The organism is Acidomonas methanolica, assembly GCF_004346035.1.
GTDB lineage: Bacteria > Pseudomonadota > Alphaproteobacteria > Acetobacterales > Acetobacteraceae > Acidomonas > Acidomonas methanolica.
Genome location: NZ_SLZN01000001.1, coordinates 226,922 through 282,991, shown reverse-complemented (window position 1 = coordinate 282,991; position 56,070 = coordinate 226,922). Strand labels below are relative to the sequence as shown.

General features: G+C 66.4%; 53 protein-coding genes and 1 tRNA gene (2 of these 54 only partly in view). 32 read left to right on the top strand and 22 right to left on the bottom strand.

Translation table 11 applies throughout. From position 1 onward, the window contains the following. Positions 1-804 carry the 5' end (the start) of a lytic transglycosylase domain-containing protein gene (locus tag EDC31_RS01350; RefSeq protein ID WP_052511528.1) on the bottom strand. 1,137 nt of this gene lie to the left of the window's left edge, so the window shows 804 of its 1,941 coding nt (coding positions 1-804); the start codon lies at positions 802-804; its stop codon lies beyond the left edge, outside the window. Then, positions 797-1,387, bottom strand: coding sequence for a YjbE family putative metal transport protein (locus EDC31_RS01345; protein ID WP_042055357.1), 591 nt, complete (start codon positions 1,385-1,387; stop codon positions 797-799). Before EDC31_RS01345 ends, EDC31_RS01350 begins: the two co-directional genes overlap by 8 nt. Before the next feature lie 225 nt (positions 1,388-1,612). Here EDC31_RS01345 and purB point away from each other — a divergent pair, with 225 nt between their 5' ends. The 9 genes from purB to EDC31_RS01300 all read left to right on the top strand — a co-directional run bounded on the left by purB (position 1,613) and on the right by EDC31_RS01300 (position 8,601). Then, positions 1,613-2,962, top strand: coding sequence for an adenylosuccinate lyase (purB, locus tag EDC31_RS01340; RefSeq protein ID WP_042055356.1), 1,350 nt, complete (start codon positions 1,613-1,615; stop codon positions 2,960-2,962). Between the two features lie 131 nt (positions 2,963-3,093). After that, the gene (purC, locus tag EDC31_RS01335; protein ID WP_042055354.1) at positions 3,094-3,858 is read left to right on the top strand and encodes a phosphoribosylaminoimidazolesuccinocarboxamide synthase; all 765 of its coding nucleotides are present in this window, start codon (positions 3,094-3,096) and stop codon (positions 3,856-3,858) included. Beyond that, positions 3,855-4,097 carry a phosphoribosylformylglycinamidine synthase subunit PurS gene (gene purS / locus EDC31_RS01330; protein WP_042055351.1) on the top strand — a complete coding sequence of 81 codons (243 nt, stop codon included), beginning with the start codon at positions 3,855-3,857 and terminating at the stop codon, positions 4,095-4,097. The genes purC and purS overlap by 4 nt, the downstream gene beginning before the upstream one ends. Continuing rightward, a complete protein-coding gene (locus EDC31_RS01325) occupies positions 4,094-4,474 on the top strand; it encodes a Rap1a/Tai family immunity protein (protein WP_081797364.1) in 381 nt (126 codons plus the stop codon). The genes purS and EDC31_RS01325 overlap by 4 nt, the downstream gene beginning before the upstream one ends. Beyond that, complete coding sequence (purQ, locus tag EDC31_RS01320; protein WP_042055348.1) at positions 4,471-5,172, top strand: phosphoribosylformylglycinamidine synthase subunit PurQ; 702 nt, start codon at positions 4,471-4,473, stop codon at positions 5,170-5,172. Before EDC31_RS01325 ends, purQ begins: the two co-directional genes overlap by 4 nt. After that, positions 5,169-7,370, top strand: a complete 2,202-nt coding sequence (gene purL / locus EDC31_RS01315; RefSeq protein WP_042055346.1) for a phosphoribosylformylglycinamidine synthase subunit PurL — start codon at positions 5,169-5,171, stop codon at positions 7,368-7,370. The genes purQ and purL overlap by 4 nt, the downstream gene beginning before the upstream one ends. Before the next feature lie 2 nt (positions 7,371-7,372). Continuing rightward, complete coding sequence (locus EDC31_RS01310; RefSeq protein WP_042055343.1) at positions 7,373-7,624, top strand: BolA/IbaG family iron-sulfur metabolism protein; 252 nt, start codon at positions 7,373-7,375, stop codon at positions 7,622-7,624. Between the two features lie 99 nt (positions 7,625-7,723). Further along, a complete protein-coding gene (gene grxD, locus EDC31_RS01305; RefSeq protein ID WP_042055341.1) occupies positions 7,724-8,059 on the top strand; it encodes a Grx4 family monothiol glutaredoxin in 336 nt (111 codons plus the stop codon). Between the two features lie 239 nt (positions 8,060-8,298). Continuing rightward, a complete protein-coding gene (locus EDC31_RS01300; protein ID WP_186819975.1) occupies positions 8,299-8,601 on the top strand; it encodes a hypothetical protein in 303 nt (100 codons plus the stop codon). Between the two features lie 82 nt (positions 8,602-8,683). Here EDC31_RS01300 and EDC31_RS01295 read toward each other — a convergent pair whose 3' ends face one another. From EDC31_RS01295 to EDC31_RS01285, 3 genes are read right to left on the bottom strand one after another with little or no spacing between them, the layout of a single operon-like run. Further along, the gene (locus tag EDC31_RS01295) at positions 8,684-9,058 is read right to left on the bottom strand and encodes a YraN family protein (RefSeq protein WP_081797363.1); all 375 of its coding nucleotides are present in this window, start codon (positions 9,056-9,058) and stop codon (positions 8,684-8,686) included. Between the two features lies 1 nt (position 9,059). After that, on the bottom strand, positions 9,060-10,067 hold the full coding sequence (hemB, locus tag EDC31_RS01290) for a porphobilinogen synthase (RefSeq protein WP_042055336.1): 1,008 nt from the start codon (positions 10,065-10,067) through the stop codon (positions 9,060-9,062). After that, the gene (locus EDC31_RS01285) at positions 10,064-11,545 is read right to left on the bottom strand and encodes an APC family permease (protein ID WP_081797362.1); all 1,482 of its coding nucleotides are present in this window, start codon (positions 11,543-11,545) and stop codon (positions 10,064-10,066) included. Before EDC31_RS01285 ends, hemB begins: the two co-directional genes overlap by 4 nt. 114 nt (positions 11,546-11,659) lie before the next feature. Between EDC31_RS01285 and glyA the strand changes: the two genes are divergently transcribed. Continuing rightward, positions 11,660-12,967: a serine hydroxymethyltransferase gene (gene glyA, locus EDC31_RS01280; protein ID WP_042055334.1), complete on the top strand. Its 1,308-nt coding sequence runs from the start codon at positions 11,660-11,662 to the stop codon at positions 12,965-12,967. Positions 12,968-13,053: 86 nt separating this feature from the next. Here glyA and EDC31_RS01275 read toward each other — a convergent pair whose 3' ends face one another. The 3 genes from EDC31_RS01275 to EDC31_RS01265 are packed head-to-tail and all read right to left on the bottom strand — an operon-like array spanning position 13,054 to position 16,573. After that, positions 13,054-14,103 carry a M14 family metallopeptidase gene (locus EDC31_RS01275; protein WP_042055331.1) on the bottom strand — a complete coding sequence of 350 codons (1,050 nt, stop codon included), beginning with the start codon at positions 14,101-14,103 and terminating at the stop codon, positions 13,054-13,056. Beyond that, the gene (argE, locus tag EDC31_RS01270; protein WP_239641514.1) at positions 14,100-15,407 is read right to left on the bottom strand and encodes an acetylornithine deacetylase; all 1,308 of its coding nucleotides are present in this window, start codon (positions 15,405-15,407) and stop codon (positions 14,100-14,102) included. Before argE ends, EDC31_RS01275 begins: the two co-directional genes overlap by 4 nt. A gap of 5 nt (positions 15,408-15,412) precedes the next feature. Beyond that, positions 15,413-16,573 carry a DEAD/DEAH box helicase gene (locus EDC31_RS01265; RefSeq protein ID WP_042055329.1) on the bottom strand — a complete coding sequence of 387 codons (1,161 nt, stop codon included), beginning with the start codon at positions 16,571-16,573 and terminating at the stop codon, positions 15,413-15,415. A 45-nt stretch (positions 16,574-16,618) separates the two neighbouring features. Here EDC31_RS01265 and EDC31_RS01260 point away from each other — a divergent pair, with 45 nt between their 5' ends. From EDC31_RS01260 to EDC31_RS01245, 4 genes are all read left to right on the top strand, one after another. Next, positions 16,619-17,554, top strand: coding sequence for a mitochondrial fission ELM1 family protein (locus tag EDC31_RS01260; protein WP_042055327.1), 936 nt, complete (start codon positions 16,619-16,621; stop codon positions 17,552-17,554). 47 nt (positions 17,555-17,601) lie between these two features. After that, entirely contained in the window at positions 17,602-19,488 is a 1,887-nt protein-coding gene (locus EDC31_RS01255) for a hypothetical protein (protein ID WP_042055324.1), read from the top strand. Positions 19,489-19,586: 98 nt separating this feature from the next. Next, positions 19,587-19,661 (top strand) — tRNA-Val (locus EDC31_RS01250). A gap of 101 nt (positions 19,662-19,762) precedes the next feature. Next, entirely contained in the window at positions 19,763-20,371 is a 609-nt protein-coding gene (locus EDC31_RS01245) for a DUF2380 domain-containing protein (protein ID WP_042055321.1), read from the top strand. A 107-nt stretch (positions 20,372-20,478) separates the two neighbouring features. Here EDC31_RS01245 and ccmB read toward each other — a convergent pair whose 3' ends face one another. Beyond that, the gene (gene ccmB, locus EDC31_RS01240; protein WP_042055320.1) at positions 20,479-21,150 is read right to left on the bottom strand and encodes a heme exporter protein CcmB; all 672 of its coding nucleotides are present in this window, start codon (positions 21,148-21,150) and stop codon (positions 20,479-20,481) included. Next, positions 21,147-21,866 carry a heme ABC exporter ATP-binding protein CcmA gene (ccmA, locus tag EDC31_RS01235; protein WP_456303995.1) on the bottom strand — a complete coding sequence of 240 codons (720 nt, stop codon included), beginning with the start codon at positions 21,864-21,866 and terminating at the stop codon, positions 21,147-21,149. The genes ccmB and ccmA overlap by 4 nt, the downstream gene beginning before the upstream one ends. A gap of 97 nt (positions 21,867-21,963) precedes the next feature. On the opposite strand from ccmA, the gene EDC31_RS01230 reads away from it, so the two are divergent. Together EDC31_RS01230 and EDC31_RS01225 are read left to right on the top strand one after the other, a co-directional pair. Next, a complete protein-coding gene (locus EDC31_RS01230; RefSeq protein ID WP_081797361.1) occupies positions 21,964-22,716 on the top strand; it encodes an amino acid ABC transporter ATP-binding protein in 753 nt (250 codons plus the stop codon). Positions 22,717-22,772: 56 nt separating this feature from the next. Beyond that, a complete protein-coding gene (locus EDC31_RS01225; RefSeq protein WP_081797360.1) occupies positions 22,773-24,293 on the top strand; it encodes an ABC transporter substrate-binding protein/permease in 1,521 nt (506 codons plus the stop codon). A gap of 29 nt (positions 24,294-24,322) precedes the next feature. Here the strand turns inward: EDC31_RS01225 and EDC31_RS01220 are convergent, their stop codons facing one another. Genes EDC31_RS01220 through EDC31_RS01210 form a run of 3 tightly spaced genes read right to left on the bottom strand, consistent with a single transcriptional unit; the run spans position 24,323 to position 27,187 of the window. After that, positions 24,323-25,273 carry a hypothetical protein gene (locus tag EDC31_RS01220; protein WP_042055315.1) on the bottom strand — a complete coding sequence of 317 codons (951 nt, stop codon included), beginning with the start codon at positions 25,271-25,273 and terminating at the stop codon, positions 24,323-24,325. A 13-nt stretch (positions 25,274-25,286) separates the two neighbouring features. Then, entirely contained in the window at positions 25,287-26,555 is a 1,269-nt protein-coding gene (locus EDC31_RS01215) for an AAA family ATPase (RefSeq protein WP_042055314.1), read from the bottom strand. After that, positions 26,552-27,187, bottom strand: a complete 636-nt coding sequence (locus EDC31_RS01210; RefSeq protein ID WP_052511526.1) for a hypothetical protein — start codon at positions 27,185-27,187, stop codon at positions 26,552-26,554. The genes EDC31_RS01215 and EDC31_RS01210 overlap by 4 nt, the downstream gene beginning before the upstream one ends. Before the next feature lie 209 nt (positions 27,188-27,396). On the opposite strand from EDC31_RS01210, the gene rimP reads away from it, so the two are divergent. The 9 genes from rimP to EDC31_RS01165 all read left to right on the top strand — a co-directional run bounded on the left by rimP (position 27,397) and on the right by EDC31_RS01165 (position 38,775). Further along, positions 27,397-28,086: a ribosome maturation factor RimP gene (gene rimP / locus EDC31_RS01205; protein ID WP_042055313.1), complete on the top strand. Its 690-nt coding sequence runs from the start codon at positions 27,397-27,399 to the stop codon at positions 28,084-28,086. A 70-nt stretch (positions 28,087-28,156) separates the two neighbouring features. Then, complete coding sequence (nusA, locus tag EDC31_RS01200) at positions 28,157-29,695, top strand: transcription termination factor NusA (protein ID WP_042055310.1); 1,539 nt, start codon at positions 28,157-28,159, stop codon at positions 29,693-29,695. Between the two features lie 34 nt (positions 29,696-29,729). Beyond that, complete coding sequence (locus tag EDC31_RS01195) at positions 29,730-30,359, top strand: RNA-binding protein (protein WP_081797359.1); 630 nt, start codon at positions 29,730-29,732, stop codon at positions 30,357-30,359. Between the two features lie 128 nt (positions 30,360-30,487). Next, positions 30,488-33,160, top strand: a complete 2,673-nt coding sequence (gene infB, locus EDC31_RS01190) for a translation initiation factor IF-2 (RefSeq protein WP_370648375.1) — start codon at positions 30,488-30,490, stop codon at positions 33,158-33,160. Then, positions 33,130-33,588, top strand: a complete 459-nt coding sequence (gene rbfA, locus EDC31_RS01185) for a 30S ribosome-binding factor RbfA (RefSeq protein ID WP_186819973.1) — start codon at positions 33,130-33,132, stop codon at positions 33,586-33,588. Before infB ends, rbfA begins: the two co-directional genes overlap by 31 nt. 48 nt (positions 33,589-33,636) lie before the next feature. Next, complete coding sequence (truB, locus tag EDC31_RS01180) at positions 33,637-34,554, top strand: tRNA pseudouridine(55) synthase TruB (protein WP_042055306.1); 918 nt, start codon at positions 33,637-33,639, stop codon at positions 34,552-34,554. A 23-nt stretch (positions 34,555-34,577) separates the two neighbouring features. Beyond that, positions 34,578-34,847: a 30S ribosomal protein S15 gene (rpsO, locus tag EDC31_RS01175; RefSeq protein ID WP_042055304.1), complete on the top strand. Its 270-nt coding sequence runs from the start codon at positions 34,578-34,580 to the stop codon at positions 34,845-34,847. A gap of 269 nt (positions 34,848-35,116) precedes the next feature. Further along, on the top strand, positions 35,117-37,270 hold the full coding sequence (gene pnp, locus EDC31_RS01170; RefSeq protein ID WP_042055301.1) for a polyribonucleotide nucleotidyltransferase: 2,154 nt from the start codon (positions 35,117-35,119) through the stop codon (positions 37,268-37,270). 74 nt (positions 37,271-37,344) lie between these two features. Beyond that, positions 37,345-38,775: an NAD(P)H-dependent flavin oxidoreductase gene (locus tag EDC31_RS01165; RefSeq protein WP_042055299.1), complete on the top strand. Its 1,431-nt coding sequence runs from the start codon at positions 37,345-37,347 to the stop codon at positions 38,773-38,775. A 12-nt stretch (positions 38,776-38,787) separates the two neighbouring features. On the opposite strand, the gene EDC31_RS01160 is transcribed toward EDC31_RS01165, so the two are convergent. The 5 genes from EDC31_RS01160 to EDC31_RS01140 form a co-directional block, all read right to left on the bottom strand. Next, positions 38,788-39,210 carry a DUF1489 family protein gene (locus tag EDC31_RS01160; RefSeq protein WP_042055297.1) on the bottom strand — a complete coding sequence of 141 codons (423 nt, stop codon included), beginning with the start codon at positions 39,208-39,210 and terminating at the stop codon, positions 38,788-38,790. Between the two features lie 10 nt (positions 39,211-39,220). Beyond that, positions 39,221-40,312, bottom strand: a complete 1,092-nt coding sequence (locus EDC31_RS01155; RefSeq protein ID WP_042055294.1) for a nucleoside hydrolase — start codon at positions 40,310-40,312, stop codon at positions 39,221-39,223. 67 nt (positions 40,313-40,379) lie between these two features. Further along, the gene (gene hemW, locus EDC31_RS01150; protein WP_042055530.1) at positions 40,380-41,552 is read right to left on the bottom strand and encodes a radical SAM family heme chaperone HemW; all 1,173 of its coding nucleotides are present in this window, start codon (positions 41,550-41,552) and stop codon (positions 40,380-40,382) included. Next, positions 41,549-43,498: a potassium transporter Kup gene (locus EDC31_RS01145; RefSeq protein WP_081797357.1), complete on the bottom strand. Its 1,950-nt coding sequence runs from the start codon at positions 43,496-43,498 to the stop codon at positions 41,549-41,551. The genes hemW and EDC31_RS01145 overlap by 4 nt, the downstream gene beginning before the upstream one ends. Positions 43,499-43,609: 111 nt before the next feature. Next, positions 43,610-44,317, bottom strand: a complete 708-nt coding sequence (locus EDC31_RS01140; RefSeq protein WP_042055529.1) for a YggS family pyridoxal phosphate-dependent enzyme — start codon at positions 44,315-44,317, stop codon at positions 43,610-43,612. Between the two features lie 76 nt (positions 44,318-44,393). Here EDC31_RS01140 and EDC31_RS01135 point away from each other — a divergent pair, with 76 nt between their 5' ends. From EDC31_RS01135 to EDC31_RS01120, 4 genes are read left to right on the top strand one after another with little or no spacing between them, the layout of a single operon-like run. Further along, a complete protein-coding gene (locus EDC31_RS01135) occupies positions 44,394-45,701 on the top strand; it encodes an RsmB/NOP family class I SAM-dependent RNA methyltransferase (RefSeq protein WP_042055289.1) in 1,308 nt (435 codons plus the stop codon). 54 nt (positions 45,702-45,755) lie between these two features. Next, the gene (rpe, locus tag EDC31_RS01130; protein WP_042055288.1) at positions 45,756-46,436 is read left to right on the top strand and encodes a ribulose-phosphate 3-epimerase; all 681 of its coding nucleotides are present in this window, start codon (positions 45,756-45,758) and stop codon (positions 46,434-46,436) included. Positions 46,437-46,462: 26 nt separating this feature from the next. Continuing rightward, positions 46,463-48,136: a heparinase II/III family protein gene (locus EDC31_RS01125; RefSeq protein ID WP_081797356.1), complete on the top strand. Its 1,674-nt coding sequence runs from the start codon at positions 46,463-46,465 to the stop codon at positions 48,134-48,136. 18 nt (positions 48,137-48,154) lie between these two features. Then, positions 48,155-49,294, top strand: coding sequence for a glycosyltransferase family 4 protein (locus tag EDC31_RS01120; RefSeq protein WP_042055285.1), 1,140 nt, complete (start codon positions 48,155-48,157; stop codon positions 49,292-49,294). Here EDC31_RS01120 and EDC31_RS01115 read toward each other — a convergent pair. The 4 genes from EDC31_RS01115 to EDC31_RS01100 all read right to left on the bottom strand — a co-directional run bounded on the left by EDC31_RS01115 (position 49,289) and on the right by EDC31_RS01100 (position 53,062). Then, entirely contained in the window at positions 49,289-49,906 is a 618-nt protein-coding gene (locus tag EDC31_RS01115) for a response regulator transcription factor (RefSeq protein ID WP_042055282.1), read from the bottom strand. The two genes, EDC31_RS01120 and EDC31_RS01115, sit on opposite strands and share 6 nt — an antisense overlap. Next, on the bottom strand, positions 49,903-51,021 hold the full coding sequence (locus EDC31_RS01110; protein ID WP_052511524.1) for a sensor histidine kinase: 1,119 nt from the start codon (positions 51,019-51,021) through the stop codon (positions 49,903-49,905). The genes EDC31_RS01115 and EDC31_RS01110 overlap by 4 nt, the downstream gene beginning before the upstream one ends. A 6-nt stretch (positions 51,022-51,027) precedes the next feature. Further along, positions 51,028-52,293 (bottom strand): tyrosine--tRNA ligase, encoded by a 1,266-nt coding sequence (tyrS, locus tag EDC31_RS01105; RefSeq protein ID WP_132126872.1) that lies wholly within the window; start codon positions 52,291-52,293, stop codon positions 51,028-51,030. Between the two features lie 103 nt (positions 52,294-52,396). Further along, complete coding sequence (locus EDC31_RS01100) at positions 52,397-53,062, bottom strand: alpha/beta hydrolase (protein WP_042055279.1); 666 nt, start codon at positions 53,060-53,062, stop codon at positions 52,397-52,399. 526 nt (positions 53,063-53,588) lie between these two features. Here EDC31_RS01100 and EDC31_RS01095 point away from each other — a divergent pair. The 3 genes in view from EDC31_RS01095 to EDC31_RS01085 are tightly spaced (at most 24 nt apart) and all read left to right on the top strand, a layout consistent with a single transcriptional unit that may run on beyond the window. Continuing rightward, on the top strand, positions 53,589-54,689 hold the full coding sequence (locus EDC31_RS01095) for a cysteine desulfurase family protein (RefSeq protein ID WP_042055277.1): 1,101 nt from the start codon (positions 53,589-53,591) through the stop codon (positions 54,687-54,689). Further along, entirely contained in the window at positions 54,686-55,828 is a 1,143-nt protein-coding gene (locus EDC31_RS01090; protein ID WP_042055275.1) for a cysteine desulfurase family protein, read from the top strand. Before EDC31_RS01095 ends, EDC31_RS01090 begins: the two co-directional genes overlap by 4 nt. Before the next feature lie 24 nt (positions 55,829-55,852). Then, positions 55,853-56,070, top strand: the 5' portion of a protein-coding gene (locus EDC31_RS01085) for a ferredoxin family 2Fe-2S iron-sulfur cluster binding protein (protein ID WP_042055272.1). It continues 97 nt past the right edge of the window; 218 of the gene's 315 nt are visible here — the first part of the coding sequence; the start codon lies at positions 55,853-55,855; its stop codon lies beyond the right edge, outside the window.

Sequence of the window (56,070 nt, the reverse complement as noted above, 5' to 3'; positions counted from 1 at the left end):
GCTCCACCATCTATGGCTGGGCGCGCGTCGTTCGACCGTGAAGCCGGACTGTTTCCAGAGCGCGAGCGCGTCGCCGAGTCGGTCCGCGCGGCGGAGGGCATGCAGGCGGGCGAGGGTAAGGATTGGATCGGCGAGATCGTCCGGACTCAGGGCGGCGAGGGTCGAGTCCGCGTCCGGCGTGGCGAGGCGGAAGGCGAGCCGGGCGCGGGCGAGGTTCTGACGCGCGGGGGCCAGCCGTGCGATCTGTCGCCGGGCGGCGGCGATCTGGCCGGAGGATTCGAGTGTCTGGAAACGCGCCCACTGGTCGTCCGGCGTCAGGTGATCGCCGAACCGGGCGAGGAAGGCGGGTTCCTCGGAGGAGGAGATCGCGTCGTGAGTCCAGATGACGCGCGCGCGGGCGGCCGCGTCCGGCAGCGCGGGCGCGCAACGGAGAAAGGCTGTGGCGCGGTTCGGCGGCAGGAGAGGGCAAAGCCGGGAGAGCGTGACGGTGTCGGCCTCGGCGAGCTGGTGCTCGTAGCGCGCCATCATCAGCCCGCGCAGCGGCCATTTGGTGCCGCTGGTCAGGAAATCCGCATAATCCTGGGCGGGCGCATAGGGGCCGGGGGCCGTCAGGGCCAGCCATCGGGTGACGCGCTGCTCCGTGGCGGCGGAGACGGGGGGCAGGGCGACACGCTCGACGGCGGTCGGCGCGCTTGCGGATTGAGCCGGGGGCGACGCTATGCCTTCCGGTCCGCCGGCGCAGCCGGTGAGAAGGGCCGTCGCGCAGAGGGCGAGGCGCAGGCGAAAGCTCCGACGATCAGACATGGACCCAGACTTCCATTCCGCCCCGATAGATCAGGCGAAGAGCGACAAAGGCTACGACGGCGAGACCGAGCCATGCGATCCAGCGATGGCGGTCCAGCAGCCGCGCGATGACGGCGGCGGCGGCGCCCATCATCAGGACGGCGACGGCAAGGCCGATGATGAGGATATACGGATGTCCCATCGCCGCGCCCGCCACCGCCAACACATTATCGAGACTCATCGAGAGATCCGCGAGAATGAGGCGAATGACCGCGCCGCGCAGTGAGGTGGACGCGGCCGTTGCGGCCTCTTCCGGCGGGCGGCGCAGTTCCTGGTACATCTTCCAGCAGACCCAGGCGAGCAGCAGGCCGCCGGCCAGGGTCAGTCCGATGACGGCGAGCAGTCGGGCCGCGACGAGGGCGAGGCCGATCCGCATGATCGCGGCGGTCAGGGTGCCGAGAAGAATGGCGAGGCGCTGGCGGGCGGGCGGCAGGCCGCGCACGGCCATGCCGATGACGACGGCATTGTCGCCGGCCAGGGTCACGTCGATCAGGATGACCTGCGCGAGAGCGCCGAGGGCGTGCCAGGAGAGGTCGAGGTGCAAGCGGTGCTCCCGCGGAAAATCGTGTGGGGCGGACGGTAGAGAAGCCGGGCCCAAGCTGCAAATCGCGGGACGGGAGGGGTCGGGAGCATCACGGCCACGACCGTTACGGCCATGATCGTCGCGGCCGGGGAATGACGGCATTCGGATTTACGGTATTCGCGGGGGGGCGAATCGTCTATGAGCCCTGCCGAGTCGTTTGTTCTTGTCTCGTGAAGGAGCCTCGCCATGGTCCCGCGTTATAGCCGCCCCGCGATGACCGCGATCTGGTCGCCGGTCAACCGCTATCGCATCTGGTTCGAGATCGAGGCGCTGGCATGCGAAGCGATGGCGACATTCGGCGCGATTCCGGAGGAGGCCGCGCGGATCATCCGCGAGAAGGGCGACGTTGCCATGGCGGCGTTCTCGGAGGCCGATCTGGCGCGGATCGACGAGATCGAGGCCGAGACGCGGCATGACGTGATCGCCTTCCTCACCTGGCTGGCGGAAAAGGTCGGCCCCGAGAGCCGGTTCGTGCATCTGGGCATGACGTCGTCCGACGTGCTGGACACGTGTTTCTCGGTCCAGCTCGTTCAGGCGGCGGATCTGCTGCTGGCCGATCTCGACGCGGTTCTGGCGGCGCTCAAGGCGCAGGCGCTCCGGCACAAGATGACCGTGACGATCGGGCGCAGCCATGGCATCCACGCCGAGCCGACGAGCTTCGGGCTGAAGATGGCGGGGCATTACGCCGAGTTCGCGCGCAATCGGGCGCGGCTGGTCGAGGCGCGGAGGGAGATCGCCGTCTGCGCCATTTCCGGCGCGGTGGGGACGTATGCGCATATCGACCCGCGGGTCGAGGATTTTGTCGCGGAAAAGCTGGGTCTGGCGGCGGAGGATGTTTCCACGCAGGTCATCCCGCGCGACCGTCATGCGGCGTTCTTCTGCGCGCTGGCGGTGATCGCGAGCGGAATCGAGCGTCTGGCGACCGAGGTGCGGCATCTCCAGCGGTCCGAGGTGCGGGAGGCGGAGGAGTTCTTCCATCCCGGCCAGAAGGGCAGCTCTGCCATGCCGCACAAGCGCAACCCGGTGCTCTCCGAGAATCTTACCGGGCTGGCGCGGCTCGTGCGGTCCTATGCCGTTCCGGCGCTGGAGAACGTGGCGTTGTGGCATGAGCGCGACATCAGCCATTCCTCGGTGGAGCGGAACATCGGCCCCGATGCGACGATCGGCCTGGATTTCGCATTGATGCGTCTGGCCGGCATGATGGAGAAGCTGGTCGTCTATCCGGAGCGGATGATGGCCAATCTCGAGTCGCTCGGCGGGGTCGTGCATTCGGGCGAGGTGCTGCTGGCGCTCGCGCGGGCCGGGATCTCGCGCGAGGACGCCTATCGCATCGTGCAGCGCAACGCGATGGCGACCTGGACGAAGCTGGGCGAGCCGGACGGGCGGAGCTTCCGCGCGAATCTGGCCGCCGATCCAGAGGTGGCGGGCCGAATCGACACGGACGTGCTGGATGAGGCGATGGACAGCGCGCGGCATCTCGCGGCGGTGGATCGCATCTACGCCAAGGTGTTCGGCGCGGACGCGCCCGACGCTTAGCTGCCGCTTAGCTGCCCGCGCGCGCCGGGCGCTAAAGGGCCGGGCCCAACAGGGTATGAACCGGGTGGCTGCGTTGCTATAGGCTCGCGCAAACCGTATGTTGTTTCCACTTTTCCAGTCGAAAGATCGCCATGGCCCGCCGTCGTCAGCTCTATGAGGGAAAAGCGAAGATCCTCTTCGAAGGACCGGAACCCGGTACGCTCGTCCAGTATTTCAAGGATGACGCGACGGCCGGGAATGGTGCGAAAAAGGGCATCATCACCGGCAAGGGCGTGCTGAACAACCGGATCAGCGAATTCCTGATGCTGCGTCTGCACGACATCGGCATCCCCACGCATTTCGTGCGCCGCCTGAACATGCGCGAGCAGCTCATCCGCGAGGTCGAGATCGTTCCGCTGGAAGTCGTGATCCGCAACGTCGCGGCGGGGTCGATCGCCAAGCGGCTGGGTATTCCCGAGGGGACGCGGCTGCCCCGCTCCATCATCGAATATTATTACAAGAACGACAGCCTGAACGATCCGATGGTGTCGGAGGAGCATATCACGGCCTTCGGCTGGGCCTCGACGCAGGATCTGGACGACATGACCGGGCTCGCTCTGCGTACGAATGATTTTTTAAGCGGTATATTCCTGGGTGTCGGCATACAATTGGTGGACTTCAAGCTGGAATTCGGCCGTCTGTGGGAAGGGGAGGAAATGCGGATCGTCCTTGCCGACGAAATCTCCCCCGATAATTGTCGGCTGTGGGACGTCAAGACCAGCGAGAAGCTCGACAAGGATCGGTTCCGGCGCGATCTCGGCAAAGTCGAGGAAGCCTATCAGGAAGTGGCGCGGCGGCTGGGAATCCTGCCCGAAGCGGGAAATGGCGACATGAAGGGTCCGGAGTTGATGCAATGAAGATTCGTGTCACGGTCATGCTGAAGGACGGCGTGCTGGACCCGCAGGGCAAGGCGATCGGCCATGCGCTGGATGTGCTCGGTTTCCATGGCCTCGGCGAGGTGCGGGCGGGTAAGGTGATTGAGATCGACGTGCCGCAGAGCGATCCCGCCGCGGCGGTCGCGAAGGGTGAGGACATGGCGCGCGCCCTGTTGGCCAATCTGGTGATCGAGGATTTCGCGGTGGAGGCGGCGCCGTGAGGAAGACCATAGCGGGGCTTCTCCTTTCGACCGTTGCTCTTTCCGCCGGGTCGGCGTTCGCGCAGCGTCTTTCTCCGATGACGGCGGAGCAGTTCGGGCGCATCTGCACGTCCCAGACGCGGCTGGAGGTGTGCGACGCCTATATTTCGGGTGTCGCGGATGCCGGGGCGCTGGCGCATCTGAATGACAAGGCAGGGGGGGACAGCGCTTCCGTGGCCGGGTTCTGCGTTCCTGCGGGTGCGACCACGCCGTCCATGCGCGGGCATGTGGTCTCGTGGCTGCGCGCGCATCGCGACGTGTGGAAAAAGCCGGTCGGGGAATCGGTTTTCGCCGCGCTGCACGATTCCTATCCGTGCGCGTCCGGGGGAGCGAAATGAAGGCTGGCATCGTCGTTTTTCCCGGAACCAATCGTGAGCGCGACATGGCGCAGGCGCTGCGGCTGACGAGCGGCCGCCCGCCGCAGATGCTCTGGCATCGCGACACCAGCCTGCCTGCGCTCGATCTCGTCGTCCTGCCCGGCGGCTTCAGCTTCGGTGACTATCTGCGGTCCGGCGCCATGGCGGCGCATTCGCCGATCATGCGGGAGATCAAGGCGTTCGCGGCGCGGGGCGGCCATGTTCTGGGCGTGTGCAACGGCTTCCAGATTCTGACGGAGGCCCAGCTTCTGCCCGGTGCGCTGCTGCGCAATGCGGGGATGCGGTTCCTGGCGCAGGATTGTTTCCTGAAGGTCGAGAACGAGGCGACGGTCTTCACCTCGGGCTGGCGTAAGGGGGCCGTGTTCCGCTCGCCGATGGCGCATGGCGACGGCAATTACACCGTTTCGGCCGAAGGACTCGCGCGGCTTGAGGGCGAGGGGCGGGTGGCGTTCAGATATTGCGCCGTCGATGGCGCGGTTTCGGCCGACGACCGTACGCTGAATCCGAACGGCAGCATCAACGCGATCGCCGGCGTGCTGAGTGAAAACGGGCGTGTCTGCGGGCTGATGCCGCATCCCGAGAATCTTGTCGATCCCGATCTCGGCGCGACCGACGGCGTGCCGATGTTCCGCAGTCTGGTGGAGAGCCTCGTCGCATGAGCATGACCGTCGATGCCGCGCTTGCGGAACGTTTCGGCCTGACGGGGGGGGAGTACGACAAGATCCTCGCCGTCATGGGGCGGACGCCGACTCTGACCGAACTCGGCATCTTCTCGGTCATGTGGTCTGAGCACTGCTCCTACAAATCCTCGCGCATTCATCTGCGCAACCTGCCGACCAAGGCGCCATGGGTGATCCACGGACCGGGCGAGAATGCCGGGGTGGTGGATATCGGTGACGGCCTGGCGGCGGTCTTCAAGATGGAGAGCCATAATCACCCTTCCTTCATCGAGCCCTATCAGGGCGCGGCGACGGGGGTGGGCGGCATTCTGCGCGACGTGTTCACCATGGGCGCGCGGCCGGTGGCCAACCTGAACGCCCTGCGGTTCGGCGATCCGAAGGCGCCCGGCACGCGGCACATCGTCGATGGCGTGGTGCGCGGGATCGGCGGCTACGGCAATTGCGTCGGCGTGCCGACGGTGGGCGGCGAGGTCAATTTCCACAAGGCCTTTGACGGGAATCCGCTGGTCAACGCGATGACGGTGGGAATCGCGCCTAAGGACCGGATTTTCCTCTCCGCGGCGGCGGGGGTCGGCAATCCGGTCGTGTATGTCGGCTCCAGGACGGGGCGTGACGGCATTCACGGCGCCACCATGTCCTCGTCGGAGTTCGACGAGCAGGCGGCGTCCAAGCGCCCGACGGTGCAGGTGGGCGATCCGTTCACCGAGAAGCTGCTGATCGAAGCCTGTCTGGAATTGATGGCAACGGACGCGATCGTCGCGATTCAGGATATGGGCGCGGCGGGGCTGACCTCCTCTTCCGTCGAGATGGCGGGGAAGGGCGGCGTCGGCATCGAGCTGGTGCTGGACGACGTGCCGCAGCGTGAAACGGGCATGACGGCCTATGAAATGATGCTCTCCGAGAGCCAGGAGCGGATGCTCATGGTGCTCCGGCCCGAGCGCACCGAGGCGGCGCGCGCGATCTTCGAGAAATGGGATCTGGATTTCGCCGTGATCGGCCATCTGACCGATACGGGGCGGATCACGGTGACGCACAAGGGCGTGGTGGAGGCGGATATCCCGTTGGCGCCGCTGGCGGACGATGCGCCGCTTTACGACCGTCCGAGGCTGGTCGCCGAGCCGCCCGCGCGGCTGGGCTGGGTGCCCGATCCGGAGGGGATCGGCAATGCGCTGCTGCATCTGCTGGCCTGTCCCGATCTCGCCTCGCGCGCCTGGGTGTGGAACCAGTACGACAGCGACGTGGGTGGCCAGACGGTGCGCGGTCCCGGCACGGCGGACGCCGCCATCGTGCGCGTGCCCGGCACGCGGCGCGGGCTGGCGCTGACGACGGACTGCACGCCGCGCTATTGTCAGGCCGATCCGCATGCGGGCGCGAGGCAGGCGGTGGCCGAGGCGTGGCGCAACATCACCGCGACGGGCGCGACTCCGCTGGCGATCACGGACAATCTCAATTTCGGCAATCCTGAAAAACCGGAAATCATGGGGCAGTTCGCCGAAGTCGTGAAGGGCATGGCGGAGGCATGCAAGGCGCTGGATTTCCCGGTCGTGAGCGGGAATGTCTCGCTTTATAACGAGACGAAACTACCGAGCGGGTTGCGCGTGTCCATCCTGCCGACGCCTGCGATCGGCGGTCTGGGCGTGATCGACGATGTGACGAAGGCTGTCGGGTACGGCATGCCCGAGGACTGCGATCTCGTCCTGGTCGGCGAGTTGCGCGGCGATCTCGGGCAGTCGCTCTGGCTGCGCGAGGTTGCGGGGCGCGAGGAAGGAGCGCCGCCGATCGTCGATCTCGTCGCGGAAAAGCGGAACGGCGATTTCGTCCGGGCGCAAATTCTCGCGGGGAACGTTCTTGCCTGTCACGATCTCTCTGATGGCGGCCTGCTCGTGGCCGTGGCGGAAATGTTGATCGCCAGCGGAGTGGGATGTGAACTCGTGCAGCCCCGGTATGACAGCCCGCCCTATCATGCGCATTACTTCGCCGAGGAGCAGGCGTGTTACATCGTCGCCACGAAGGATGGCGCGGCGATGACCGAGGTTGCGGAGGCGGCGCACGTGCCGATACGGCGGCTCGGACGAGGCGGCGGGGACGTGCTGAGTTTCTGGGGCGGGTTGAAGATATCGGTCTCCCGCCTGCGCGAGGCGCACGAGTCGTTCTTCCCCGGCTTCATGGGGAACTGAAGATGCCGATGAGCGCGCAGGAAATTGAACGGACCATTCTCGGCGCGTTGCCGGATGCGAAGGTGGAGATTCAGGATCTGGCCGGGGACGGGGATCACTATGCCTGCACGGTCACGAGCGAGGCGTTTCGAGGTCTGCCGCGCGTCCGGCAGCACAAGCTCGTCTACGATGCGTTCGGCGAGCGGATGGGGACGGAGTTGCATGCGATGGCGTTGAAGACGCTCGTTCCCCCTGATGCGGGACAGGGGGCATGATCAGGGGGGTGTGATCAGAAAGAACGCCGCTCCCCCTGACAAAAGAGGTTCCGCGGGTCCATATTGCCTTGGAACGATCGTTTATTGAGGATTTGAGATATGTCGCAACCGATCTTCCAGCACATCCAGCATCAGATCGACACGCATCCGGTCATGCTGTTCATGAAGGGTGACAAGCTCTTCCCGCAATGTGGCTTCTCCGCGCGCGTGGTGCAGATCCTGACCCATCTGGGTGTTCCGTTCGAGAGCGAGAACGTGTTGACGAGCGCAGAGCTGCGGCAGGGCCTCAAGGAGTTCTCGCAGTGGCCGACAATCCCCCAGCTCTATGTGAAGGGCGAGTTCATCGGCGGCTGCGATATCGTGACGGACATGTTCCAGAGCGGGGAACTCGAATCGCTGTTTGCCGAGAAGGGGATCGCCAAGGCGACCGCCTGAAGGGAAGATCCGCCCCGGCTTTGCCGCAATTCCGGGGCGTCTGCCATAATGTTGACGCAATTCGTGACGCTGCCGCAATATAAAATGCATTTCCGGGCGAAAAGCGCCTGATATGTCTTGCCTTGCGTCGAATCGTGCGGTTAGCTTGCGTTAAGGTGAGCAACTGCGGGGTATGCAAGGTGATGCGGCGTTTTTCGAATTCGCTCGTGGCGGTTCTTCTGGTGTCGGCTGGCGCCGGTATGTCTGCTCCGGCTCACGCCCAGCGTGTCATCACTGATTACGAAGCCAGCAAGCTGACATTCGATGCGTTGACGGCGCCGCCCGTTTTTCACCATCGCGCGACGTTCTTCCATCATCATTCCCGCCATGCGTCTTCGGCGTCCCATGTGCGCTTCGCGCAGGCGGATAATGCTCATGTGACGCTGGTTTCCGCCCGAATGCACGGCAAGAGCACTCACACGCATTCGTCCCATCAGGCGATGGTTCACAACGTGGTGTATCATCCGAAGGCGGCGCATGGTCATCGGCGGCATCGCGGCTGAGAACATCCGTCGTCCGGTGAGAGAGCGCCCTTCGGGGCGTTTTTTTTGTTGGTGTGGACGTAGTTGCACTCCCCTGCGGGGGTCATGAGTCCATCTGTCGCAGCACATCCCTGATGCGCCGCGCGTCTCCTGCCTGATCGAACAGGATCAGGTCGATGCGCGTGTTCGGGCGAGTCCAGTCGGGGCGGGTGGCCAGTAGCCACGCCGTGCCGGCAAGGATGCGGGCGGACTGACGGGGCGTGAGGGCCGTCGCCGCCGCCGCGAGCGTGGCGCGCTGCTTGACCTCGACGACGAGCAGGGTGAGGTCGTCGGCCGCCACGAGATCGAGTTCGCCCGCCGGGGTGCGGAGGCGGGCGGCGAGCAGGGTGAAGCCCTCCGCCTGAAGAAGGGTTCCGGCCCGTTCTTCAGCGGCGGCCCCGCGCAGCCACGCCGCCTGGCCTCGCTGCGGGCGGCGCATGTCAGCCCCGGCGCAGGAGGGCGGCGGCTTCCACGGCGAAATAGGTGAGGACGCCGTTGCACCCGGCGCGGCGGAAGGCGAGCAGGCTTTCGAGGATCGTCCTCTCCCGCGCCAGCCAGCCGCGTTCGAAGGCGGCGGCGAGCATCGCATATTCGCCGGAGACCTGATAGGCGAAGGTCGGCACCGCGAAGCGGTCCCGCACGCGGCGGATGATGTCGAGATAGGGCATGCCGGGCTTGACCATCACCATGTCCGCCCCTTCGGCGAGATCCAGCGCGACCTCGCGCAGCGCCTCGTCGGAATTGGCGGGGTCCATCTGATAGGTCTTCTTGTCGCCGCCGAGCAGACCGCCCGAGCCGAGCGCGTCGCGGAACGGGCCGTAGAAGGCGCTGGCGTATTTGGCGGCGTAGGACATGATCCGCGTGTTGACGAAGCCTTCCGCGTCCAACGCCGCGCGGATCGCGCCGATGCGTCCGTCCATCATGTCCGACGGTGCGATGATGTCCACACCGGCGCGGGCCTGATTGAGCGACTGCGCGACCAGCACCTCGATCGTCTCGTCATTGACGACGTAGCCGTCACGCAGCAGCCCGTCATGGCCGTGATCGGTATAGGGGTCGAGCGCGACGTCGCCGATGATGCCGAGTCCGGGATGGATTTCCTTGATCCGGCGCGTGGCGCGGCAGATCAGATTGCCCGGATTGGTGGCCTCGCTGCCGCTCGCGTCGCGGATGTCCAGCGGCGTGATGGGAAAGATGGCGACGGCCGGAATGCCGAGTTCCACCGCACGGGCGAGGTGTTCATCGAGAAGATCGACCGAGACGCGGTCGATTCCCGGCATGGAGCCGACCGGACTGCGCGTGTTCGTTCCATCGCAGACGAAGATCGGCCAGATCAGATTGTCCACGCTCAGGGCATGCTCGGCCACCATGCGGCGCGTGAACGCGTCGAAGCGGTTGCGGCGCGGGCGGGCGGCGGGATAGGCGCCTGTGGCGGATGCGTGGGTCATGGTTGGGTCTTCCCTGTGGCCAGATGGCTGCGCCGGTATCCGTAAACCCGGTAGATGATCATTCCAAGCGCCAGCCAGACGATCAGACGAATCCAGGTCAGGCGGTCGAGCGAGGCCATGACGGCGAGGCAGCTCAGCGTGCCGAGGACGGGAATGATCGGGCCGCCGGGCACGCGGAAGGGGCGAGGGCGGTCGGGATCGCGGCGTTGGAGCACCGCGACGCCGACGCAGACCAGCACGAAGGCCAGCAGCGTGCCGATGGAGGTCATGCTGCCCAGCACGGCGATCGGCGTGGTCCCGGCGAGCGCGCAGGTCAGCACGGCGAAGATGAGGTGGGAGACGACCGGCGTCCGGCTCCTCGGGTTCAGTCGTCCGAACAGGGCGGGCAGGAGGCCGTCCCGCGCCATGGTATAGAAGACGCGGACCTGCCCGAGCATCAGTCCGAGGAGCACGGAGACATAGCCCAGCAGGACGCTGATCTTCACCGCGTTCTGGAGCCAGATGCGATGGGTATGGTCGATGGCGGTGGCGACCGGGCTGGAATCGTCGATCATCGTCTTGTAGCTCACCACGCCGGTCAGCACGGCGGAGAATGCGATATAGATCAGCGTGCAGATCACGAGGCTGCCGAGAATGCCGACAGGCAGGGCGCGGGCCGGGTTCTTCGTTTCCTGCGCGGTGGTGGAGACGATGTCGAAGCCCAGATAGGCGAAGAACACCATGCCCGCCGCGCGCATGACGCCCGAGAAGCCGAACTGGCCGAACTGGCCGGTATTGGGCGGCAGGAAGGGATGATAATTGGCCGTGTCGATATAGGGCGTGCAGAAGATGATGACGGCCGCGACGACGCCGAGTTTCAGCGCCACGACGACGGCGTTCACCTTGGCCGATTCGGAAATGCCGCGCACCAGCAGGGCGGTGATGAGCCAGACGGCGAGGATGGCGGGGACGTTCAGGATGGCGTGGGCGTGCGTGCCGTCGGGCAGGGTGATGGTGGTGAACGGCGAGGCCGTCCAGCGCGGGTCGAGCGGCAGGCCCCATCCGGCGAAGACGGATGTGAGATAGCCTGACCAGCTCACGGCGACCGTCGCGGCGCCCACCGTGTATTCCAGCACCAGGTCCCAGCCGATGATCCAGGCGGTGAGTTCGCCCAGCGTGGCGTAGACATAGGAATAGGCGGAGCCTGCGACGGGGATCATGGCGGCGAGTTCGGCGTAGCACAGTCCGGCGAAGCCGCAGGCGACGGCCGCGATGGCGAAGGCGAGGATGACGGCCGGCCCGGCGTTCTGCGCGGCGGCGACGCCGGTGAGCGAGAAGAGCCCCGCGCCGATCGTGGTGCCGACGCCGAGCAGGATGAGGTCGAAACCGCTGAGCACGCGGCGCAGGCCGTGCGTCTCCTCTCCGGTTTTCTCTTCCCCGGCGGGAGGGACGGTCTGAATGGGCTTGCGGCGCGTGAGGGCGCCGTGGAGAAGGGACATCGAGTCGTCCTTGATTCCGGAAGAAGGTGATTTTCCCTGCGTGGAACTTTGCGGGGCGGGTGAAACTGGGATATGGCGCATCCGGAATGCGCATGTTCGTCAGGGAGAGATACGATGTCGGAACAGAACAGTCAGCCCGTCTTGCATGATTTCTTTCATGCGGCGCTCGCCAAGGCCGATCCGGAGGTGGCCGGCATCCTGAGGGACGAACTTGCACGGCAGCAGGACGGCATAGAACTGATCGCCTCCGAGAACATCACCTCCTTCGCCGTGCTGGAGGCGCAGGGGTCGGTCCTGACCAACAAATATGCCGAGGGGCTGCCGGGCAAGCGCTATTATGGCGGCTGCGTCGAGGTCGATCGTGTCGAGAACCTGGCGATCGACCGTGTGAAGCGGATTTTCGGCGCTGAATTCGCCAACGTCCAGCCGCATTCCGGCGCGAACGCCAATCAGGCCGCCTTCATGGCGATGGCGAAGCCGGGCGATGTCATCATGGGCATGAGTCTCGCCTCGGGCGGCCATCTCACCCATGGCGCGGCGCCGAACTATTCCGGCAAGTGGTTCCAGGCCGTTCAATATGGCGTGCGCGCGCAGGACGGCGTGCTGGATTATGACGAGATGGAGCGGCTGGCGCGCGAGCACAAGCCGAAGATCATCGTCGCGGGTGGCTCCGCCTATCCGCGCGTCATCGACTTCGCGCGGTTCCGCCGGATCGCCGACGAGGTCGGGGCGTATCTGATGGTGGACATGGCGCATTTTGCCGGTCTCGTCGCGGCGGGGCTCTATCCGAACCCGGTGCCGCACGCCCATGTCACCACCAGCACGACCCACAAGACGCTGCGCGGGCCGCGCGGCGGCATCGTGCTGACCAATGATCCGGATCTGGCCAAGAAGATCAACGCCGCCGTGTTCCCCGGCTTGCAGGGCGGCCCGCTGATGCATGTGATCGCCGGTAAGGCGGTGGCGTTCGGCGAGGTGCTGACGCCCGCCTTCAAGCTGTATCAGCAGGCCGTGCTGGACAATGCGCGCGCCCTGGCGGACGAACTGCTCGGACGCGGCTTCGACATCGTCACCAACGGCACGGACAGCCATCTGATGCTGGTCGATCTCCGCCCCAAGAAGGTGACGGGCAAGCTCGCCGAGGCGGCGCTGGAGCGCGCGGGGATCACGGCGAACAAGAACGCCGTGCCGTTCGATCCGGAGAAGCCTTTCGTCACATCCGGCATCCGTCTCGGCAGCCCGGCCGCGACGACGCGCGGCTTCGGCGTGGCGGAGTTCCGCGCGATCGGCCGCTTCATCGACGAGGTGCTGACGGCTCAGGGCACGCCGGAGCAGGACACGGTCGAGCGGCGCGTGCATGAGGAGGTCAAGGCGCTCTGCAAGCGTTTCCCGATCTATGACGTGGCTTATCCGGGGGCCTGAGGCGGGGCATGGGCTGCGGTCGGCGAGCGGGAGGTCTTTTCAGGGCGGCGGGACAGGTCGCCCTGCGCGGCCCGTGATTTCCACAATTAAAGACCTTGTGGGTCGCCGAGTCGTTTCGCGAGACGCACGGCCAGTTGTCCGCGGCGCGGGCGGTGGTTGGGCATGACGAGGAGGCAATGGTCATAGGGTGTGCAGATGTCGTCGTCGCCGTCGCGGGCGATGACGGTGCCTCCCCTGGCCACGCTCTCGCCGCCACGCCAGGGGCGGAGGAAGCGGAAATGGCCGCTCCGGGCGATGACATTATCCGTGACGAACGCTTCCCTCGCGCATGGATGGAGGAGCGGCGTGGCGTCGAGAAGGAGGACGGCCGCATGGGCGAGCACGTGGCGCGCAACGCGGTAGGACGTCTCGACCGTCGCTTCGGACCAGTGGCTTCCGGCTTCCAGCAACATGCTGAGGGCGTGGCCGGAGGGGGCGCGGAACCGCTCATGCTCGATCAGGCGCGCGCCGCCCGCATGGCCGAGATCGGTCAGGACGAGGTCGGGCGTTCCTCCTGAAAGTCCGGTGAGGGTGAGGGCGGCGGCGCGGCACCGGGGCTGGTCGGGCGTGATCAGCAGCGGGGTCGATTCCCAGAGCATCGAATGCAGGTCGAGGACGATGTCCGCGCTGCGGATGACCGGCAGGATTTCGCGGGCGCGGCGCAATTCGAGGCTGTCTTCGCCGCTGTCCAGACGCTGTGCGTCCCAGAGGCGGTTCATGTCTTCCTCGACGAAGCGGGAGTGGACGGGGTTCGTGACGTCGAAGCGGGAAAAGGCGGTCAGATTGGCGAAGACCATGCTGACGCTGCCACTCTTGGGTGTGAGTCCCTCACGGATCAGCCGATCCAGCGCGATGGCGCCGGCATATTCATTGCCGTGAACGAGGCTGACGAGCACGACATGCGGGCCGGGGTGGCCGCTGTCGAAGCGCATCACGCCCGGAACTCCGGCATTGCCGTCACGCCAGTCGGAAAGATCGGGCGGGGGGACCGCGATCTCCAGATCGGGGAGGGTGCGCGGGAGGTCGAGCGTCTCGGAGAATTGCCGTCGCCGGATGCGTACCGGGTGATGGTCGCGGGGCGAGGCGCTGCAACTCATGGCGAGACGCAGAGTTTCCGGATCATCGCGTTGAGAAAGGCGTCGCAGCGGGCGAGTTGCTCGCGTGTGATGAACTCGTCCGGCTTGTGGGCCTGGGCGATGTCGCCGGGGCCGCAGACGATGGTGGGCAGTCCCGCGTGCTGATAGATGCCCGCCTCCGTGCCGTAGGAGACGCGGCCCGTTGCGTTGGAGCCCGTCACCTGCCGCACGATATCGGCCAGATGCGAATCGGGGGGCAGGTCCAGCGGCGGCAGGTCGCAGGTCACGTCATAGGCGATGCCGCATTCCGGGCCATGAGCGTGCAGGGCGTCGTGCAGGGGCTGGAGCGTGTCGCGGAGCTTTGCGAACTCCGCCAGCGCGTCGTCGCCGGGAACCGGACGCCACTCCAGTTCCAGCATGGCGTGCTCGGGCACGATGTTGAGGATCATGCCGCCCTGGGCCAGCCCGGCCTGGGTGGTGGTGTGAGGCGGGTCGAAACCTTCCGCGCGGCGGCCCTCGCGGGCGAAGCGGTCAGCCTCGTCGGCGATATGGGCGATGGCGCGGCCCATGGCGTGCAGTGCGTTGGCCCCGCGCGCGGGAGTCGAGGAATGGGCGGCGCGGCCGGTGAAGGTGGCGCGCAGGGCGAGACGCCCCTTATGCGCGACGATGGGCGTCATCATGCTCGGCTCGCCCACCACGCACAGATCGGGCATCACGCCGCGCGTCGCGACATCGGCGATGAGATGCCGCGCTCCCGCGCAATTGGTCTCCTCGTCGAAGGTAATGAAGAGATGAACCGGCCGGGCGAGGGGCATCGCCAGAATATCCGGCACCGCGGCGAGGGTGGCGGAGACGAAGCCCTTCATATCCGCCGTTCCGCGGCCATGGAGACGTCCCGCCTCCTCGCGCAGGGTGAAGGGATCGCTGCTCCACGCCTGACCGTCGACCGGCACGCAATCGACATGGCCGGAAAGGGCAAGACCGCCGCCGGTCTGCGGACCGAGGATGGCATGGAGGTTGAGCTTGCCGTCCTCGGCCCCGCGGGACAGGGAGTAGGACACGCCGAGGCCGCGCAGATAGTCCTCGATCCAGGCGATCAGCGGCGCGTTGGGCAGGCGGCTGGTCGTGTCGAACGCCACCAGCGTGCTCAGGATCGCGACGGTGTCGGGTCGGGAAGAGGGGATGGCCGGACGCATGCGGCCAGTATGAGCCCGCGACGCCGCCGCGACAACCGGAAGCGCGGTTCGGTGGTGTTCCGGTGCGAATTTCGGCGCTGCCATGCGCCATGCGCCATGCGGCGAGGCGCCGGGACGATCTGTGCGCATCGCCGTCACGGGTCAGTGACGGTGATGCGGTAGCCGATCTGCTGCTCGATCCGGCGCAAAGCTGTGCGTTCCTCGGGTGCGCAGAGGGTCAGCGCAGCACCGCTTTTGCCTGCGCGGGCGGTGCGGCCGATGCGGTGGATGTAGGTTTCCGGCGCGTCGGGCACGTCGGTGTTGATGATGAGGCCGATCGAGTCGAGATCCAGCCCGCGCGCGGCGAGATCGGTGGCCACGAGAACGCGGGCGCGACCCTGCCGCACGGCGTCCAGCGCCTTGCTGCGCGCGCCCTGGGTCTTGTCGCCGTGCAGGGTTTCGCACGGAATGCCGGCGCGACGGAGATTGGCGGCGAATTTCTCCGCCTCGGCGCGGGTGCGCACGAAGGCGATGATGCGTCCCGGCGTGTCACGCCCGGCGGACTCATGCAGGAAGTCCCCTGCCGCGCGGGCGACGAGGCCGGGCTTCTCCTCGCGCTGGGTGAAGATCACGCGCTGCCGGATGCGGCGCGGCGTGACCGTGGGCGCCTCGATCTCGATTCGCTCGGGCGAATGCAGCAGGCGTCCGGCGAGGTCGCGCAGGACGGGGGGCTGGGTGGCCGAGCAAAGGACGGTCTGGCGGCGCTCCGGCAGATAGGGCGCGATGCGTCCCATGGCGACGAGCAGATCGCCCTCGATCAGCCGGTCCGCCTCGTCCAGGACCAGTGTGCCGACATCGTCCAGCACGAGATGGCCGCCTTCGAGCAGTTCGACCAGCCGTCCCGGCGTGGCGACGAGAAGATCGGCGCCCTCTTCCAGCGCCTTGATCTGCCCCTCGCGCGGCAGGCCGCCGCAGGCGATGCGGGTGCGCAGCGGCAGGGCGCGGCCGAGTGTGCGGCAGACTCCCGCGATCTGGCTCGCCAGTTCGCGCGTCGGGGCGAGGATGAGAGCGCGTGGCGCGCCGGGGCGGCGTGGCGCGGAGTCCGTGGCGAGACGATGGAGCAGGGGCAGGGCATAGGCCGCGGTTTTGCCTGATCCCGTCTGGGACATGACCACCACGTCGCGTCCGGCCATGAGAGGGGGGATCGCGCGGGACTGGATCGGAGTCGGGCGCGCGTGCCCGGCCCGTTCGAGGGCGGCGAGCAGGGGAGCGGCCAGCCCGAAACCGGCAAAATCGTCGGGAGGTGAGGCGGTCATGGGGCGCTTCTTGCCAAAATTCCGCGCATTGGGGAAATGTCGCGCATGAGTGTCGCCATTATCGCCGAGGATTTCGCGGGCATGCGCGCCCAGGCCACGGGGCTCGCGGAGCGCGCCGGGTTGAACTGGAGCTTTCATGCCGTGAGGCGACGGGGGCTGTGGGCGCGTCTGCCCTTCCGCCATGCGCCGTTTCCGCTGCGGAGCATCGCGCCGATCGTGTTGCCGCCCGAGACCGCGGCGATCCTGAGCGTCGGCGGCACGGGCGGCGTGGCGGGACTCGCCGTGGCGCGGCGTCACGGCCTGCCGGCGTTTCAGATCCAGCATCCCCGGATGCGGCTGGACCGATTCGATCTGATCGTCGCCAATGTGCATGACGCGATTTCCGGGCCGAATGTCATGTCGTCGCGCAACGCCATGCATGGGGTGACGCCGGAGCGCCTCGCGGCGGCTCGCGCGGCTTGGGACGAACGGCTGCGGCAGCCGGGGCGGCGTCTCGTCTCGGTGCTGGTCGGCGGCGCGAACGGACGATTCCGGTTCGGCGTCGAGGAGGCGCGGGAGATGGGGCGCGGCCTGGCACGTCTGGCGCGGGAGGGTGGGGCGACGCTGGCGGTGACGCCTTCGCGCCGGACCGCTCCCGCCGCGCTGGCGGTGCTGCGGGAGGAACTGGCGGGGATTGAGGCGTTCGTCTGGGACGGGGCCGGGGAGAATCCCTATCTCGGGCTTCTGGCCTGCGCCGATCTGATCGTGGCGACGTGCGACAGCGTCTCGATGGTGTCGGAGGCCGTGGCGACCTCCGCGCCCGTGCTGGTGGCGGATCTGCCGGGCCGATCGCGGCGGATCGGGGCCTTCGTGGCCACTCTGGAGGCGGCGGGGCGGGTGCGGCGTTTCGCCGGGCATTGGGAGGACTGGCCCGTCTCACCGCTTGACGACACGCCGATTGCGGCGGGAGAACTGCGCCGACGTCTTGGCGACCGCCTCTGATTTGGGAGACGTGCCGGGTCGGGGCGTATGATGAGGCAAGGCAAGAGATGCTGAATATCCGCACATTCGACGCGACGGGCGGGGGAAACGTTCTCTACAAGGCGCTGGCGCACCCGCTCGCCGCCGCCGCCATGGCCACGCTCGCGGAACGCCTTCCCGCCGCAGGGGCGCTTGCCGTCTACGATCCCGACGGCGCGGCCGCGACTCTGACGGCGCTCTATCCGGCTTTCACGCCGGATGGCGGGCTGTTCACGCATGAGTCCGAGCAGGTCGGCCAGAATGACGGGTTCGGCGGGACGAAGCGCGCGCTCACGCGGATCGGCGAATCGCCGGCGGAGGTGATTCTCGTCGCATCCTTCGAGCATGAGAAGATGCTTGCGCGAGTCGCACGAGTCGCGCGGGCCGATCAGGTGGTCCTGACGCTCAGGGACGCGCGCGTGCCGGACCGGATGCTGAGCAATCCGCGCGTTTATCTCGACAAGCAGAATTTCGCGACGAATTTCTGCTTCTTCCGCGACGATTCGCGCTTTTCGACCCGGCTGGTGACGGCGAATTACTGGAGCAGTTACGGCGCGCGCGATGTGCGTTACTGGATGCGGCTGTATGACGGGGCGGGCGCGGTGCTGGCGGAATGGGAGCACCCCGTGCCGGATGGTCCCGCCGGGATCGTGGTGGACAGTGCCGACATCCGCGCGCGGTTCGATCTGCCGGAATTTTGCGGACAGATCTTCATCCACGTGATGGGCGCGCGCGGTCATGACGTGGTGAAATACGCGCTCGACATCTACGGCAAGTCCGGCGAGCCGAGCCTGTCCGTCACGCATGACGCGAATGCCTGGCCGTCCCCGCGTTTCGCGACACTGCCCGCGCCGGATAGGGGGGAACGGGTCGTGCTCTGGGTGCAGAACAGCCACGCGACGCCCATTCCCGCGGGGGCGATCACGCTCAACCCGATGGGGGTCGAGGATCATCATCCCGTGGCGCAGGAGATCGGGCCGTTTGCGACGCTGCCGGTCGATGTGGGCGCGCTGGTGCCGGGAGTGGCATGGCCCGCGCAGTTCGAGCTGCGGTCGGGCAATCATGTGGTGCGGCCGCGCTACGAGATCACCAGGGGCGCGCGGACGCGGATCGCGCATATGAATGTCGAGCGCGGCGATCTGAAGCCGGAACCGGCCCTGCGCTCGCTTTCGCCCGATCTGGGGCGCGGTTTCGTGCTGCCTTTCCCCGTGCTCGATCCGGCGCGGTTCGAAAGCTGGATGCAGCCGACGCCGATGTCCGAGGCGTTGTCGAGCCTCCCGGTACGGCTCGACCTGTTCGCCGAGGACGGTTCGCCGCGCGGGCAGCATTTCCTCGGGAATTTGCCGCGGTCGCATCACACGGCGATCGCCCTCCATGACCTCATGGGCGAGGCGGGCCATGCCGATCTCGTCTATGATTTCCGCGAGGGCGGGGACGGGGATGGCTGGCTCCACGCGCTCATGCGCTATCGCTCGCGCGAGAACGGGCACGAGGCGGAGACCAGCTTCGGGAGCCATATCTTCAATACGCTGATGACGTGGCGCAACGAGCCGCAATCCTATTCCGGGCCGCCGCCGGGGTTGACGACGCGGCTTTTTCTCAAGCTGGGGCAGGAGACGCGACGCAGCTTCTCCTGTCTGATCTATCCGACCTCGGTCGAGGGTCAGGCGCCTTCGGAGACCGTCCTGCATCTCCATGCGGCGGATGGGGCGGAGATCGGGCGGAAGACCATCCGCCTCAACCCGTCAGGCTCGTTCATGGTCTGGCCGCATGAGATTTTCGGCGTCGGGGCGGTCGAGCAGGCGGGCACGGGCGGTTATGTGCTGATCCGCGATCTGACTTGCCGGCTCTTCGGCTATCATGGCCAGCGCGACGAGGCAGGGGGGTTTTCGCTCGATCACATGTTCGGCTTCTGAGGAGATTTTCCCGGCGGTGGGGCGATTTTCCCCATTGCCAGCAAGGGCTGGTGTTGTTAGACACCCGCCCACTCCCCCCGGGACATGGGCGGCAAGATGGGTGCGTAGCTCAGCGGTAGAGCACTGCCTTCACACGGCAGGGGTCACAGGTTCAATCCCTGTCGCACCCACCATTTTTCCCCCGAACATCAGCCTGTGATTTGCGATTTTGCATCATTGGGGCAAGTTTCCCTGTCCGGGTCGCGAAGCGTCGCGAGAGGGAGAGATCTGCCCAATGAAGTCCTTCAAAATGCGTGATGACTTTACCCGCCTGTGCGAAAACGGCCGCGGCGGCGCATGGGGCGTGGTGAGGAGACTGTGTTGCTCGGCGAGTGTTCTGCTGGCCGTGCCGTTCATGGGTGACGTAGCCCATGCCGCCTCGCCGGAGGATTCATCCAGGCCGTCCCTCATGATCATGCCGTTCGATCTGACGGATAACGCTCTGGATGAGCGGCCGGGGACCGTCCAGGATCTTCGTCATTGGGTGTCGGTCCTTCCGGTCGAGATCCGGAAGGATCTGGACGACAAATCGGCATTCGACGTCCATACGGCCGACGTGGTGGCGCCGGATTTTAATGGGCTGGCCGAGAAATATCAGCATCCGGCCCAATGCCGCCCCTGTATGCTCGCGCTCGGCAGAAAGGCCGGGATGCACTACATATTGATCGGCAGCGTCGAGAAGCTCAGCACGCTGCTGGTTTTTCTGAGTGTGGAAATCATCGACGTCAAGACTGGGAAGACGGTCGCCGTCAACGGGTCGCGAAGTGACGGCGCTGTCAGCGCGATCATGTGGACTCGTATTGCTCAGAACCTGGCCGATCAAATTCAGCACGTACATATTTGATGCCGACTTGGGCGAACGGGCCCGCCGCGCTTTGCCTCGCCTCGGCTTCGTTTTCTGGCGCGGAACCTCGCGAACGGGCTGAGCCGTGCGGACATCATAAATATAACCTAACTTGCTGCGGCGGCGCGCAGGCCCGTTCCGGCGGCGAGGGGGCAGAGCAGGGCGGAGAGGGCGAGAAACGCGCCCAGCAGATCCAGCTCCACGAGGTCCGACTGGCCGAATTGTCCGGCATAGGCCGCTGCCGCCCCGAAAATCAGCACGGGCGTCGCTAAAGGGAGCACGAGCAGCGGCAGAAGCACGCCGCCGCGTCTTGCCCCGAGGACGGTGGCGGCCGCCATTCCGCCTAGCAGGGACAGCGTCGGCGTGCCGAGCAGCAGGCCGATCAGCAGCGGGGCGAGATCGGCGGGCTTCATCCCCAGCATGATGGCCATGGGGCTGGCGGCCAGCAGCAGGGGCAGGCCGGTCGTCAGCCAATGGGCGGTGATTTTGGCGCCCGCGACGAGAGAGGGCGGCACGCCGAGCAGCAGCAGTTGATCGAGCGAGCCGTCTTCCAGCTCGTTTCCGAAGAGCCGGTCGAGAGGCAGCAACGTGGCGAGAAGGGCGCAGACCCAGACGATTCCCGGCGCCATCCGGCGCAACAGCTCCTGTGACGGGCCGAGCGCGAGCGGGAAAAGGCTGCCGCAGAGAAGGAAGAACAGGAGCACGGCCAGCGTGTCCGCGCCGTGACGCAGGGCGAGGCGGAGTTCGCGGCCGATCAGACCGAACAGGATCGTGTTCATGCCGCGAAATCCGGCAGGGAAAGGACGGGCGGGGCCAGGGTGAGCGTGGCGGCTTCCGGCAGCGGCAGCGGCACATGGGTGGTTGCGATCACCATGCCGCCTTGCGCGCGATGCGCCGCCAGCACCGCGCCGAGCCGCCCGATGGCCGCGGCGTCGAGGCCGAGCGAGGGCTCGTCCAGCAGCCAGAGCGGAGCCCGGGCCAGAAGGACGCGGGCGATGGCGGCACGGCGCTTCTGTCCGGCGGAGAGCAGCCGGGCGGGCAGGTCGGCGAGGGGTTGGAGATCGACGTGGTCGAGGGCGGCGGAGAGGTCTGCCTCGCCATGACGGGCGAAAAGGGCGAGATTCTCGGCCAGGGTCAGGCCGGGTTTGAGGGCGTCGAGATGACCGAGATAGGCCAGGCGCGTGGCGTGCAGGGCGAAATCCGTCACGGCGCGCCCGTCCCAGCGCATCGTGCCGCCGTCCGGCCGTCGCAAACCGGCGATGGTGCGGAGCAGAGTGGATTTTCCGGCGCCGTTCGGCCCGGTCAGGAGCAGGGCTTCGCCGTCGTGCATTTTGAGGCTCACGCGGTCGAGCACGAGGCGTTCGCCGCGGAACACGGTGATGTCATGAAGAACGAGGCGGGGTGGCATCAGGCGAGATCCGGCAATGACGGCCCTCTCTATAGAGCCCTCGCGCCGATGCGGCCAGAGCGCGATCCGTTGCGCACCCGTTGCCATCCCGCATCGACACGCGGGGCGAAGTCAATTATGAGCGAAGCGGCAAGAGGTCGTCTCTTTCCCGCCCGCGAGGAACCCGATCCTGACCGACGCCGAAATCGTTCTCGACGCCCGTCACCTGACCAAGAGTTTCGGTTCCAACGAGGTGCTGAAGGGCATTTCGCTGGCGGTCGCGCGCGGGGAGCTCATCTCCCTCATCGGTCCTTCGGGCTGTGGCAAGTCCACCTTCCTGCGGTGTCTCAATTTCCTTGAAATTCCCGATTCAGGCGATGTGCGGGTGGTCGATGTCACGGTGAGCCGCACCGGGCGGCGCGGCTGGTTGCGTGCTGACGAACGCCAGGCGCATCAGTTGCGCGCCCATGTCGGGATGGTGTTCCAGTCCTTCAATCTCTTTCCTCAATACACGGTCCTGCAGAATGCGATGCTCGCGCCGCGTGTGGTCAAGCGCGCGCGCGTGCAGGACGCTGAGCACACCGCACGGCAATTGCTGGAGAAAGTCGGTTTGGGCCATGTGCTGGACCGCTATCCCCAGACGCTGTCCGGCGGCCAGCAGCAGCGCGCCGCGATCGCCAGAGCACTCGCGATGAAGCCTGACGTGATGCTCTATGACGAGCCGACTTCCGCGCTGGACCCGGAAGTGGCCGAGGAAGTGCTGAACGTCATGCGCGCGCTGGATGACGAGGGGATGACCCAGATCGTGGTGACGCATGACATGCGCTTCGCGCGCGCGGCGGCGGATCGCGTGCTGTATGTCGAGGGGGGAAAGATCGTGGAGGAAGGACCGCCGGAAACCATGTTCGCCGAGCCGCGCGACGCCCGCACGCGGCGTTTTCTCCGGACGTTGCTGTGAAATATTGGGCTGTGACATATCGGGCTGTGAAACATAGGACCGTGAAACATCGTGTCATGGGCCGTCCGGCGCTCGCCGTGCTGCTCGCATGGCTGCTCCTCTTCGCCCCTGCCACGGTCCGGGCCGATGAGGCGGGCGTTCTGAGTTGGGCGTCGGACGGGCAGGCGAATGTCCCCTTCACCTTTCACGATCCGGAAGACGCCAACCACATGGAGGGCTTCGAACATGACATCGTTGCGGCGCTCGCGGAGAGGCTGGGCGAGCGGCCGAAGCTGACCCAGAATGATTGGGAGGGGCTGATTCCGGGCCTTCAGCGCGGCCTCTACCAGATGGTGATCGACGGTGTCGAGCCGACGCGGGAGCACAAGGCGGCCGTGCTCTTCTCCCGCCCCTATTACATCACGAGCAACAGAATCGTGCTGCGGCGCGATCAGGCGGGGCTCGACAGCTTCGACGCCCTGAAGGGCCATACGGTCGGGACGATCAAGGACACGTCGGCGGAACGGGTGCTTTCCAGCGAGAAGAGCATCACGATCCGCGCCTATGACGAGGAGAGCAACGCCTTTTCCGATCTGCGCAACGGCCGGCTGGACGCGTTGCTGCTGGATCAGCCGATTGCGTTGTATTATGGCGGCGTCTCGCCCGAATTCAAACTCGCCGGCGGGCCCGTCGGCCGCACCGAATACGCCATCGCCTTCGCGGCGGGGAACACGGCGGAGCGCGACAGGGTGAACACGGCGCTGGACGCCATCATTGCCGACGGGACGTTGCACCGCATTCTCGCGCGCTGGAATCTCTGGACGCCCGCCATGGCCGAGGCGTTGGACGATCATTCGGACCCGCATGTCGCGCCCGTCGAGTGGGATCGCTACCGCGCTGCGATCACGGGGCATGGCGGCTGGCGGGCGCGGCTGATCCGGTACGTCGGATTCCTGCCGCTGATCCTTCATGGCGCGTGGCTCACGCTGGCCGTGTCGGCCTGCGCCATGGTGCTGGCGGTGGGGCTGGGCGTCATGCTCGCCCTCGTGCGCCGCTATGGGCCGCGCGGCCTGGGGTGGTTGGCCGGGATCTATATCGAGGTGGTGCGTGGCACGCCGCTGCTGATCCAGATCCTGTTCATCTTCTATGGGCTGCCCTCGTTCGGCCTCAGCTTTTCGCCCTTCGTGGCGGGCGTGATCGCGCTCGGACTGAACTACGCCGCCTATGAGGCGGAGAATTACCGTGCCGGTCTGGGGTCTGTTGCGCGCGGGCAGATGGAGGCCGCCATCGCCCTGAACATGACCCATGCCCAGGCGTTGCGGCTCGTCGTGGTGCCGCAGGCCTTTCGCACCGTCGTGCCGGTCATGACCAATGATTTCATCTCGCTGCTCAAGGATTCGTCATTGGTCAGCGTGATCACGCTGACGGAACTCAGCCAGACCTATGTGCGGCTCTCGTCGACCTATTACGATTATATCGGGACGGGGCTGCTGGTCGGGCTGGCCTATCTTCTGCTCGGCCTGCCCTTTGTGAGGCTGGCGCGCTATGCCGAGGCGAGATTGGGCCGGGGCATGACGCAGCAGACCGGGCATCACTGATCGCCGGGGACCGGCCCCGTGGCAGCCCGTCAGAATGGCGGCGCGGCGGGGTCTCTGCTTACATCTGCGGGCGCCGTGTTCCCCGGCAACCCGTCCACCAGCCCCTCGCGCAGCACGCCGACCCAGTTCGCCATCCAATGCGTCGTCGCCTGCACGAAGCGCTCGGCGTCCGGCGCTTTCGCCAGGGATGCCTTGTCCCAATAGGGCAGGGGAGCGAGGAGCTGGATCGAGGCAGGTTTGACCGGGGCGAGAAGCGTGTCCACGGCCGCCAGATTGACTCCGCTGCCGTCCTTCATGGCCTGCGCGCGCACCCATGTCGTGGCGACGAAGAGCGGGGGAATGGGAAAGCCCAGCGTATGCAGTCGCTGGAAGGCGGCGTTCACCAGGTCGCTCGACGAGCCGACCGAACGTGCGACCGCCCAGCATTCCAGCAGCCCGTTATGGCCTTCGGAGAGGACGCGCGACGCGAAATTGCGGTCGTCATGGCAGGAATTCTCCACGCCGTCCGCCGACTGGCCCGGCTGCGGGCGGCTGGAGATGCGGGCGATGATGACGCCGGTCACGATGCCTCGATCCGTTCGGGCGAGGATGGTGAACAACACCGCGCCGCCGGGGCCGACCTGCCCGGTCAGGACCGGGTGCCACATCCCGGCGGGAAGGGGCAGCGTATGGCCGCCGAACGGGATGCCGCCCGAGAAGGTGGTATTGATGTCCGGTGCGCCGACGCGGTCCGGGCCCGACGGCGGGGCGGGGGTGGAACCGGGCGGCGCCTGCCCGGCATCCGGCGCTGAAGGGGCTCCGGGCTGATCGTTCGTCTGACCGCGATGCGCGGCGCTGCCGGGAATCTTCGTCAGGAAGGGAAAGCGATGCAGGAGGTACGGCGTCGGGTAGAGCAGGCCGAGGCCGAGGAAAAAGACGGCGCCATACAGCGACCAGCGCCAGAGCGGCGCACGGCGCCAGAGTCGGGAAAAGGCGGTCATGCTGTTCGGGCGTTCAGCGGCTCATGCGGGCATGGAGGGATTGCGTGTCGTCGGCCACCTCGGCGGTCACGCCGGTTTCGCCGCTGATGAGACGCACCATCTTCGCGCCGTTCTGGCGGGCGGTGATGAGGCTCTCGCTGACCATGTCCTCGATGGAGCGCACGAGATCGCGCGCCGATGCGCCGGCGCCGAGCTTCTGCTGTCGCTGCATGACATGGAAGAGCAGGGCCGCATCGATTCCGCCGGGCTCCACGCGTAACCCGTAGCTGTCGATCATCGCCTCGATCTCGAGCGCCGCGACGCGCGCCAGATCGAGCCCGTTCAGCTTGCGGAAGACGAAGATGCGGTCGAGGCGGTTCAGCACCTCCGGCGCGAATCCGGCCTGGCGGAGCGCCTCTACGGATTCGGCGCGCATCCGGTCGGGATCATCGGCGAGGCGGTCGGCGATCTCGGTCAGCGCGTCGGTCGCGATGTTCGAGGTGAGCATGAAGATGGCGCGCGTCGTGGAAATCTGCGCCCCCGTGGAGGCCTCGGTCACGTGGCCGTCATTCCATGCGGTGAGGAACTTCTTGAAGACATCCGGATGCGCCTTCTCGATCTCGTCGAGCAGCACGACGGCGTCCGGCTTTTCCTGCAATCCGCCGGTCAGCTTGCCGAAGGTGTCGGACCCCACATACCCCTTGGGCGAGCCGAAAAGCTGCGTCGCGGCGTGGGGGCTGGACATCTGCGTCATGTCGAAATTCAGCAGGGGGCGGTCCATCTGCCGGGCGATCTGCTTGGCGAGATAGGTCTTGCCCGTGCCCGGCGGTCCCGCGAGCAGGAAGATGCCGACCGGCTTGCCGCGCACCTGCAAGGCGAGACGGCGGCGAAGCTGCTGGGCGATATCCTCGCAGACCTGATCCTGCCCGATCACGCGCGCGCGCAGCGAGGCCGCGAGCTCCTCGGCGTCGATCACCATTTCCTTCTGCTCGCGCGCCATGAGTTCCTCAAGCGCGCTCCGGTTGGTCAACCGGGCGAGAACGTCCATGACAAATCCCTTTCTGCGGCGCAGGCCCTTGCGGGCGAGGCGTTCGGCACGGGTTTCGAAAAGAAGACCGGAGACCGCCAGCAGCGCGCCGAGTCCCGCGAGGGGAACATAGCCCGGTTCCGCCCAGCGCAGGAAGCGTTCAATGCTGCCGAACGACAAATGCAGCGCGATCGCGGCCTGAAGGCTGGCCAGAGCCAGGAAAATCACCATCATCACCGGCATCAGCCGGTTGAGAAGCGGCATCAGCGCCTTCATTGCACGATCACGTCCAGAACAAGCTGTTGGTCGGTGGAGGTCAGGGTCGGCAGGAGCTGGGGGCCGAGAGCGGTCAGCGCAACCATCTGCACCCCGTCTGCGATGGTATGGGTCGCGCCCGGAGGCCCGCCCGGGGTGATGAGCACCTCGCCGATATCGCGGATCGGAAGAAGGACGCTCTTGGGCGCGGGGCCCAGCACGACGGTCTGGGCGATGCCGGCGGAGCTGACGACCACCGTCTTGCCCGTCAGGCCGGTGGCGTCGGCCAGGGGCATGTTGACCAGCCGGACCTCGCGCCGCTTGACGGCCGCCAGGATCGTGCGCTGCTGGTCGGGTGTGAGGCCCGAATGACGCAGGGCGGCGGGTGCGTTTTCCGGCGCGATCATCGAGAACTGCGCGCCGACATGCGTGGCCGGGCGTGGCGTGGGCGCAGGAGGCTGGCTGAGGGGCGGCGCTACGCCCGGCGCCGGCCCGGTTGCCCCGGGGAAGTGGGTGCTCGCGAGATAGCCCGTTCCAAGCAGGGCGGCCGCCGCGATCACGACTTTCGTCGCCATGCCGCCATGTTGGGCGCGCTGCGCCGGATCAGGCAGCCGTCGCGGCTCAGCTTCAGGCCTTTCTCTCATTCCGAGCATGTGACAGGGGTTCCTTGGGAAAGACAAGCGTCTCGGGATCAGTTGAGTGTAAACAATCTTTTCACGCACTTCTCAAATTTTGCCCCGCGATTCCGGTCTGTGTTCCGCAGTGGCCCTTGCGCCTGAAGCGGAGATGGCCTACATAGCGGGCATTCACACTATCTTCCGCAGTTTTCGGGGGGTGGCCTCAACGGGCCGCCTTTTTTGCATTGGAAAATGACATTCCACATCTCACCGGCCCACATCTGACAGGCATCGAGGCCCGTATCGCCGAGCGCATTGTGCCGACCCTGGCGGATCTCGGTTTCGAATTGGTGCGGCTGTCCGTTCTGGGGCGTGAGACGCCGACCATTCAGGTGATGGCGGATCGTGCGGACGGAACGCTGATTTCCGTCGAGGATTGCGAGCAGATCAGCTACGCCATAGGGGCCGTGCTTGATGTGGACGACCCGATTCCCGGAGCGTGGACCCTCGAAGTCTCCTCCGCGGGAATCGACCGGCCGTTGACGCGCGGCAAGGACTGGGAGCGTTTCGCCGGTCATCTGGCGAAAGCGGAGACCGACCTGCCGATTGACGGGCGCAAGCGTTTCTCTGGCATCATCCTCGGGTTGCGCAATGTGGCGGACGAGGAACAGGCGGCGGTGATCCGTCTGGAGGACGGGGCGGAGGCGGTGTTGCCGCTTTCCGGCATCCGCAAGGCGCGTCTCGTGCTGACGGATGCGTTGATCGAGGCGAGCGCCGCGCTTATGGGGGTTCGCCCGGCGGAGGAGAGCGAAGACGAGGCTTCCGCGCGGCGCGTGCCGAAGTTGAACCCGCTCAAGCCCGGACGCGGGTCCAGGCCCGGAAAGAAAAACCTCCGGACGGCCGGGAAAAAACTGCCCGGGAAGCATTTGCATTGAGGAGGCGGAAGATGACTCTGGCTTTCGTTCGTATCGCGCCCCATGTGGCGCGTCTTGAGGATCGGCACTGATGGACACCTCTGTTACACGGCCTGAACTGCTTCTCGTGGCGGACGCGGTTTCGCGCGAGAAGAACATCGACCGCGAGGAGGTCCTCGAGGCGATGGAGCAGGCTATCCAGAAGGCCGGCCGCGCCAAATACGGGCACGAGAAGGACATCCGCGCCACGATCGACCGCAAGACGGGCGAGGTGCGGCTGTCGCGCTGGACGGAGGCCGTGGAGGTCGTCGAGAACGAGGACACCCAGATCCCGCTGCATATCGCGCGCAAGTTCAAGCCGGAGATCCAGGCGGGCGAGCATCTGGTCGATCCGCTGCCGCCCATCGATTTCGGGCGCATCGCGGCGCAGACCGCCAAGCAGGTCATCGTCCAGCGCGTGCGCGAATATGAGCGCAAGAAGCAGTACGAGGAATTCAAGGACCGCGTGGGCGAAATCGTCAACGGCACGATCAAGCGCACGGAATACGGGAACATGATGGTCGAGATCGGCCATGCCGAGGCGCTGCTGCGGCGCGACGAACTGATTCCCCGCGAGTCGTTCCGCAATTCCGACCGCGTGCGCGCCTATATCTATGACGTGCGCGACGAGCCGCGCGGTCCGCAGATTTTCCTCTCCCGCACCCATCCCGCGTTCCTTGCGAAGCTTTTCGCGCAGGAAGTGCCGGAAATCTATGACGGCATCATCGAGATCAAGGCCGTGGCCCGGGATCCGGGATCGCGCGCCAAGATGGCGGTGGTGTCCAAGGACCCGTCCATCGATCCGGTCGGCGCCTGCGTCGGCATGCGCGGCTCGCGCGTGCAGGCGGTGGTGGCCGAACTCCAGGGGGAGAAGATCGACATCATTCCCTGGAGCCCGCAGGCCGCGACCTTCGTGGTGAATGCGCTCGCGCCCGCGGAAGTCACCAAGGTGGTGATGGACGAGGAAGCGGGGCGGGTCGAGGTCGTGGTGCCGGACGAGCAGCTTTCGCTGGCCATCGGCCGCCGGGGCCAGAATGTCCGCCTGGCGAGTCAGTTGACGCGCTGGGATATCGACATCCTGACCGAGGCCGAGGAATCCGAGCGCCGTCAGGAAGAGTTCCGCAAGCGCACCCAGCTTTTCGTCGAGGCGCTGGATGTCGATGACGTGATCGCCGGATTGCTGGTGACGGAAGGTTTCCACACGATCGAGGAACTCGCCTATGCGGACCCCGACGAGCTGAACAGCATCGAGGGATTCGACGAAAGCGTGGCCGAGGAACTGATGCGCCGTGCAGAGGAATTCCTCGCGCGCAAGGAGCAGGAGCTGGATGACCAGCGCCAGACCCTGGGCGTCGAGGATTCGATCGCCGATCTCGGCGTTTTCTCCGGCAAGATGCTGGTGACGTTGGGTGAGAACGGCGTGAAGACGCTGGACGATCTCGCCGATCTCGCCGGTGACGAGCTGGTCGAGCTTCTCGGCGCGGATGCGATGGACGAGGAGCAGGCCAACGAAATCATCATGGCTGCGCGCGCCCACTGGTTCGAGGGCGAGGACGGCGCCGCCGCCGACACGGGCGAAGAGGAGGCCTGACACGTCTGACGAAGGAGAAAATCCGGCGGAGACGATGGGGGACGCCGACGAGCGCGGTCCTCTGCGGCGTTGCATCGTGACACGGACGCAAGGCGCGCCGGAAACGATGCTGCGTTTCGTCATCAGTCCTGACGGCGTTCTGGTTCCGGATCTGGCGGCACGTCTGCCCGGTCGGGGAATCTGGTTGAGCGCCCGGCGGGATGTGCTAGATACCGCGCGGACTCGGCATCTTTTCGCCCGCGCGGCGCGGAAGGTGGTTCGGGTTCCGGACGATTTGGACATGATGCTCCATGTCGGGCTGGAACGGCGTGCGATCGAGTGTCTGACCCTCGCGCGTCGCGCCGGTCTGGCAGTATGTGGTTTCACGAAGTGTCGCGAATGGATCGCCGCCCGAAGGGTCGGGCGCGTGATTCATACGCAGGGCGCCAGTACGGACGAACTGGCGCGGTTGATGTCGGGGGCGCGAGAGCTGCCCGTGACGGAGGTTCCCTCCGCAATGCTGACGAAGGCATTCGGACGGGATCATGCGGTCTATGCGGTGATCGCGCCGGGAGTGCTGGCGCGTCGCTTCGGGATCGAACAGGAACGGTTGAAGGGGCTTGCTGATGAGCAGGCCCGCGACGCGGGATATTCGCGCGTCGGATTGGAACAGGCGGGTAAATGAGCGAAGGCAACGATCGGAACCAGGGAAGTCAGGGCCAGGGAGGCCAGTCCCAGGGCGGGCAGGGCGCCGGTTCCACCGCGGGCGGCGACCAGGGCAAGGGACGTCTGTCCCTGCGCCCGGCCGGACGGATGGAGGTGGGCCGCACGGTGGATGCCGGCTCGGTGCGGCAGAGCTTCAGCCATGGCCGTTCCAAAGTCGTGCAGGTCGAGGTCCGCAAGAAGCGTGGCCCTTCGACCACGAGTGCCCCTGGTGGCGGCGGAACGCCGCGCTCCGGCGGCGGGCGCGCGGCCACCGGACCGGGAGGCCGTCCGCTGACCGCGGCCGAGTTGGCGACCCGTCAGCGCGTGCTCGAGGAGCAGCGCCGGGAAACGGCAAGGCGTGAGCAGGAGAAGTTCAATATTCTCTCCGCCGCGGAAGAAGCGCGGCGGCGGGAAGAGGAAGAGCGTCGCGCGGCGGAAGTCGCCGCGCGGGAAGAGGAGGAGCGCGCGGCCGTCGCCGAGGCGGAGGCGGAATTCCAGTCCCGCGAGCAGGAGGAGGCCGCCCGCCGCGAGGCGATTGAGGACGAGACTCGCCGCGCCGAGGAGGCCGCCGCCGAACAGGCGCGTCAGATCGCGCCGCTCGATCCTCATGCGAACCAGTCACTGGGCGGCGTGCAGCTTGCCCCTCCGATGGAGCGCCTGCGTCCTCTGGCCGAGCGTGCGATCATGCCGCCGCGTCCGGTCACGCCCCGCCCGGCACCTGGTGCGGCGACGACCGAGTCGCGCCCTGCCGCGCCGCGCGGCGAGACGCTGCATCTGCGTCGGCCGGGCGGCGAGGCGGAAGAAGACCGTCGCGCCAGCAAGAAGGGCGGCGTACCCGCCCGCAAGGTCGCGAGTCCCGTCGCCAAGAAGACGGGCGATCATCGTCGCGCGGGACGCATCGATATTCAGGCGGCCATCGAGGGAGATGACGACAAGACCCGGTCGCTCGCCTCGGTGCGTCGCCAGCGTGATCGCGAGCGGCGTCAGGCCGAACTCGAGCGCCTGCGTTCCGATCAGGTGCGCGTGGTGCGTGAGGTCGTGTTGCCGGAGACCATCACCGTCGCGGAACTCGCCAATCGTATGGCGTCCCGTCAGGCGGAAGTCGTCAAGGCGCTGATGAAGATGGGCGTCATGGCGACGGCCACGCAGACCATCGATGCGGATACGGCGGAACTCGTGGTGGAGGAGTTCGGTCATCGCGTCCGCCGCGTCGCCGACAGCGACGTGGAACTCGGCATCGAAGGGCTGGAAGACACGGATGCCGAGCTGAGGCTCCGCGCGCCGGTCGTCACCGTCATGGGCCATGTCGATCACGGCAAGACCTCGCTGCTCGACGCGCTCCGCACGACTCATGTCGCGGCCGGCGAGGCGGGCGGCATCACCCAGCATATCGGCGCCTATCAGGTGACGACGCCCTCGGGCGCGAAGATCACCTTCATCGACACGCCGGGCCATGAGGCCTTTACCTCCATGCGCGCTCGCGGCGCGTCGGTGACGGATGTCGTGGTGCTGGTCGTGGCGGCGGATGACGGCGTGATGCCGCAGACGATCGAGGCCATCAAGCACGCCAAGGCGGCGGAAGCGCCGATTGTCGTGGCGATCAACAAGATCGACAAGCCGGGCGCGAATCCGGATCGTGTGCGGCAGGAATTGCTGAGTCACGAGATCGTCGTGGAGGCGATGGGAGGCGATGTCCAGGATGTCGAGGTTTCGGCGCTCAAGCGCACCGGCCTCGACAAGCTTGAGGAGGCCATCCTCCTCCAGGCCGAGATTCTCGATCTCAAGGCAAATCCGGAACGTGTCGCGGAAGGCTCGGTGATCGAGAGCCGGCTCGATCGCGGACGTGGGCCCGTGGCGACGCTGCTCGTTCAGAAAGGCACGCTGCGGAAGGGCGATATCGTGGTCGCCGGGGCCGAGTGGGGCCGGGTGCGCGCGATGCTGGACGATTGCGGCAAGCAGATCGACGAGGCGGGACCGTCCACGCCGGTCGAGCTCCTCGGTCTGACCGGCGTGCCTTCGGCGGGCGAGCCCTTCGTGGTCGTCGAGAACGAGAACCGTGCGCGCGAGATCAGCGAGTTCCGCCAGCGCAAGCTGCGCGAGAAGGCCAGCGCGCTTCAGAGCGCGGCGCGGGGCACGCTCGACCAGATGCTGGCGCGCATCCAGGCGGGCGAGCAGAAGGAAGTCGCGCTGCTCATCAAGGCGGACGTGCAGGGCTCGGCCGAAGCGATCCAGGCTTCGGTGCTCAAGCTCGAGCACGAGGAAGTGCGGATTCGCGTGCTCAACGCCTCGGTGGGGCAGATCACGGAAAGCGACGTGCAACTCGCCAAGGCGTCGAACGCGATCATCATCGCCTTCAACGTCCGCGCGACGACGCAGGCGCGCGAACTCGCCCAGCGCGAGGAAGTGGATATCCGCTACTACTCCATCATCTATCAGGTGACGGACGACGTGGAACAACTCGTGAAGGGCAAGATCGCGCCCAAGCATCGCGAGAAATTCCTCGGCTATGCGGAAATCCGCCAGGTGTTCAACATCACCAAGGTCGGCAAGGTCGCGGGCTGTTACGTCACGGAAGGCGTGGTCAAGCGTGGTTGCGGCGTGCGCCTGCTGCGCGACAACGTCGTCATCCACGAGGGCGAGCTGTCCCAGCTCAAGCGTTTCAAGGACGACGTCAAGGAAGTGGCGCGCGGCTATGAATGCGGCCTCTCCTTCCACGGCTATAACGACCTGCGCGAGGGCGATGTGGTCGAATGCTACGAGATGGAAGTCGTGCCTGCATGAGCGGGCGCGGACGGTCGAAGGTTCCGCTGACGGGTCTGCCGGGGCATCTCGCTCCGGACGGCCCGTCCCAGCGGCAGTTGCGTGTGGCGGAAGAGGTCCGTCGGGTTCTCGCCGATCTCTTCGCGAAGACGGAATTTCGCGATCCCGAGCTTCACGATGTGCGGATCACCGTGACGGAGGTCCGGATTTCCCCGGATTTCCGCCATGCGACGGCTTTCGTCTGTCGTCTGGGGCGTTCGGATGTCGATCAGGTTCTCCCCGCGCTGAAACGGGTCGCGCCGTTTCTGCGGACCGGGCTTTCCAAGGCCCTGCGCCTGCGCGTGGCGCCGGAAATCCACTTCCAGCCCGATACCGCCCTGGATCACGCCATGGAGATCGACGGGATCATGCGCTCCCCGGAGGTCGCACGCGATCTCGAGGATGAATGACGGGGCTTTTCCGCTTTCCGTGACTCGCAGGGACAGGCCGGGCACGGCATGAGCCGCAGACATGGGCAGGAGATCGATGGCTGGCTGATCGTGGACAAGGCGCTCGGCGTCGGGTCCACGAGCGTGGTCGCGCAGGCGCGGCGGCTCTGCGACGCGCGCAAGGCCGGCCATGCCGGAACGCTGGACCCGCTGGCGACGGGCGTCCTGCCCGTGGCGTTCGGCAAGGCGACGCGGGCCATTCCCTGGATCATGGACGCGACCAAGGAATATCGCTTCACTCTGGCATTCGGCGAATCGCGAACGACGGATGACCGGGAAGGAGAGGTGCTGGCGACGTCGCCCCATCGTCCGGCGGATGACGAGATTCGTGCCGTCCTGCCGGGGATGACCGGCGATGTCATGCAGGTGCCCCCCGTCTTTTCGGCGCTCAAGGTTGGCGGCGCGCGGGCCTATGATCTCGCCCGCGCGGGACGGCCGCCGGACCTGCCGCCCCGTCCGGCGCGGATCGACGCGATCGAGTTGATCGAGCGTCCCGATGACGATCATGCGGTGTTTACGGTTCGTTCAGGAAAGGGCGTGTATATGCGGAGCATCGCGCGCGACATCGCCCTTGCCTGTGGAACGGTGGGGCATATTGCCGCGCTGCGACGGACGAAATGTGGCCCTTTTCATGAAGAGGATGCGATAACACTGGACATTCAGACGCAAAGCGTCGAGAAGGCGCGTGCTCTTCCGGTGTCTCTGCTGCCGGTGGCGACCGCGCTGGCCGACATCCCGGCACTGGCCGTCACCGATGCGGAGGCAAGGGCGTTGTCGTTCGGACAGATTCTTGCTCTGGACGGCATTGCCGCCCCCTTGCCGGCCATGGACACGCCTGACGGCGTGATATGCGCGATCAACGGGGAGCGCGTTGTCGGCCTGTGTCGTCTCGTCGAGGGGCGACTGAAGCCGGTGCGCATCTTCTGACCTTTCGATCGTTGGAGAAGACGATGTCGATTACTGCCGAGCGCCGTGCGGAGCTCATCGAGGAATACAAGACCGGCCTGAATGACACCGGATCGCCGGAGGTTCAGGTGGCGCTGCTGAGCGAGCGCATCACCAATCTTACCGAACATCTCAAGATCCACGCGAAGGATTTCCATTCGCGTCGTGGTCTGCTGATGCTGGTCGGCCAGCGTCGTGGTCTGCTCGATTATCTGAAGCGCAAGAATGCCTCGCGCTATCAGACGCTGATCGGGCGCCTCGGCCTCCGCCGCTGAAAATCGTCCTGCGCGGCGGGGCGATCCTGCCGCGCGGGCGATACTGTTAAGACGATGGCGACGGGAAAGGCCGCCATTCATATTGGTCGCGATTGACGCGGCGGGACACCGAAGTGGATCGGCTGCCGGCGTTTCAGGCCACATGGTGACATGACGGGTGCGTCCCGTAGCCTTGCCATGCCGTCCGAAACGCTGTTCTTGCCCCGATGCTCCCTGAAGCCGAGGCTTGCCCTGCCCGAGCGATCCGACCCAAACGGGAAGGACAACGCATGTTCGATTATTATCGCAAGGAAATTGACTGGGCCGGGCGCAAGTTGGTTCTGGAGACGGGCAAGATCGCCCGCCAGGCGGATGGCGCGGTCGTGGTGACCTATGGCGACACGGTCGTGCTCTGCACGGCGGTGGGCGCGAAGGATGTCAAGCCGGGGCAGGATTTCTTCCCGCTGACCGTGAATTATCAGGAAAAAGCCTACGCCGCCGGCAAGATTCCGGGAGGCTTTTTCAAGCGCGAAGGGCGGCCGACCGAGGTCGAGACGCTGAACGCGCGCCTGATCGACCGTCCGGTTCGGCCGCTCTTTCCGGAAAATTTCCGCAACGAGGTTCAGGTCACGGCGACGGTGCTGAGCCATGACATGGAGAACGATCCGGCGGTCGTCGCCCTGATCGGTGCCTCGGCCGCCCTGACTCTTTCGGGGATTCCGTTCTTTGGTCCGGTCGCCGCGAGCCGGGTCGGGCGCATCGGTGGCGAACTGGTCATCAACCCGACCCTCGCCGAGATGAAGGACAGCGACCTCGATCTCGTCGTCGCCGGGACGAGCGAGGGCGTGTTGATGGTGGAGTCGGAAGCTTCCGAACTCCCCGAGGCGACCATGCTCGACGCGGTGGTGAAAGGCCATGAGGCCTTTCAGCCGGTCATCGACGCGATCATCGCGCTTGCCGAGCACGCTGCCAAGGCGCCCTGGAATCTCGAAGGGCCGAGCAAGGAGGAGATCGCTCTCCGCAAGCGCGTCGAGAAGGTCGGCACCAAGCTGATGGCCGACGCCTACAAGGAGAAGGTCAAGCAGGCCCGCTACGAGAAGGTCGGGAAGGCGAAGGCGCGTATCCTCGAACTCCTCGCGGAGGAAGAGCTGAACCTGGACGCCGCCAAGCCGATGCTCAAAGAATTGGAAGCGCAGGTGGTGCGCGGGGCGATCCTGAAGACCGGCATCCGTATCGACGGGCGCGATACGAAGACCGTGCGTCCTATCGTCTCCGAGGTCGGCATCCTGCCGCGTGCGCATGGTTCCGCGCTGTTTACCCGTGGCGAGACGCAGGCGTTGGTCGTGGCCACGCTGGGCACGGCCCAGGACGAGCAGGTGGTGGATGCGCTGGAAGGCGAATACCGCTCCAACTTCATGCTGCATTACAATTTCCCGCCCTATTCGGTCGGTGAATGCGGACGCATGGGCAGCCCGGGGCGTCGCGAGATCGGGCACGGCAAGCTGGCGTGGCGCGCGATCCATCCGATCCTCCCGGGCAAGGACAAGTTCCCCTATACCGTTCGCGTGGTGTCCGAGATCACCGAGAGCAACGGCTCCTCGTCCATGGCGACGGTCTGCGGCGCGTCGCTGGCGCTGATGGATGCCGGCGTGCCGCTGTCCCAGCCGGTGGCGGGCATCGCCATGGGGCTGATCAAGGAAGATCGCGGATTCGCCGTGCTGTCCGACATCCTCGGCGACGAAGATCACCTCGGGGACATGGATTTCAAGGTGGCCGGAACGGAGACGGGCGTGACCGCGCTCCAGATGGACATCAAGATCACCTCGATCACGCCGGAGATCATGAAGATCGCCTTGGAGCAGGCCCGGGAAGGACGCATTCACATTCTCGGCGAGATGGCGAAAGCACTGACCGAAGGGCGCGAGGGTGTTTCCGTCAATGCGCCGAAGATCACGACGCTGACCGTCCCCCGGGAGAAGATTCGCGACGTGATCGGTTCCGGCGGCAAGGTCATTCGCGAGATCGTCGAATTTTCCGGTGCGAAGATCGATATCAACGATGACGGCATCATCACCATCGCCGCCTCGAATGACGAGCAGGCGCAGAAGGCGATTTCCCGCATCGAGGGGATAACGGCCGAGCCGGAGATTGGCCGCATCTATACCGGCAAGGTCGTCAAGACCGCCGATTTCGGAGCGTTCGTGAACTTCCTCGGCCCGCGGGACGGGTTGGTGCATATCTCCGAGCTGTCGGACGGGCGTGTCGCCAAGACGACCGACGTCGTCAAGCAGGGCGACGAAGTGAAAGTGAAGGTGATCGGTTTCGACGACCGCGGCAAGGTCAAGCTGTCCATGCGGGTTGTGGATCAGCAGACGGGTGCCGATATCAGCGGAAGCGTCGGCGAGAAACCCGCGCGGGCGCCGCATGGGCGCGATGCGAGCTGACGAAACGCGACGAGGCTTGGCCGGGCGGGCAGGAATGATGCTTGCCCGGCAGCGCCGGGATAGATGAGACGAGTATGAAGTCGATCGATACCGTTCGTATGGCGGGGCGGGACGTCCTGCCCCTGGTGGAAGGCGGCAAGGGTGTTTCAGTCTCGACCGGGATTTCGGCGGGATACTGGGCGGCCGCAGGCGGCGTGGGCACGGTTTCGGCCGTCAATGCCGACAGCTATGATTCAGAGGGCCGCCTCCTCCCGCAGAGTTATCATGGGCGGACGCGGCGGGACCGGCAGGAAGAGCTGGTGCGCTATGCCATCGACGGCGGCATCACGCAGGTCAAGCGGGCGCGGGAGATTTCCGGCGGCCGCGGTATGATCAACGTCAATATTCTCTGGGAAATGGGTGCGGCGGAGACGGTTGCCACGGGTGTGCTCGAAGGCGCGCCCGATTGCGTGAACGGGCTGACCTGCGGCGCCGGAATGCCGTATCGGCTTTCCACGATCGCGGCGCGGTTCGGTATTCACTATTACCCGATCGTTTCTTCGGCCCGGGCGTTCAACGCCCTGTGGAAGCGCTCCTACCACAAGACCGCCGAGCTTCTCGGCGCGGTGGTTTATGAAGATCCATGGCGGGCGGGCGGCCATAATGGCCTTTCCAATACGGAAAACCCGCTCTCTCCGGAAGATCCGTTCCCGCGTGTGCTCGCCTTGCGGGAGACCATGAACAGATATGGCCTGACGGAGACGCCGATCGTCATGGCGGGTGGTGTCTGGTGGCTGGAGGAATGGGAGGACTGGATCGGCAATCCCGATCTGGGGCCGATCGTCTTCCAGTTCGGCACGCGGCCGTTGCTGACGCGGGAAAGCCCGATTCCTGATGCGTGGAAGCGCCGCCTGCGCACGCTGAAGGAAGGGGATATCTATCTCAACCGCTTCTCGCCCACGGGGTTCTACTCCTCCGCGGTGAACAATGCCTTCCTGCATGATCTGCTCGGCCGGTCGGAGCGTCAGGTCGCCTATAGCTCCGAGCCGGTGGGCGAGCATCTCATCCCCTATGGGGTGGGGCCGCGCAAAAGGCTCGTCTATGTGACCGCCGAGGACGCGGGGCGGATCGCGGCCTGGGAGGCGCAAGGTTTTGCCGAGGCCATGCGGACGCCTGATTCCACCCTGATCTTCGTCGATGCGGACGATGCCCGGCAGATCGTCGCCGATCAGGCGGCGTGCATGGGATGTCTGTCCGAATGCCGGTTTTCCAACTGGAGCCAGCGGGGACCGGAGTACACCACGGGCGCGAAGGCCGATCCGCGCTCCTTCTGCATCCAGAAAACCTTGCAGACCATCGCCCATGTGACGGATGAAGAGGGGGCGGATCATGCGGATAGGGTTGTCGACCAGAATCTGATGTTCGGCGGCACGAATGCCTGGCGCTTCGCCACGGACCCCTTCTATGCGAATGGTTTCGTGCCGAGTGTGGCGCAACTCGTCGAACGCATCATGACGGGACGCTGACGCGGTCCGGACTCAGATCAGGCAGAGTTCGGCGAGCGCCCGACGGAGCATGACCGGAAGCGCCTCGAGCCCGTCGACGGCTCCGTTGCCGGAGACCAGATCGGGCGGGGCGTCCTCGGGAGACAGGTAACGCCAGCCCTGGAATGGGCGCATGGCGCGTGGGGAGACCGGAATGATGTCATCCTTCACGAGAATCAGCGTGCCCGCCGTTCCGTCCGGCCGCGTCGTGGTGCGAAAATCCGCGACAGGCTGACGGCAGAGAATGAAACCGTCCATCACGCGGTAGAGCGACCCGCCCGCCAGAATCTCCTCCGCGCGTTTGGGCATGGTGCGGGTCGTGATGACGCCGTGGCCGTCGAGGCGCGGCTCCCGCATCCGTTGCGCCAGACTGTCGATGGTCGGGCAGCCGACAGCGAGCTTGATGAGATGGAGCATCGTGCCGCGGTCAGTTCTTTCCCATGGCGTTGCGCGCATCGTCCGCGAAGGCGGCGAGCAGGCGGGGACGGTCGATCTCCTGAACGATGTGAACCTTCCGCACCCCCATCTTCTTCGGTGCGTTGGCGTCGGACCAGAGGACGACACTGCCCTGATGAGGGCCTGACGCAAGATCCACGTCCATGTAGACGGCGACGGATTTCTTGATGAGGGATGGATCGGCGGCGAGCAGCGTGGTCGTCTCGTCCCACATCGGCATCGGGGCGTAGTAATGCGCGAGATAGTCGGTCACGGGCGTATGACGGCTGGCGGCGAGTTTCTCCATGTCGGCTTTCGACATGAAGACGTCGTTGGAGACGTTGGAGACAGAAGTGATGGCGGGCCATGGCGCCGTCAGGGTGATATGGGCGGCTTCCGGATCGAAGAGCAGGTTGAAATCCGAGGCATTGTCGGCATTGCCCGTGGCGGCTTCCATGCCCAGCCCGACATATCCGCCCATGAAGATCAGTTGCCGCGCCAGTGCCGCGAAGTCCGGGTCGAGCCGGATGGCGAGCGCCAGATTCGTCATCGGTCCGGCCTCGATGATCGTCACCTGATGCGGATGGGCGTGGACCTGCTGGATCATGAAGAGCGCCGCCGGGAGCGGTTGCGCCTTCAGCTTCGGCTCGCCCTCCGGGAGCGGGCCGAGCGGCGGCTGGGTGTCGTGCGATGCCTCGATGCTCCCGAGGCCACCCCATGCGCCCTTCCACGGGATCGTGCCGAAATGCTCTTCGCGGAGCCGCATGAGCGGGCGGGAATTGATCAGGGGCAGCGTGGCGCCTTCATAGACCGGAATCTGCGTCTGGCGGGCGATTTCGAGAAAGCGCCGGAGATGGGCTGACTCCGCATTCTCCCAGTCATCGCCGATGACCGTGGTGACGCCGAGCAGGGTGATGTGCGGATTGTTCAGCAGCGGAATGAGCGAATCGATGTTCGAGGTCGCGGGCCCTTCGAAGTCATTGTCGAGAATGACGAGATCCTGTGTGCCGACGCCGGCGGCGAAGGCAACGGAAGGAGAGACGGACAGGACGGCGCAGGCGACGGCGAGCAGGAATCGGCGCAAGGGGCAGGGCTCCGGGAAAAACGGTTTCTTTCTTGTCATCCATTATGGACGAATTTTGAAGCGCTCATTACAGCACGAGGGCGGAAAGAAGCGATTCGAGGCGCAACCGGCCTTCCGGCGTGGCGCGCAGCCCGGCTGGCGTGACCTCCAGATAGGCTTCCTCGAGCGCCGCTTCCAGGATGGCAGGGTCGAGCGCGTCCGTCAGCTTCCGGCCTGTCCGGGTCTCGAAGCGGGAGGCGTCGATCCCCTCGCTCAGCCGTAATCCCATCACGAGGGCTTCCCGCGCGCGCTCCTCGCCTGAAAGCGGTGTTTCCGCAGTGCAGCCGCTGCCGGTCGCCTCGACGCGCTCCGCCCAGATCTCCGGGGCGCGATGGCGGCGGGTCGCGAGGATGCCGTCCTCCGACGTCACGCGTCCATGCGCGCCCGGACCGATCCCGAGATAGTCCTGATAGCGCCAATAGACGAGGTTATGGCGGCTTTCCGAGCCGGGGAGGGCGTAGTTCGAGACTTCATAGGGCTGCAAACCATGGCGGGCGGCGACCTCGCCGGTCAGGGTGTAGAGGGCGGCGGCCTGATCCTCTTCGGGGAGGGAAAGTTCTCCCCGGCGGTGAAGCGCCTCGAAGCGCGTGCCGGGCTCGATGGTGAGTTGATAGAGCGAGAGATGATCCGCGGCGAGGGTGAGAGCCTCGCCCAGCTCCGCCTCCCAGTCCTGCTCCGTCTGGCCGGGGCGCGCATAGATGAGATCGAAGGAGAAGCGGGGGAACAGCGCCCGCGCGGTTTCCAGCGCGGCGACGGCCTGTGCGGCCGAATGCTCCCGCCCGAGCATCCGCAAGGCGTCGTCCCGCAAGCTCTGGAGGCCGAGCGAGAGACGATTGATCCCGGCGACGCGAAACGCGGCGAGTCTGGTCCGCTCGACGCTGGTGGGATTGGCTTCCAGCGTGATTTCCAGATCCGGCTCGGGTGCGAAGAGAGTGCAGGCATCCTCGATCAGCCGGGCGACGGTCTCCGGCTCCATGAGCGAGGGCGTTCCGCCGCCGAAGAAGATGGAACGCAAGGGGCGGCGGCCGAGGCGCGCGGCGTCATGGGCAAGTTCGCGCCGCAGGGCATCCCGGAAGCGCGTCTGCGGAATGACGTCGCGGACATGGCTGTTGAAGTCGCAATAAGGGCATTTGGCCAGGCAGAACGGCCAATGCACGTAGAGGGCGAGCGGTTCCCGAGAGAGTGGTCCGGCGCTGCTCAGATCGCGATCCTCACCCCGAGTTCGACCACGCGATCCGGCGGGATGCGGAAGAATTCGGTGCTGGGCACGGCGTTGCGCGCCATGATGAGGAAGAGCCACATGCGCCAGAGCGACATCTTCGGCACGGTCGAACGCACGACAAGCTCGCGCGAGACGAAGTAGGACGCCTGTATGGCGTCGAAATCGATGCCGATGGCGTTCAGTTCCTCCAGCGCGCGGGGTAGGTTCGGCATCTCCATGAAGCCGTAGCGCACGATGACGCGATGAATGTTCGGGGCGAGTTCCTGCACCATCAGACGATGGCCGCGCGGCGCCTCGGGCTGGTCGAGCGTCTGCACGGTGACCAGAAGCACGTGATCGTGCAGGACCTTGTTGTGCTTGAGGTTATGCAGAAGGCAGGTCGGCACCTGATTGGGGTTGGCGGTGAGGAAGACGGCCATGCCCGGCACGCGCAGGGTGCGGGATTGCGGCAGGCGGGCGAGGAAGGACGCGACGGGGAGCGCGTCCGCCTGTTGCCGGGCGCGGATAAGATTGCGCCCCCGCTGCCAGGTCGTCATGAGGATGGTGGCCGAGACGCCGATCGCCAGCGGCACCCAGCCGCCTTGCGGGATTTTCAGCATGTTCGACGAGAAGAAGGTCGAATCCAGCAGGAAAAAGAATCCGAACACGGCGCCGACCAGAGCCGGGCTCCAGTTATAGACACGCTGGAACACCACCATCGCGAGCAGGGCGGTGCACATGAAGGTGCCCGTCACGGCAATGCCGTAGGCTGCCGCCAACGCCGCCGAGGACCGGAAGGAAACGACCAGCAGCAACGACCCGATGCCGAGCATCCAGTTGAAGACGGGCAGATAGATCTGCGCCTCTTCCTCGGCATTCGTGTGGGTGATCCGCATGCGCGGGAGGTAGCCGAGCTGGATGAGCTGCCGGCAGAGGGAGAAACCGCCGGAGATGCCCGCCTGGCTGGCGATGACGGTGGCGAAGGTGGCGAGGATCAGGAGCGGGATCTGCGCCCAGCCCGGGGCGAGGGAATAGAAGGGATTGGCCAGGGCGCCGGGATGGCTGAGCAGCAATGCGCCCTGGCCGAGATAGTTGAGGGACAGGGCGGGCAGAACGAAGAACAGCCAGGCCAGGCGGATCGGCGCGCGCCCGAAATGCCCCATATCGGCATAGAGCGCCTCGGCGCCCGTGACGGACAGAACTACCGAGCCCAGTGCCACGAAGGCGAGCCATCCATGGGAGAAAATGAAAAGCGCCGCGTAATGGGGGGAGAGCGCCCAGAGAATCGACGGATGGAGAACAATGCTGCGGATGCCGAGAACGGCGATGGAGAGGAACCAGATCAGCATGATCGGTCCGAACGCCCGGCCTATGGCGCCTGTGCCGAATCCCTGAACGGAGAACAGGCCGAAGAGGATGATGATCGCGGCTGGAATGATGACATGGGAGGCGGAGGGAATGGAGACATTGATGCCTTCGACGGCGGAAAGCACGGAAATCGCCGGAGTGATGATGCCGTCGCCGAAGAACAGGCAGGCCCCCGCGATGCCGACCAGGCCGAAGAACCATCGGAGACGGTCCGTGCGGCAGACTTTCTGGGCCAGCGACATGAGCGCGACGATACCGCCCTCGCCATCGTGATCGGCCCGCATGACGAGAATGACGTATTTGATCGTCACGACGAGCATGAGTGCCCAGAAGATCAGGCTCTCGATGCCGAAAAGATCGAGGCGGCTCGCAGGGTGGGCGAGAGAGCCGACGATGCTGACGGATGATTGCAGAGCGTAGAGCGGGCTCGTGCCGATGTCGCCATACACGACGCCCAGAACGCCGAGCAGCGCGGCGGCCCCGACCGGATGGGGCGTGGTGACGACGTCGGCCCCGGTGCCGACCTCACGTGTCGGTCCCGAAGGGGCGGCGGCGTTGTCGGCGGGACGATCTGTCATTCCGGTTCCATCACTCGGACGCAATGCGCCTGTGTGAGCCGCGAGAGCTCTTCTGAGTTCATGGGGAATACGATCCTTTGCCCCTGCGCCGCAAGTCGCGCGCGCCGCGACTCAGTCCGGCGCGGCCGGAGAAGAGGTCGGGCGCGGGCCGAAAATGGCCGTGCCGATCCGGACGAGCGTCGCGCCCTCGGCGATCGCGGCTTCGAAATCGCCCGACATTCCCATTGAAAGCGTCGGCAGGCCATGCGCGCGGGCCAGGCGGGCGAGGGTGGCGAAATGGGGGCGTGGATCGTCCTCCACCGGCGGGATGCACATGAGGCCGCGCAGGCGCTCTCCGAAACGGGCGCGGCAAAGCGCGATGAAGGTGTCGGCCTCCCCGAGGGCGATGCCGGATTTCTGGGGCTCCGCGCCGGTGTTCACCTGCACTAGCATGTCGGGCAGACGCCCGAGCCGGTCGCCGGCACGGGCGATGGCGTCGGCGAGGGAAGGGCGGTCGAGGCTTTCGATGACATCGGCGACGCGGCAGGCCGCAAGCGCCTTGTTGGTCTGCACGCCGCCGATGATATGCAGGCGCAGATCGGGCCAGGCGTCCCGGAGCGGCGGGAATTTCGCCTCCGCTTCCTGCACCCTGTTCTCCCCGAATGTCGATTGCCCCGCGGACAGAACGGCGGCGACGGTTTCGGCGGGATGGAATTTGCTGACGGCGACGAGGGTGATCCCGGTCGGGTCGCGTCCCGCCTGTCGGGCGGCGGCGGCGATACGTTGCCTGACAGCCTCAAGTCGGCCCCCAAGGCGGGCAGCAAGATCGGGAGCGGTCATTGAGGGGTTTCGCTGGTTCGGTCCGGTCATGAAAAGGGGGTAGCGCAGCGGGGCGCGAAATGCCATTGGCTGGCCGATGGCGCATTCTTCCTCCTCATCATCCGGCCGAACCGGCGGCGAACGTCCCGGTGCTGATCGTCCCGGCGGCGACCCGACGCGCGATCTCGCCTTCGATATTCTCTGCGGCGTCGTCGAGCATCGCCGCATGCTGGAAACGACGCTCGACCGCAGCAGCGTGGGCGATCCGCGCGACCGGGCCAGCGCCCATCGCCTCGCGGCCACCGTGCTGCGTCATATGGGGAGCATGACGGAACTGCTCGGCCCGCTTCTGCGCCGGGAGCCGCCCGCGCCGGTGCGGTGCGCGCTGCTCATGGGAGTCGCGCAGTTGCGCCACCTGAACACCCCTCCCCATGCGGCGGTGGCGACCATCGTGTCGCTGCTGCGACGGCGGGGGCTGACGCCGTTCGCGGGGCTGGCCAACGCGGTGCTGCGGCGCGTCGCGCGTGAGGGCGACACGCTCGGGGAGGGGCTGGACGAGGAACGGCTGGATGTGCCGTCCTGGCTCTGGAGCGCATGGGGGGACCGTGCGCGGGCGATCGCCGCCGGGCTGTATCGCGAGGCGCCACTCGATCTGACGTTGAAACCCGGTGCGGATGCGCCGCCGGGCGGGCTCCTTCTGCCCAATGGTTCAGTCCGCTATCCGGCGGGGACACGGGTGACGGACCTGCCGGGGTATGATGAGGGGCAATTCTGGGTGCAGGACGCGGCGGCGTCCATGCCCGCGCGATTGCTGAACATTCAGCGCGGCCAACGCGTCGTCGATCTCTGTGCCGCGCCGGGCGGCAAGACGGCGCAACTCGCCTCGACCGGGGCGGAGGTGATTGCCGTCGAGCGCGAGCCGGCGCGTGCGGCGCGGCTGGAGGAAAACCTCTCCCGGCTCAGGCTGGATGTGGAGATGGTGGTCGCCGACGCGGCTGACTGGCGGCCGCGTCCGCTCGCCGACGCGGTGCTGCTCGATGCGCCCTGTTCCGCGACCGGCACGTTCCGCCGGCATCCGGACGTGCTCTGGATCAAGCGTCCACGCGACGTCCTGGCGCTGGCGGAAGGGCAGGACCGGCTGATCGACGCGGCGGGCGAGATGCTCCGTCCCGATGGGGTGCTGCTTTACGCCGTCTGCTCGTTGCAGGACGAGGAGGGGCCGCAGCGCGTCGCCGCCGCGGTGCGACGCGGCTGGCGGGTGGAGCCCTTCTCCGAGTCGGAGCTCGCCGCCATGCCGGAGGCGCGCACACAGGAAGGGTTCTTCCGCACCCATCCCGGCCTCTGGCCCGAACGCGGCGGAATGGACGGATTTTTTGCCGCACGGTTGCGGCGGCCGGGAGGATAAAGCCGCGGGGCGGGTTGCACTTTCTTAATCATTTGACGTTAAGTGGGAATGACCATGGCCGACGCTTCCCCGATCCTGATCGCTCCCAGCATTCTCTCCGCCGATTTCGCGGCGATGGGGGAGGAAGTCGCCGCGGCGACGCGCGCCGGCGCCGACTGGCTGCATATCGACATCATGGACGGGCATTTCGTGCCCAATCTGACGTTCGGGCCGCCGATGGTGCGCGCGCTCAGGCCGCACAGCCACCTCCCTTTCGACGTGCATCTGATGATCGAGCCCGCCGATCCTCTTCTCGAGGCTTTCGCCGCGGCGGGCGCGGATCACATCCATGTGCATGTCGAGGGGAATCCCCATGTGCATCGCAGCCTGCAGACGATCCGCGCCTTGGGAAAGAAGGCCGGGGTCGCGATCTGTCCGGCGACTCCCCCTGAAGCGGTTTCCTATCTTCTCGATCTGGCGGATGTGATTCTGGTCATGACCGTCAATCCGGGTTTTGGCGGGCAGAGGTTTCTCGAAAGCCAGTTGCCCAAGATCCGGACCCTGCGCGAGATGGTGACGGCGAGCAAACGGGATATCGTCATCGGCGTCGATGGTGGCGTCGATCCTCTCGTCATGCCGCTGGCCGCTGCCGCCGGGGCGAACATGTTCGTGTCCGGGACCGCGGTGTTCGGTCAGGCGGATTACGCCATGGCCATTGCGCATCTCCGGCAGGCTGGGGCGGGCGTGCCGAACTGACGGGCCGGGAGGGAGCGGGACGTGACATGATGCGACGATGGACGCGCGAAGCACGTTTGTCTCTGGCCCGGTTGCCGGGGCTCGGGCGCGCACCCGACATGCCCGCCCATACGTTGCGTGACCTGTGGCCCGGCGATGCGACACGCGGCGCCCTGATGCTGCGCGGCGTCTTCCGCTTCGACATGCGGGATTATCCGCTGACCGTGCAGGACTGGGAGCACAAGGACCTGCCGGTCGCCGTCCGGCGCTGGCTGCACGGCTTCACCTGGCTACGCGACCTCCGGGCACTCGGCAATGACGAGGCCCGCCTTCAGGCGCGTGCCATCGTCGCGAGCTGGATCGACCATCTGCCCACGGATCCCCTGATCGCCGACGCCGCGACGACCGGCGAGCGCCTCGCGGCGTGGATGGGGCATTTCGATTTTTTCGCGGCTTCCGCGGATACGCTTTATCGTCAGCGGCTGATGGACCGGCTTCTGATCGAAGGGCGCACCATCGCCGCATTGCTGCCTCTGCCCGTGCAGGGGTGGCGCGGCCTTTCCGCCCTGCGCGGACTGCTTGCCGCCGCCCTGAGCATTCCCAGCCAGAGCGGTTTTTTCAGCCGTTTCCTGCGCTATCTCGAACAGGAACTCGACCGGCTCATGCTGCCGGACGGTTGCCTCGCGGATCGAAGCCCGGAAGCACAGTTCCAGGCAGTGCGCGAACTGGTCGAAATGAACGCCATGTTGCGCGCTGCCCAGATTCCGCCTCCGCCGCCGCTTTCGGCGGGTCTGACCCGCCTGTGCCCTGTCCTGCGGGCCATGCGTCACGGCGATGGCGGCCTCGCCCTGTTCAACGGCGCGTCCGTCCATAACGGGCAGACCGTCGAGACCATGCTGAATCTGGGGGCGCGCCAGAAGATCGTGGCGTCGGCCATGCCCGATGGCGGTTTCTACCGCATCGCCAACGGCAAGAGCCTGCTGATCGTCGATGGCGGCATGCCGCCGCCGCCGGGCTTCGATGCGACCGCCCAGGCCGGAACCTTGTCGTTCGAGTTTTCTCATGGGCGGCAGCGGGTGTTCGTGAATTGCGGCAGCGCGCGAACGGGGGCCTGGGCAAAGGCGTTGCGTGCGACGGCCGCGCATACGTCTCTCACGCTGGACAACCGGTCCTGCATCGATTTTTCTCCCGGTGGCGGCGTCGCGCGACGTCCCGGCAAGGTGACGGCCACGCATGTGGCGCAGGATGGCGCGCACTGGCTTGATCTCTCCCATGACGGTTATCGCGCGCCGCTGGGGGCGAACTGGCGGCGGCGGCTTTATCTGGGGCGTGACGGGCAGGAATTGCGCGGCGAGGAAACGGTCGAGGGCGAGCGTCGCGTGCAGATGGCACTGCGGTTCCATATTCATCCCGATATTCCCGCACAGATTTCAGACGATCAGGACGAGGTTTTGCTGACCATCGACGGCGCCTTCTGGCGTTTCCGGCAGGAGGGAGGAGCGCTGGCGCTGGAAGAGAGCGTCTATCTGGGGGATGGGGACGCCGTACCGGCCCTGCAGATTGTCGTGACGGCGCCATCGCCCGACGCCGCAGCCATTGCTGAGGAAGAGAAAGAGGAAGAAGCGGTCGGCGAAACCCCGGCCTCCCCGCGAAAGCCCGCTGCGGTCGAGCGGCCGTTTCATCATGTCGTGCAATGGGTGTTCGAACGCGCGCCTGACTGAGGCGGCGGGGCGGGTTGCATGAAGATCCTTGAAATCACGAATGTCGACTTCGCATTGCGTCAGTTTCTTCTGCCACTGATGCGCGCCCTGCGCGATGCGGGGCATGAGGTTACGGGCGCATGTGCCGAGGGGGCGGATCTGGCGCCTGCGCGGGCCGAAGGTTTCGCGATTCACGCCGTTCCTCTGGTGCGGTCCATGGCGCCGGGGCCGCAGTTCCGGGCCTTCCTCGCCTTGCGCCGCCTGATCCGGCAGGAACGGCCCGATCTCGTTCACGCGCATATGCCGATCAGCGGCCTGCTCGCGCGTTTTGCCGCGTGGAGCGCCGGGGTGCCTGTCATCGCCTATACATGTCACGGATTTCTCTACAACCAGCCCGGCCCGCGCGGGCGACGCTGGCTGGCGCTGGTCCTGGAAGTTCTGGCCGGGAAGATCACCGATCTCTATATGACTGTCTCGACGGAAGAGGCTGCCGATGCGCGGCGGTTGCGGATCAACCGGCAGGCGCGGCCGATCGGCAACGGGCGCGATGTGACCCGGTTCCGGCCGGACGCGGCGGCGCGTTCGCGCATACGAGCGGCCCTGGGCGTGCCGGCGGAGCGGGTGGTGGTGATCGCCGTCTCCCGTCAGGTGCGGCACAAGGGCTATCCGGAGTTGCTGCGCGCCATGGAGGCCGTGCCGGACGCCGAAATTTGGATCGTCGGCGAAAGGCTGGACTCCGATCACGGCGAATCGCTCGATCCTTTCTTTGCGCGCGCGGAGGAACGGCTCGGCGAGCGGATGCGCCGTCTGGGGCGTCGGGACGACGTCGCGGCACTTCTGGCGGCGGCCGATATCTTCGTGCTGCCCAGCCACTTCGAAGGACTGCCGATGTCCGTCATCGAGGCGATGCTATGCGGCCTCCCGATCGTGACGACCGATATCCGGGGACCGCGTGAGCAGGTCGAGGACGGCAGGCAGGGCATTCTCGTGCCGCCCGGTCTGGCCGCGCCTCTCTCGCGCGCGCTGAATCGACTTGTGGGCGACCCCGCGCTGCGTCGCCGCATGGGCGAGGCGGCGCGGGAGCGGGCGCTGGCGCTTTATGACGAAACCCGGGTGATCGCGCGGACGGTTGCGCTGATCGAGGCGGCGTGGAGGAGGAAAGCCGGCGGGTCGCTATAACCAGCCGTTCTGCCGCGCGATGCGACCGGCTTCCATGCGATTGCGCGCGCCCAGCTTCTGCACCGCTTCTGAGAAGTAATTCCGTACCGTGCCGGGAGAAAGGTTCAGCGCCTCGGCGATCTCGCGATTGGATCGGCCCGCTTCCGCAAGGCGCAGAATGGCGCGGTCGCGCTCGTTGAGCGGGTCCGGCGCGGCTTCCCAGACCGTTTCGGCGATTTCGCGCGTGATCGCCCGTCCGCCCGCCGCGACCTTGCGGATCGCGTCGGCGAGTTGCCCCACAGGGGCGTCCTTCAGCAGATAACCCCGGACGCCGGCATTGAGCGCGCGCTTGAGATAGCCCGCCCGCCCGAAGGTGGTGACGATCATGACATGGGTCGGCGATTTCTCCGCCCTCAGGGCGATGGAGATGTCGATGCCGCTCTGACCCGGCATTTCGATGTCGGTCAGGAGGATATCGGGATGATGGGTCCGCACGGCCTCAAGCGCCGAGTCGCCGTCGCCGACGCTTGCGACGATCTCCAAATCCGGCTCGAAGCCGAGCAGGCTGGCAAAGGCGTCGCGCAGCATGGCCTGGTCCTCGGCGATGACGAGGCGGATGAGGCGCGCATTCATGCCGCCGCTCCCGGATGCGCGGCGAGCCGGGCTTCCAGCCGCACGCCGCTCCCGCCGCGATCGACGTTCAGCACCCCTCCCGCGGCGGCGAGGCGGTGGCGCATGCCGCCCAGCCCGTTTCCTTCGGCAATCGGCTCGCGCGTGGGGCCGTCATCCTCGACGACGAGCACAACCTCGCCGGAGGTGTCGCGTTCCAGCGTGACGGTGCAGTTTCGGGCCTCCGCATGGCGGATGATGTTGGTGACGGCCTCGCGCAGGGTCATGGCCAGGACGCCGTCCTGCGACGGGTCGATGGCCTCCACGTCGCCCTGTACGTGCAGCGTCACGCCGGTGCTCGCCAGGGCGTCACGGGCACGATCCATCTCGCGTCGCAGCGAGGCGCCGTGCATGCCCGCCACGGCCGCGCGCACCTCGCGCAGGGCGAGACGCGCGGCCTCGCCGATTTCCCGTGTCTCTCGTGCGGCGCGCTCACTGTCGATCGGCCCGAATCGCTCGGCGAGATCGGCCTTCACCGCGATCAGGGTGAGCGAGTGGCCCAGCAGATCGTGCAGATCGCGGGCGATGCGCTCCCGCTCGGCGCTGGCCGCGAGCGCGCGGACCTCTTCCTGCGCTTCCAGCAATTGCCGGTGCTGGCGCGCCAGGTCGACGGTCAGTCCCGTCGTCACGAAAGATGCGATCGAGAAGCTGGACCCGAACGCGATATCCGGCCACGGCCGATGGGTTATCCAGCAGAAGAGCACCAGCGAGATCAGCAGCACGATGAACACGGCGATCGCGTGCCGACGTGGCCGCGCCGCCGCCAGGACCGAGCCGGCATACACGATGAACACCGCCCAGATGGCATGGAAGGGCGACATGGCATAGCCGATCGCCGCGATGGCCACGCCTTGCCAGAGCTTCGGATGCAGGGGCGGATGGGCGAAATACACCGCCAGAAAGACCGCCAGCCCCGCGAGGGAGCCGACGACATCCCGCGCATGGAAGCCCTCATAGAACCAGGGGGTCGGGTAGAGGATCAGATAGATCAGGGCCGTCGCGCGCATGCCGCGCAGCCGGGCGAATACCTCGCCGAACGGGGAAGGAGCCAGCCTGTCGGAAGCGCGTGGCGCGATCATCACGGGTCAGTCGGGCGCGACGAGAAGGTGATGCTTCTTGCCCGAGGACAGCTTCACCACACCGTCGCGCAAGTCACCGCGCGTGACGAGAAGATTCTCGTCCGCGACGGTCATGTCATTGATTCGCGCGCCACCGCCGCGGATCAGACGGCGCGCCTCGCCGTTGCTCGTCACCAGCCCGGCTTCGGCCAGGAGGCGGAAGGCAGGGACGCCGTCGTCGAAAAGCGCGGCCGGGAGAGTCCTGCGAGGCAAATCGGCGGCGATCTGACCTTGTTCGAAGGTGCGGCGGGCGGTTTCGGCGGCGTCCTCGGCGGCGTCCCTGCCATGGCAGATCGCGGTCGCCTCCGTGGCGAGGATCTTCTTCGCCTCGTTGATCCCGGCACCCTCCAGCGCGCCCAGTCGCTCGCATTCCTCCACCGGCAGATCGGTGAAGAGCTTGAGGAAGCGCCCGACATCCGCGTCCTCGGTGTTGCGCCAGAACTGCCAGTATTCGAAGACCGGCAGCATCGCGGCGGAAACCCAAGTGGCGCCCCTGGCGGACTTGCCCATCTTCGCGCCCGAGGCCGTCGTCACCAGAGGCGTCGTCAGGCCGAAGACCTGCTTGCCGTCCGTGCGGCGCACGAGGTCGATTCCCGCGACGATGTTCCCCCACTGGTCCGAGCCGCCCATCTGCAATACGCAGCCGTAGCGCCGGTTGAGCTCCCGGAAGTCGTAGGACTGGAGGATGGAATAGTTGAATTCCAGGAATGTCAGGCCCTGCTCCCGTTCCAGACGCTGTTTCACGCTGTCGAAGGAAAGCATCCGGTTGACGGAAAAATGGACCCCGACATCCCGCAGAAGGGTCAGGTAGGAGAGACGGTCGAGCCATTCGGCATTATTGGCGAGGCGAGCGCCGCTCCGTGGATCGTCGAAGTTCAGGAATTGGCGAAGACTTTTCTCTATCCCATTGAGGTTGTGGGAAAGTTTATCGTCATCCATCAGCGCTCGCGCTTCGTCACGAAAGGACGGATCGCCGATTTTCGCCGTGCCGCCGCCCATCAGCGCGATGGGACGATGGCCGTGACGTTGCAGCAGGCGCAGCGCCATGAGGGACAGCGCATTTCCCACATGCAGCGATTCCGCCGTGGGATCGAAGCCGATATAGGCGGTGATCGCGCCGGCGGCCATGGCTTCGTCCAGCGCATCGGCATCCGTGCACTGGAAGATGAAGCCACGCGCGTGAGCTTCACGCAGGAAGCTGCTTTTGAATGTTGTATTTTCAGCGTTATTCATTGCGGTCATAATCGTTTTTTTGTCATCCCGCATGGGATTTCAAGCAAAAAGGCGCGGCCTGACGGCCGCGCCCCTGCGTGCATGACGCGAGTCGGGCCGCGCGTCAGTCCGCAGCAAGCGCCAGCGACCGGCGGGCGAGCATCGTCGTCACATGCTCTTCGAGCGCGGCGGAGACCTGCTCGGCATGCTGGGCGAAGATATGATCCGCATCGTCGAAGACGCGATAGTCGACCGTCACGTTCTTCTGCGTGTTCAACTTGTCCACCAGCTTGCGGATTCCCGGCTCGGGCGCGAGTTCGTCACGCCCGCCCGCGATCATGAGGCCGCCGCACGGACAGGGCGCGAGGAAGCCGAAATCATAATCGTTGGCCGGAGGGGCGACGCTGATCCAGCCGCTGATCTCGGGCCGGCGCATGAGGAGCTGCATGCCCACGAAAGCGCCGAAGGAATATCCCGCGATCCAGAGCGTGCTGGAGTTGGGGTTGACCATCTGCATCCAGTCCAGCGCCGCGGCGGCGTCGGAAATCTCGCCGATGCCGCCGTCATAGCGACCCTGGCTCCGCCCGACGCCGCGCGAGTTGTAACGCATGACCGAGAAGCCGAGCTTCTCGAAGCTGCGATACATGGAATAGGTGATCCGGTTGTTCATGGTGCCGCCATGCAGCGGATGGGGATGCAACACCAGGGCGAGCGGCGCATTGGCCTCGTCAGAATGGTGGTAGCGGCCCTCCAGCCGGCCGTCGGGGCCGGCGAACATGACTTCTGGCATTAAGACTTCCGCATTGTGCAGACGCCGTCCCTTGGCATGGCGGCGCGAGGTTTCGTCAGACAGGCGATCGGACCGATGCCGCGGCGCGATACGTCCGGTTCAAGGGGAAGAATGCGGGCGGGAACGCCCTGCATCGGAGACTGGGTCAACAGTCTTTCAGGCCTGCTCAGAGGCGTCCGGCATATGGCCATATCGGCGCGGCGAGGCTGCTGAAAGCAAGGCGAAGCGGCGCTGGATGAGACATAATGGACACTCCCTCGACCCTGGGTGACGGGCGTCTCACGGAGGACGCTCGTCCGGTGCTCAGGCCCCTCATGCAGATCTCCCGTCCTGCGGCGAAACCGCAATGGCTGGATGATCTCCAGGAGGGCTGCAACCGCCCGGTGGCGGGTTGTATAACGGGCTTGGGTGTCGGAATTCCACAAAATTCCTCGGGACTCGGCGGTTTGATGCCAAAATTTTATGTGGGGAGGCCGCAGGCAATTGTCTGTTGCACTCCGGCCATCGTCACACGACATTGCGACACATGACCGTCTACCTTGATGCCAATGCGTCCGAGCCGCTTCGCCCCGCCGCGTTCGAGGTGATGGCGAGGGCCGCCTTCCTGTCCGGCAATCCGTCCTCGATCCACGCCGAGGGTCAGGCGGCAAGGCGCGTGCTCGAAGACGCCCGGCAGGTTCTGGCGGAGGCGTTCGGGACGGAAGCGGACGGCGTCATCTTCACCTCGGGAGGCACGGAGGCAAACGCCCTCGCGCTGCATGCCTTCCGGCGGCAGCGTCTGGCGATGGGAGCGACGGAACACGATGCGATCCGCACGCCCGCGCGCCGTCATGCCCAGGTGACGGCTCTGGACGTGACGCCGGAAGGGGCGTTGGATATCGACGCGCTCGGCGCCTTTCTCGACAGCGGCGATGCGGCGCTGGTCTGCGTCATGGCGGCGAACAACGAAACGGGAGTGCTGCATCCGATCCGCGAGATCGCGGCGCTTTGCCGCTCCGCCGGGGCATGGCTTCATGTGGATGCGGTGCAGGCCGCCGGGCGCGTCCCGGTCACGCTCGATACGCTCGGCGCGGACAGTCTGGCGATTTCCGGTCACAAATTCGGCGGCCCCAAAGGCGCGGGCGCGCTTCTCACGCGGGCGGCGACGGTCGATCCCCTGATTCAGGGCGGAGGACAGGAACGCGGGCGCAGGGGCGGCACGCCGCCTCTTCCGGCGATCGCGGGGATGGCAGCGGCGCTTCGGGAGGCGCTGGCCGAGGATGGGAGCCAGCAACGGGTCTGGCGTGATCGAATCGAGGCGGCGGCGCGGGAGGTCGGGGCACGGGTCGCCGGAGCCGACGCGCCGCGGCTGGGGCAGACGAGTGCGCTGGTTCTGGACGGTGTCGCCGCGCAGACGCAGCTCATAGCGCTCGATCTCGCCGGGTATGCCGTGTCGGCGGGAGCGGCCTGTTCCTCGGGGAAGGTCGCGTTTTCGCACGTCCTCGACGCCATGGGATATGGGGTGGCGGCAGGCCATGCGATCCGCGTGTCTCTGCCCTGGAATGTCGAGGAGAGCGACGTGGAGGGGTTCATCGCCGCCTATCGCGCGATGGCGTTGCGGCTGGGCGGGGCTGGGCGGCGCGCGTGACGATCTATCTCGACAACCAGGCGACGACGCCATGCGATTCTCGTGTGGTCGAGGCGATGCTGCCGTTCTTCACCACCGTCTTCGGGAATCCGCACAGCGTCGATCATCGCTTCGGTCTCGATGCCGCCGAGGCGGTGGAGGCAGCGCGGGAGCAGGTCGCCGCCCTGCTGGGGGCCGAGGCGCGGGAGGTCGTCTTCACGTCGGGCGCGACCGAGGCGAACAACCTCGCCATCAAGGGGGCCGTGCGGCACAGGGCGCGTCAGGGCGATGCGGCGCGGCGGATCATAACGGTCGCGACGGAACATAAATGCGTGCTCGAATCCGTGGCCTCGCTCGCGGCGGAAGGGTTCGAGCCCGTCATCCTCCCGGTAGAGCGCGATGGCCGTCTCGCCCCCGGCGTGCTGGCGCGGGCGCTCGCCGTGCCTACCCTGCTGGTCAGCGTCATGGGGGCGAATAACGAGACCGGCGTGATGCATGATCTCGGCGCGTTGATCCCACTGGCGCGCGAGGCCGGCGCGCTCGTTCATCTCGATCTCGCCCAGCTCGCGGGCAAGTTGCCGGTTTCGGTGCGGGATCTGGATTGTGATCTCGCCTCCGTGTCCGCGCACAAGATGTATGGGCCGAAGGGGATCGGCGCGCTGTACGTTCGCCGTCGGCCGCGCGTGCGGCTCGATGCTCTCTTCTCCGGCGGCGGGCAGGAGCGGGGCCTGCGATCCGGCACTCTTCCCACGCCGCTGATCGTCGGGTTCGGCGTGGCCTCCGCCCTCGCCTCAGCGGAAATGGCGACAGAGGCCAGGCGCGTTTCGCGGCTGCGCGACGCGCTTTGGGAGGCGATGAAAGAAGCGGCGCCGGGCATTGCCCGTAACGGCGACCCGCGGCACGTCCTTCCGGGTGCGCTGAATGTCTGTTTCCCCGCGCCGTGGCTCGCTCGGGATATCATGGCGCGCCTTCCGACGCTCGCCATGTCCACCGGCTCGGCCTGTTCGTCGGCCGAGATCGTGCCGTCCTATGTGTTGACGGCCATGGGTCTCAGCGCCGAAGAAGCCGCGCGGAGCTTGCGTCTGTCGATCGGACGCTTTACCTCCAGCGCGGAGATCAACCGGGCGGCGGCGCTTTTCCGCGCTGCTCTCGCACATTAGATAGAGAGTTCAGGACGGTTCGACATGCCTCATATGGTTTTCATCGAGCGAGACGGCACGCGGCGCGAGGTCGATGCGCCGGCCGGGCTTTCCGTGCTGGAAATTGCCCATAAGCACGATATCGATCTCGAAGGCGCGTGCGAAGGCTCGCTGGCCTGCGCGACCTGCCATGTCATCGTCGATCCAGAATGGGCGCCAAAGCTTGCTTCCCCGACCGATGACGAGGAAGACATGCTCGATCT

Coding starts and splice junctions, on each gene's coding strand:
- purB (WP_042055356.1), top strand. CDS start 1,613: ATGGTCCCGCGTTATAGCCGCCCCGCGATGACCGCGATCTGGTCGCCG.
- purC (WP_042055354.1), top strand. CDS start 3,094: ATGGCCCGCCGTCGTCAGCTCTATGAGGGAAAAGCGAAGATCCTCTTC.
- purS (WP_042055351.1), top strand. CDS start 3,855: ATGAAGATTCGTGTCACGGTCATGCTGAAGGACGGCGTGCTGGACCCG.
- purQ (WP_042055348.1), top strand. CDS start 4,471: ATGAAGGCTGGCATCGTCGTTTTTCCCGGAACCAATCGTGAGCGCGAC.
- purL (WP_042055346.1), top strand. CDS start 5,169: ATGAGCATGACCGTCGATGCCGCGCTTGCGGAACGTTTCGGCCTGACG.
- EDC31_RS01310 (WP_042055343.1), top strand. CDS start 7,373: ATGCCGATGAGCGCGCAGGAAATTGAACGGACCATTCTCGGCGCGTTG.
- grxD (WP_042055341.1), top strand. CDS start 7,724: ATGTCGCAACCGATCTTCCAGCACATCCAGCATCAGATCGACACGCAT.
- EDC31_RS01300 (WP_186819975.1), top strand. CDS start 8,299: ATGTCTGCTCCGGCTCACGCCCAGCGTGTCATCACTGATTACGAAGCC.
- EDC31_RS01295 (WP_081797363.1), bottom strand. CDS start 9,058: ATGCGCCGCCCGCAGCGAGGCCAGGCGGCGTGGCTGCGCGGGGCCGCC.
- hemB (WP_042055336.1), bottom strand. CDS start 10,067: ATGACCCACGCATCCGCCACAGGCGCCTATCCCGCCGCCCGCCCGCGC.
- EDC31_RS01285 (WP_081797362.1), bottom strand. CDS start 11,545: ATGTCCCTTCTCCACGGCGCCCTCACGCGCCGCAAGCCCATTCAGACC.
- glyA (WP_042055334.1), top strand. CDS start 11,660: ATGTCGGAACAGAACAGTCAGCCCGTCTTGCATGATTTCTTTCATGCG.
- EDC31_RS01275 (WP_042055331.1), bottom strand. CDS start 14,103: ATGAGTTGCAGCGCCTCGCCCCGCGACCATCACCCGGTACGCATCCGG.
- argE (WP_239641514.1), bottom strand. CDS start 15,407: ATGCGCACAGATCGTCCCGGCGCCTCGCCGCATGGCGCATGGCGCATG.
- EDC31_RS01265 (WP_042055329.1), bottom strand. CDS start 16,573: ATGACCGCCTCACCTCCCGACGATTTTGCCGGTTTCGGGCTGGCCGCT.
- EDC31_RS01260 (WP_042055327.1), top strand. CDS start 16,619: ATGAGTGTCGCCATTATCGCCGAGGATTTCGCGGGCATGCGCGCCCAG.
- EDC31_RS01255 (WP_042055324.1), top strand. CDS start 17,602: ATGCTGAATATCCGCACATTCGACGCGACGGGCGGGGGAAACGTTCTC.
- EDC31_RS01245 (WP_042055321.1), top strand. CDS start 19,763: ATGAAGTCCTTCAAAATGCGTGATGACTTTACCCGCCTGTGCGAAAAC.
- ccmB (WP_042055320.1), bottom strand. CDS start 21,150: ATGAACACGATCCTGTTCGGTCTGATCGGCCGCGAACTCCGCCTCGCC.
- ccmA (WP_456303995.1), bottom strand. CDS start 21,866: ATGGCAACGGGTGCGCAACGGATCGCGCTCTGGCCGCATCGGCGCGAG.
- EDC31_RS01225 (WP_081797360.1), top strand. CDS start 22,773: ATGGGCCGTCCGGCGCTCGCCGTGCTGCTCGCATGGCTGCTCCTCTTC.
- EDC31_RS01220 (WP_042055315.1), bottom strand. CDS start 25,273: ATGACCGCCTTTTCCCGACTCTGGCGCCGTGCGCCGCTCTGGCGCTGG.
- EDC31_RS01215 (WP_042055314.1), bottom strand. CDS start 26,555: ATGAAGGCGCTGATGCCGCTTCTCAACCGGCTGATGCCGGTGATGATG.
- EDC31_RS01210 (WP_052511526.1), bottom strand. CDS start 27,187: ATGCTCGGAATGAGAGAAAGGCCTGAAGCTGAGCCGCGACGGCTGCCT.
- nusA (WP_042055310.1), top strand. CDS start 28,157: ATGGACACCTCTGTTACACGGCCTGAACTGCTTCTCGTGGCGGACGCG.
- EDC31_RS01195 (WP_081797359.1), top strand. CDS start 29,730: ATGGGGGACGCCGACGAGCGCGGTCCTCTGCGGCGTTGCATCGTGACA.
- infB (WP_370648375.1), top strand. CDS start 30,488: ATGGAGGTGGGCCGCACGGTGGATGCCGGCTCGGTGCGGCAGAGCTTC.
- rbfA (WP_186819973.1), top strand. CDS start 33,130: ATGCTACGAGATGGAAGTCGTGCCTGCATGAGCGGGCGCGGACGGTCG.
- truB (WP_042055306.1), top strand. CDS start 33,637: ATGAGCCGCAGACATGGGCAGGAGATCGATGGCTGGCTGATCGTGGAC.
- rpsO (WP_042055304.1), top strand. CDS start 34,578: ATGTCGATTACTGCCGAGCGCCGTGCGGAGCTCATCGAGGAATACAAG.
- pnp (WP_042055301.1), top strand. CDS start 35,117: ATGTTCGATTATTATCGCAAGGAAATTGACTGGGCCGGGCGCAAGTTG.
- EDC31_RS01165 (WP_042055299.1), top strand. CDS start 37,345: ATGAAGTCGATCGATACCGTTCGTATGGCGGGGCGGGACGTCCTGCCC.
- EDC31_RS01160 (WP_042055297.1), bottom strand. CDS start 39,210: ATGCTCCATCTCATCAAGCTCGCTGTCGGCTGCCCGACCATCGACAGT.
- EDC31_RS01145 (WP_081797357.1), bottom strand. CDS start 43,498: ATGACAGATCGTCCCGCCGACAACGCCGCCGCCCCTTCGGGACCGACA.
- EDC31_RS01140 (WP_042055529.1), bottom strand. CDS start 44,317: ATGACCGCTCCCGATCTTGCTGCCCGCCTTGGGGGCCGACTTGAGGCT.
- EDC31_RS01135 (WP_042055289.1), top strand. CDS start 44,394: ATGGCGCATTCTTCCTCCTCATCATCCGGCCGAACCGGCGGCGAACGT.
- rpe (WP_042055288.1), top strand. CDS start 45,756: ATGGCCGACGCTTCCCCGATCCTGATCGCTCCCAGCATTCTCTCCGCC.
- EDC31_RS01125 (WP_081797356.1), top strand. CDS start 46,463: ATGATGCGACGATGGACGCGCGAAGCACGTTTGTCTCTGGCCCGGTTG.
- EDC31_RS01120 (WP_042055285.1), top strand. CDS start 48,155: ATGAAGATCCTTGAAATCACGAATGTCGACTTCGCATTGCGTCAGTTT.
- EDC31_RS01115 (WP_042055282.1), bottom strand. CDS start 49,906: ATGAATGCGCGCCTCATCCGCCTCGTCATCGCCGAGGACCAGGCCATG.
- EDC31_RS01110 (WP_052511524.1), bottom strand. CDS start 51,021: ATGATCGCGCCACGCGCTTCCGACAGGCTGGCTCCTTCCCCGTTCGGC.
- tyrS (WP_132126872.1), bottom strand. CDS start 52,293: ATGAATAACGCTGAAAATACAACATTCAAAAGCAGCTTCCTGCGTGAA.
- EDC31_RS01100 (WP_042055279.1), bottom strand. CDS start 53,062: ATGCCAGAAGTCATGTTCGCCGGCCCCGACGGCCGGCTGGAGGGCCGC.
- EDC31_RS01095 (WP_042055277.1), top strand. CDS start 53,589: ATGACCGTCTACCTTGATGCCAATGCGTCCGAGCCGCTTCGCCCCGCC.